The organism is Heyndrickxia camelliae (genome assembly GCF_002844575.1).
GTDB lineage: Bacteria > Bacillota > Bacilli > Bacillales > Bacillaceae_C > Margalitia > Margalitia camelliae.
Genome location: NZ_PIQO01000011.1, coordinates 1 through 57,671, shown reverse-complemented (window position 1 = coordinate 57,671; position 57,671 = coordinate 1). Strand labels below are relative to the sequence as shown.

General features: G+C 36.6%; 52 protein-coding genes and 3 other annotated features (1 of these 55 running past the window's edge). Of the genes, 44 read left to right on the top strand and 8 right to left on the bottom strand.

The genetic code is table 11. The annotated features are described in order from the left end of the window. The 3 genes from CWO92_RS14480 to CWO92_RS14470 all read left to right on the top strand — a co-directional run. Positions 1–351: the 3' portion of a metal-dependent hydrolase gene (locus CWO92_RS14480; RefSeq protein WP_101355014.1), read on the top strand. 330 nt of this gene lie to the left of the window's left edge; the window shows 351 of its 681 coding nt (coding positions 331–681); its start codon lies beyond the left edge, outside the window; it ends in the stop codon at positions 349–351. Positions 352–441: 90 nt separating this feature from the next. After that, on the top strand, positions 442–675 hold the full coding sequence (locus CWO92_RS14475; RefSeq protein ID WP_101354927.1) for a hypothetical protein: 234 nt from the start codon (positions 442–444) through the stop codon (positions 673–675). 101 nt (positions 676–776) lie between these two features. Further along, positions 777–2,093, top strand: coding sequence for a CBS domain-containing protein (locus CWO92_RS14470; protein ID WP_101354926.1), 1,317 nt, complete (start codon positions 777–779; stop codon positions 2,091–2,093). A 29-nt stretch (positions 2,094–2,122) separates the two neighbouring features. Here CWO92_RS14470 and CWO92_RS14465 read toward each other — a convergent pair whose 3' ends face one another. Continuing rightward, complete coding sequence (locus tag CWO92_RS14465) at positions 2,123–2,425, bottom strand: YtpI family protein (RefSeq protein ID WP_101354925.1); 303 nt, start codon at positions 2,423–2,425, stop codon at positions 2,123–2,125. Between the two features lie 123 nt (positions 2,426–2,548). Between CWO92_RS14465 and CWO92_RS14460 the strand changes: the two genes are divergently transcribed. Then, on the top strand, positions 2,549–3,502 hold the full coding sequence (locus tag CWO92_RS14460; RefSeq protein ID WP_101354924.1) for a DHH family phosphoesterase: 954 nt from the start codon (positions 2,549–2,551) through the stop codon (positions 3,500–3,502). Between the two features lie 7 nt (positions 3,503–3,509). On the opposite strand, the gene ytrI is transcribed toward CWO92_RS14460, so the two are convergent. Both ytrI and ytrH read right to left on the bottom strand, forming a co-directional pair. Next, positions 3,510–4,016: a sporulation membrane protein YtrI gene (gene ytrI / locus CWO92_RS14455; protein WP_101354923.1), complete on the bottom strand. Its 507-nt coding sequence runs from the start codon at positions 4,014–4,016 to the stop codon at positions 3,510–3,512. Further along, positions 4,013–4,345 (bottom strand): sporulation membrane protein YtrH, encoded by a 333-nt coding sequence (gene ytrH, locus CWO92_RS14450; protein ID WP_101354922.1) that lies wholly within the window; start codon positions 4,343–4,345, stop codon positions 4,013–4,015. Before ytrH ends, ytrI begins: the two co-directional genes overlap by 4 nt. 279 nt (positions 4,346–4,624) lie before the next feature. On the opposite strand from ytrH, the gene dnaE reads away from it, so the two are divergent. From dnaE to pyk, 7 genes are all read left to right on the top strand, one after another. Continuing rightward, positions 4,625–7,987 carry a DNA polymerase III subunit alpha gene (gene dnaE, locus CWO92_RS14445; protein WP_101354921.1) on the top strand — a complete coding sequence of 1,121 codons (3,363 nt, stop codon included), beginning with the start codon at positions 4,625–4,627 and terminating at the stop codon, positions 7,985–7,987. Between the two features lie 181 nt (positions 7,988–8,168). Beyond that, the gene (gene ystJ / locus CWO92_RS14440) at positions 8,169–9,407 is read left to right on the top strand and encodes an NADP-dependent malic enzyme (protein ID WP_101354920.1); all 1,239 of its coding nucleotides are present in this window, start codon (positions 8,169–8,171) and stop codon (positions 9,405–9,407) included. A gap of 8 nt (positions 9,408–9,415) precedes the next feature. Continuing rightward, complete coding sequence (locus tag CWO92_RS14435) at positions 9,416–10,027, top strand: FadR/GntR family transcriptional regulator (RefSeq protein WP_101354919.1); 612 nt, start codon at positions 9,416–9,418, stop codon at positions 10,025–10,027. Positions 10,028–10,144: 117 nt separating this feature from the next. Next, a complete protein-coding gene (gene accD, locus CWO92_RS14430) occupies positions 10,145–11,014 on the top strand; it encodes an acetyl-CoA carboxylase, carboxyltransferase subunit beta (RefSeq protein WP_101354918.1) in 870 nt (289 codons plus the stop codon). Then, positions 11,008–11,985, top strand: a complete 978-nt coding sequence (accA, locus tag CWO92_RS14425) for an acetyl-CoA carboxylase carboxyl transferase subunit alpha (RefSeq protein ID WP_101354917.1) — start codon at positions 11,008–11,010, stop codon at positions 11,983–11,985. Before accD ends, accA begins: the two co-directional genes overlap by 7 nt. Before the next feature lie 419 nt (positions 11,986–12,404). Then, a complete protein-coding gene (gene pfkA / locus CWO92_RS14420) occupies positions 12,405–13,364 on the top strand; it encodes a 6-phosphofructokinase (protein WP_101354916.1) in 960 nt (319 codons plus the stop codon). A 17-nt stretch (positions 13,365–13,381) separates the two neighbouring features. Continuing rightward, positions 13,382–15,142: a pyruvate kinase gene (gene pyk, locus CWO92_RS14415; RefSeq protein WP_101354915.1), complete on the top strand. Its 1,761-nt coding sequence runs from the start codon at positions 13,382–13,384 to the stop codon at positions 15,140–15,142. A 72-nt stretch (positions 15,143–15,214) separates the two neighbouring features. Here pyk and ytvI read toward each other — a convergent pair whose 3' ends face one another. Next, a complete protein-coding gene (ytvI, locus tag CWO92_RS14410) occupies positions 15,215–16,345 on the bottom strand; it encodes a sporulation integral membrane protein YtvI (protein ID WP_101354914.1) in 1,131 nt (376 codons plus the stop codon). A 603-nt stretch (positions 16,346–16,948) separates the two neighbouring features. Between ytvI and citZ the strand changes: the two genes are divergently transcribed. The 19 genes from citZ (at position 16,949) to CWO92_RS14315 (ending at position 36,501) form a co-directional block, all read left to right on the top strand. Then, entirely contained in the window at positions 16,949–18,064 is a 1,116-nt protein-coding gene (citZ, locus tag CWO92_RS14405; protein ID WP_101354913.1) for a citrate synthase, read from the top strand. 139 nt (positions 18,065–18,203) lie between these two features. Continuing rightward, on the top strand, positions 18,204–19,475 hold the full coding sequence (gene icd, locus CWO92_RS14400; RefSeq protein ID WP_101354912.1) for an NADP-dependent isocitrate dehydrogenase: 1,272 nt from the start codon (positions 18,204–18,206) through the stop codon (positions 19,473–19,475). 124 nt (positions 19,476–19,599) lie between these two features. Then, on the top strand, positions 19,600–20,538 hold the full coding sequence (gene mdh, locus CWO92_RS14395) for a malate dehydrogenase (protein WP_101354911.1): 939 nt from the start codon (positions 19,600–19,602) through the stop codon (positions 20,536–20,538). Positions 20,539–20,681: 143 nt separating this feature from the next. After that, positions 20,682–21,158, top strand: a complete 477-nt coding sequence (locus tag CWO92_RS14390) for a MaoC/PaaZ C-terminal domain-containing protein (RefSeq protein ID WP_101354910.1) — start codon at positions 20,682–20,684, stop codon at positions 21,156–21,158. A gap of 141 nt (positions 21,159–21,299) precedes the next feature. Further along, the gene (gene polA / locus CWO92_RS14385; RefSeq protein ID WP_165786691.1) at positions 21,300–23,933 is read left to right on the top strand and encodes a DNA polymerase I; all 2,634 of its coding nucleotides are present in this window, start codon (positions 21,300–21,302) and stop codon (positions 23,931–23,933) included. Between the two features lie 25 nt (positions 23,934–23,958). Then, positions 23,959–24,795 (top strand): DNA-formamidopyrimidine glycosylase, encoded by an 837-nt coding sequence (gene mutM / locus CWO92_RS14380; protein WP_101354908.1) that lies wholly within the window; start codon positions 23,959–23,961, stop codon positions 24,793–24,795. Positions 24,796–24,903: 108 nt separating this feature from the next. After that, positions 24,904–25,536, top strand: coding sequence for a sporulation membrane protein YtaF (gene ytaF, locus CWO92_RS14375; protein WP_199256921.1), 633 nt, complete (start codon positions 24,904–24,906; stop codon positions 25,534–25,536). A 14-nt stretch (positions 25,537–25,550) separates the two neighbouring features. After that, a complete protein-coding gene (coaE, locus tag CWO92_RS14370) occupies positions 25,551–26,153 on the top strand; it encodes a dephospho-CoA kinase (protein ID WP_101355013.1) in 603 nt (200 codons plus the stop codon). A gap of 116 nt (positions 26,154–26,269) precedes the next feature. Continuing rightward, positions 26,270–27,301, top strand: a complete 1,032-nt coding sequence (locus tag CWO92_RS14365) for a glyceraldehyde-3-phosphate dehydrogenase (RefSeq protein WP_101354906.1) — start codon at positions 26,270–26,272, stop codon at positions 27,299–27,301. Positions 27,302–27,626: 325 nt separating this feature from the next. Beyond that, positions 27,627–28,085 (top strand): transcriptional regulator NrdR, encoded by a 459-nt coding sequence (gene nrdR, locus CWO92_RS14360; protein ID WP_101355012.1) that lies wholly within the window; start codon positions 27,627–27,629, stop codon positions 28,083–28,085. Between the two features lie 78 nt (positions 28,086–28,163). Next, a complete protein-coding gene (locus CWO92_RS14355) occupies positions 28,164–29,561 on the top strand; it encodes a replication initiation and membrane attachment family protein (protein ID WP_101354905.1) in 1,398 nt (465 codons plus the stop codon). A 12-nt stretch (positions 29,562–29,573) separates the two neighbouring features. Next, positions 29,574–30,509 carry a primosomal protein DnaI gene (dnaI, locus tag CWO92_RS14350; RefSeq protein WP_101354904.1) on the top strand — a complete coding sequence of 312 codons (936 nt, stop codon included), beginning with the start codon at positions 29,574–29,576 and terminating at the stop codon, positions 30,507–30,509. 109 nt (positions 30,510–30,618) lie between these two features. Next, entirely contained in the window at positions 30,619–31,476 is an 858-nt protein-coding gene (locus CWO92_RS14345) for a putative sporulation protein YtxC (protein WP_207767802.1), read from the top strand. A gap of 93 nt (positions 31,477–31,569) precedes the next feature. Next, positions 31,570–31,801 (top strand) — a binding site (T-box leader). A 50-nt stretch (positions 31,802–31,851) separates the two neighbouring features. Next, complete coding sequence (gene thrS, locus CWO92_RS14340) at positions 31,852–33,780, top strand: threonine--tRNA ligase (protein ID WP_101354902.1); 1,929 nt, start codon at positions 31,852–31,854, stop codon at positions 33,778–33,780. Between the two features lie 131 nt (positions 33,781–33,911). Continuing rightward, positions 33,912–34,051: a sequence feature (ribosomal protein L20 leader region), on the top strand. A gap of 174 nt (positions 34,052–34,225) precedes the next feature. Continuing rightward, positions 34,226–34,729: a translation initiation factor IF-3 gene (gene infC, locus CWO92_RS14335; RefSeq protein ID WP_133120569.1), complete on the top strand. Its 504-nt coding sequence runs from the start codon at positions 34,226–34,228 to the stop codon at positions 34,727–34,729. A 21-nt stretch (positions 34,730–34,750) separates the two neighbouring features. Further along, positions 34,751–34,948 carry a 50S ribosomal protein L35 gene (gene rpmI, locus CWO92_RS14330; protein WP_101354900.1) on the top strand — a complete coding sequence of 66 codons (198 nt, stop codon included), beginning with the start codon at positions 34,751–34,753 and terminating at the stop codon, positions 34,946–34,948. 31 nt (positions 34,949–34,979) lie between these two features. Then, positions 34,980–35,339 (top strand): 50S ribosomal protein L20, encoded by a 360-nt coding sequence (rplT, locus tag CWO92_RS14325; RefSeq protein WP_055739062.1) that lies wholly within the window; start codon positions 34,980–34,982, stop codon positions 35,337–35,339. A gap of 240 nt (positions 35,340–35,579) precedes the next feature. After that, the gene (locus CWO92_RS14320) at positions 35,580–35,849 is read left to right on the top strand and encodes a DUF1294 domain-containing protein (protein WP_321207806.1); all 270 of its coding nucleotides are present in this window, start codon (positions 35,580–35,582) and stop codon (positions 35,847–35,849) included. Positions 35,850–35,928: 79 nt separating this feature from the next. Further along, positions 35,929–36,501 (top strand): TVP38/TMEM64 family protein, encoded by a 573-nt coding sequence (locus tag CWO92_RS14315; protein WP_101354899.1) that lies wholly within the window; start codon positions 35,929–35,931, stop codon positions 36,499–36,501. Positions 36,502–36,539: 38 nt separating this feature from the next. Here the strand turns inward: CWO92_RS14315 and CWO92_RS14310 are convergent, their stop codons facing one another. Then, positions 36,540–36,719: a hypothetical protein gene (locus CWO92_RS14310; protein ID WP_101354898.1), complete on the bottom strand. Its 180-nt coding sequence runs from the start codon at positions 36,717–36,719 to the stop codon at positions 36,540–36,542. 403 nt (positions 36,720–37,122) lie between these two features. Between CWO92_RS14310 and CWO92_RS14305 the strand changes: the two genes are divergently transcribed. Beyond that, complete coding sequence (locus CWO92_RS14305; protein ID WP_101354897.1) at positions 37,123–38,208, top strand: M42 family metallopeptidase; 1,086 nt, start codon at positions 37,123–37,125, stop codon at positions 38,206–38,208. A 327-nt stretch (positions 38,209–38,535) separates the two neighbouring features. On the opposite strand, the gene sspI is transcribed toward CWO92_RS14305, so the two are convergent. Then, entirely contained in the window at positions 38,536–38,745 is a 210-nt protein-coding gene (gene sspI / locus CWO92_RS14300; protein ID WP_101354896.1) for a small acid-soluble spore protein SspI, read from the bottom strand. A gap of 112 nt (positions 38,746–38,857) precedes the next feature. Between sspI and CWO92_RS14295 the strand changes: the two genes are divergently transcribed. The 3 genes from CWO92_RS14295 (at position 38,858) to pheT (ending at position 43,855) form a co-directional block, all read left to right on the top strand. Next, positions 38,858–39,613, top strand: coding sequence for a TrmH family RNA methyltransferase (locus CWO92_RS14295; protein WP_101354895.1), 756 nt, complete (start codon positions 38,858–38,860; stop codon positions 39,611–39,613). 89 nt (positions 39,614–39,702) lie between these two features. Further along, positions 39,703–39,933, top strand: a binding site (T-box leader). Between the two features lie 305 nt (positions 39,934–40,238). Next, on the top strand, positions 40,239–41,276 hold the full coding sequence (gene pheS / locus CWO92_RS14290) for a phenylalanine--tRNA ligase subunit alpha (RefSeq protein WP_101354894.1): 1,038 nt from the start codon (positions 40,239–40,241) through the stop codon (positions 41,274–41,276). A gap of 164 nt (positions 41,277–41,440) precedes the next feature. Beyond that, on the top strand, positions 41,441–43,855 hold the full coding sequence (pheT, locus tag CWO92_RS14285) for a phenylalanine--tRNA ligase subunit beta (protein ID WP_101354893.1): 2,415 nt from the start codon (positions 41,441–41,443) through the stop codon (positions 43,853–43,855). A 38-nt stretch (positions 43,856–43,893) separates the two neighbouring features. Here the strand turns inward: pheT and CWO92_RS14280 are convergent, their stop codons facing one another. Then, positions 43,894–44,538, bottom strand: a complete 645-nt coding sequence (locus CWO92_RS14280; RefSeq protein WP_101354892.1) for a Bax inhibitor-1/YccA family protein — start codon at positions 44,536–44,538, stop codon at positions 43,894–43,896. Between the two features lie 162 nt (positions 44,539–44,700). Here CWO92_RS14280 and fdhD point away from each other — a divergent pair, with 162 nt between their 5' ends. After that, on the top strand, positions 44,701–45,504 hold the full coding sequence (gene fdhD, locus CWO92_RS14275; RefSeq protein ID WP_101354891.1) for a formate dehydrogenase accessory sulfurtransferase FdhD: 804 nt from the start codon (positions 44,701–44,703) through the stop codon (positions 45,502–45,504). Positions 45,505–45,714: 210 nt separating this feature from the next. Here the strand turns inward: fdhD and rnhC are convergent, their stop codons facing one another. Then, on the bottom strand, positions 45,715–46,650 hold the full coding sequence (gene rnhC, locus CWO92_RS14270; RefSeq protein WP_101354890.1) for a ribonuclease HIII: 936 nt from the start codon (positions 46,648–46,650) through the stop codon (positions 45,715–45,717). A gap of 167 nt (positions 46,651–46,817) precedes the next feature. On the opposite strand from rnhC, the gene CWO92_RS14265 reads away from it, so the two are divergent. The 9 genes from CWO92_RS14265 (at position 46,818) to CWO92_RS14225 (ending at position 57,624) form a co-directional block, all read left to right on the top strand. Then, positions 46,818–47,357, top strand: a complete 540-nt coding sequence (locus tag CWO92_RS14265; protein ID WP_101354889.1) for a CvpA family protein — start codon at positions 46,818–46,820, stop codon at positions 47,355–47,357. 99 nt (positions 47,358–47,456) lie between these two features. After that, positions 47,457–49,178: a DNA polymerase/3'-5' exonuclease PolX gene (gene polX / locus CWO92_RS14260; RefSeq protein ID WP_101354888.1), complete on the top strand. Its 1,722-nt coding sequence runs from the start codon at positions 47,457–47,459 to the stop codon at positions 49,176–49,178. 17 nt (positions 49,179–49,195) lie between these two features. Further along, positions 49,196–51,550 (top strand): endonuclease MutS2, encoded by a 2,355-nt coding sequence (locus tag CWO92_RS14255; protein ID WP_101354887.1) that lies wholly within the window; start codon positions 49,196–49,198, stop codon positions 51,548–51,550. A 139-nt stretch (positions 51,551–51,689) separates the two neighbouring features. Then, entirely contained in the window at positions 51,690–52,097 is a 408-nt protein-coding gene (locus CWO92_RS14250; protein WP_101354886.1) for a DUF350 domain-containing protein, read from the top strand. A 245-nt stretch (positions 52,098–52,342) separates the two neighbouring features. After that, positions 52,343–54,046, top strand: a complete 1,704-nt coding sequence (locus tag CWO92_RS14245; RefSeq protein ID WP_101354885.1) for a long-chain-fatty-acid--CoA ligase — start codon at positions 52,343–52,345, stop codon at positions 54,044–54,046. 200 nt (positions 54,047–54,246) lie between these two features. Further along, a complete protein-coding gene (fadR, locus tag CWO92_RS14240; RefSeq protein ID WP_101354884.1) occupies positions 54,247–54,828 on the top strand; it encodes a fatty acid metabolism transcriptional regulator FadR in 582 nt (193 codons plus the stop codon). Between the two features lie 100 nt (positions 54,829–54,928). Continuing rightward, the gene (locus tag CWO92_RS14235) at positions 54,929–55,702 is read left to right on the top strand and encodes an enoyl-CoA hydratase (RefSeq protein WP_101354883.1); all 774 of its coding nucleotides are present in this window, start codon (positions 54,929–54,931) and stop codon (positions 55,700–55,702) included. A gap of 92 nt (positions 55,703–55,794) precedes the next feature. Beyond that, on the top strand, positions 55,795–56,568 hold the full coding sequence (locus CWO92_RS14230) for an electron transfer flavoprotein subunit beta/FixA family protein (RefSeq protein ID WP_101354882.1): 774 nt from the start codon (positions 55,795–55,797) through the stop codon (positions 56,566–56,568). A 75-nt stretch (positions 56,569–56,643) separates the two neighbouring features. Further along, positions 56,644–57,624 (top strand): electron transfer flavoprotein subunit alpha/FixB family protein, encoded by a 981-nt coding sequence (locus tag CWO92_RS14225; protein WP_101354881.1) that lies wholly within the window; start codon positions 56,644–56,646, stop codon positions 57,622–57,624. The last annotated feature ends 47 nt before the right edge of the window (positions 57,625–57,671 follow it).

Sequence of the window (57,671 nt, the reverse complement as noted above, 5' to 3'; positions counted from 1 at the left end):
TCTTATTACACAGAGGATAAACAAATCATATATTTAGGAGAACCAGCAGGAGTTCTGCTGATGGCAGAAGGCAAAACAATTTATCATGCAGGTGATACGGCATTATTTTCGGATATGAAGCTTATTGGGGAGAGACATCCTATTGATCTAGCGTTCTTGCCAATTGGAGATAACTTTACAATGGGACCGGAAGATGCTGCTTATGCTGCTTCCTTGTTGAAAGCAAAAACAGTAGTGCCTATTCATTACAATACGTTCCCACCTATTCAACAAGATCCTGCGAAATTTATTGAACTCTTAGAGGGACAAAATGGCAAGATCATGAATGCTGGGGATATGATCGAATTATAAAAACGACCTATATTAAGGTCGTTTTTTTGTGCACTTTTAACGATTGGACGCATAGAATAAAACAAGCCTTAAAAAGATGGAGGTATTATTATGAAAAAAAATAGATATTTACTTTGTCTTTTACTTGCAGCAGCTTTAATGTATTATGCGGTTCCAAAATTGCCGTTTGCAGCAACAGGTACTAGTGGATTATTTGCGTGTGTTTGGCTTGGATTTGCTCTCCTAGTGATTGCAGGAAACCTTTCAGGACTGCTATTTTCACCGAAGAAAAAATCCTATAAAGGGAGAGAAATTCAGTCTAAAAAAAGGATCAGATCATATTAAAAGGTTATATAATTATGACTCCTGCCTCTAAATAATTGAATTACCAAGCTTTTCACTTTATAATGAGCATAAATATTGTGGCGGGAGATAGGGTGAAGAGCTTGGCAACAAAACATGAACAAATTTTGCACTACATAGATACTCTGCCAATTGGAGAGAAGATTTCCGTAAGGCAAATAGCAAAAGCATTGAATGTCAGTGAAGGAACAGCATACAGAGCAATTAAAGATGCGGAAAACAAGGGATATGTCAGTACGATTGAACGTGTCGGAACTATTCGGATTGAAAGAAAGAAAAAGGAAAATATTGAAAAACTTACATTTGCGGAAGTGGTAAATATTATTGATGGACAAGTCCTGGGTGGAAAATCAGGGCTTCATAAAACATTAAATAAATTTGTCATTGGTGCAATGAAATTAGAAGCAATGATGAAGTATACAGATGCAGGCAGTTTATTAATTGTGGGAAATCGTACTAACGCTCATGAATTGGCATTGCGAGCTGGCGCAGCAGTTCTTATTACCGGTGGTTTTGATACAGATGAACACGTGAAGAAACTTGCGGATGAACTTGAACTTCCCATTTTATCTACCAGTTTCGATACATTCACAGTTGCAACGATGATCAATCGTGCTATTTACGACCAACTAATAAAAAAAGAAATCATTTTAGTAGAAGATATACTAACACCATTAACCGAAACCATTTATCTAAAAATAAATGAAAAGGTAGAAAACTGGTATGAAAAAAAGCGTCATACCACACATAGTCGATTTCCTGTAGTGGACGCTCAAATGAAGGTTCAGGGGATAGTAACTGCTAAGGACATTATTGAGCAAGATAGTTTCGTTCCTATTGAAAAGGTTATGACCAAAAATCCAATAACCGTTAGTTTGAAAACAAGCTTAACCTCTGCCAGTCATATGATGATTTGGGAAGGAATTGAAATGATTCCTGTTGTTGATGATTATCAGCGTCTTCAAGGAATTATTAGCAGACAGGATATTTTAAAAGCGCTGCAAATGACACAACGACAGCCTCAAGTCGGCGAAACAATTGACGATATTATCACGACACGACTTGATTCCACTTCGGTAAAAAATCAGGATGGAGAAAGTTATTATTTTGAGGTCTCTCCTCAAATGACAAATCCACTTGGAACCATTTCCTATGGCGTATTCACGACGCTGCTATATGAGGCTACCAGCAGAAAATTGCGCCAACAAAAAAAAGAAGATATTATCATTGAAAATATGACTGTCTATTTTATAAAGCCTGTTCAGATTGAAAGTACAATAGAAATTATTCCAAAGGTACTGGAAGTAGGAAGGAAATTTGGTAAGGTGGATGTAGAGGTATACCATGAAGGGATTTTAGTTGGAAAAGCACTATTGACTTGCCAGCTTATTGACCGTTAAAAAAAGCCGCTTCTACAGAAGCGGATCTTTTAGCTATTTAATTCCTCCATCTCCTTCAAGGCAAATGGTCTATAATATTTAAACGCTTTAAAGCCTGTCCACGCACTAAGAAAGCCGATGATGATGAAAATAGCAGCAACTATGTAAGTAGTTGTGGTGTGATAGAGAAACAATTGGTTGATTCCGAAAAAACCAACAAATAACCCAAGTGCAATACTAGATTTTCCTGATAAATACTTTCTTTCCATTTGCAATCTGCTACGTACATATTTCACTTTATAATAAATATAAAATGAGAAAGAAAAAACAATTAGCAATACTAATATAATCATGATTTATCCTCCAAAATCAAATATTAGGCAAGTAGAAATATACAAAATATATTGTAACGGTAAATACTAGAAATATCTACAAAGGATATATGAATTCCATGACAAATTAGCGAAGGTGAGCAAATGAAACAAGAAATTCTTGAAACTATCAAACAATATGAGACCATAATTATTCATCGGCATGTACGGCCAGACCCTGATGCATACGGTTCACAAGGAGGTCTTGCTGAAATTTTAAAAGCATCCTTTCCAGAAAAAAATATTTATGCAGTGGGTAAGCCAGAACCAACATTAGAGTTTTTAAGAACTCTTGATACTATTCAAGATGAAGTATATAAAGGTGCGTTAGTGATTGTTTGTGATACGGCAAACAAAGAAAGAATTTGTGATGATCGATATACATTAGGGGATAAGCTAATCAAAATTGACCATCATCCAAATGAAGATCCATATGGAGATTTATTATGGGTAGATACGAACGCATCCTCTGTAAGCGAAATGATCTTTGAATTTTATTTATTCGGTAAGGACAAAGGATTAAAAATAACAAATGAGGCTGCAAGGCTTATATATGGAGGAATTGTTGGAGATACGGGGCGTTTTCTGTATCCCAGTACGACACAAAGGACATTCGATTATGCTGGAGAATTAATTCGTTATTCATTTGACAGAAATGAACTCTACAATAAGATGTATGAATTAGATCCTAAGGTAGTAAAGCTGCAAGGCTATGTTCTGCAAAACTTTGAGGTATTGGATAATGGGGCTGCAATCGTCATGTTGAAAAAAGAGATGCTTCGAGAATATAATGTTGTTCCATCAGAGGCATCCCAGCTAGTTAGTATGTTAGGAAATATAAAAGGTATCTGTGCATGGTGTTTTTTTATAGAAGAAGAGGATCAAATCAGAGTAAGACTTCGTTCAAAAGGACCTATTATTAATAAAATTGCCCGTAAATATAATGGCGGAGGTCATCCACTTGCGGCAGGCGCCTCCATTTATTCATGGGACGAAGCACAAAACGTCATGAAGGATTTGGTAGAAGTTTGCAAAGATAGTAAAGCCTCCTCTGTTTGAGGCTTTACTAGTCCGCTAACTTTAGCTCTAGTTCAATTTGGAAGCTTGAATAATAATTTATTTCCCTTATCACCAGCTTATAACGGCGATTATTAATTCTTAACGTTTTATTTTCAATCGCTTTATGAATTAATTCCTTATGTTGATAAACCGTATTTATATCCTTGAGTAGAATGGACCTCAAGTCTTCCTTAATCTCTTCTTCTGTTTCAAAAATGCTATGGGAATCCTTGATTCCGTATTTTTCGTACCCTTTGATTTTTACATTCACACTTTGGATAATTAACATATCTGTATTTTTTTTCGAAAGCTTCTTCCACTCATCCTGCCATATTTTTATTTCATCTTTGAGGTCCTTAATAATGGAATCCTGGGTTTTGATTTTTATTGACTGCTTCTCTTGCAATGTCCCATACATGAACAGAAAGATTACCCAGCTAATACAGCCGCCAATTACAATTCCTACAATAAATCTTTGCCAATCCGGTTTTCGATGTAAGGTTGGGACTCTCATTGGACATGCTCCTGAGTTAACCATGAGATAATGATGGAAGCGGAATTTGCCCCACCCATAGCAGATAAAATAAGCAAAAATTGCCTTACAATATCCTTTGTCCCACCATCCAAAAATCCCTTTTCAAAACTATAAACGGTGTCAAAGGTACCGCCGATCGCCGCAATAATTGCCCAAATTCTCAAGGTGCTAGAAATCCTCGAAATTTCGGTAAGCAGAGGCTGTCCGGTAATAAAGGATGCTAAGCCGCCAATTAAAGTCCCTCCAATCATGACACCAAAACCGATAAAAAAGCTATTAAAGAATGCTGGAAAAAATGCTTCATTCACTTAAAAACCATCCCCTGATATTATCCTTTACTACACTATATGGGACAACATGACAGTATATGTGATGAAATAAAAATCTTATATTAGATAAAAAGGGTATTTTCGAATATAACAACAGAAAAGTGGGGATGAGAACATATTTTCTTTTTTGTTTATCTCGATTTATAATGAAGGATATATAGTGTTTATGGTCGGTACTCTTATTGGCAGTATAAACATCAGCAATGTGGACAAGAGATTAATTAAAAATATAAAAGAAGTAAAAAGGTGGGAGAAAGATTGTCATTTATTCACCTTCAAATTTCAACAGCCTATAGTTTATTATCCAGTACAGTGTCTATTAAAAATTTAATAGAGAAGGCGAAGAATTTAAATTATGCTGCACTTGCAATAACAGATCGGAACGTATTATATGGAGTTATTCCTTTTTATAAAGAGTGTTTGAAACATGGAATTAAACCTATTATTGGCATGACTGCCGACGTAGTCAGTGTAACATCGGAAAATACATCATATCCTCTTGTTTTAATAGCAAAAGATGAAAAAGGATATGAAAATCTAATCAAAATATCAAGTGCTATTCAAACAGTATCACCAGCCGGCATTCCAACAAAATGGCTAAGAGGTTATAGGGAAGGACTGATTGCCTTTTCACCGGGACTAGAGGGCGAAATTGAAGATCTCTTACTGCAAAATGAAATGGACAAAGCGATGGAAACAGCAAAGTTTTTTCAACACTTATTTAATCCTGATTCCTTTTTTCTGTCTCTGCAAAACCATCAACTTGCTGACGAACAAAGGATTTATCCAAAATTAAAAGTAATTTCAAAACGTCTCGGAATTAACACTATCGTAACGAATGATGTGAGATATATAGAAAAAGAGGATGCATTTAGTCACGAATGCTTGTTGGCAATTGGCCAGGGTGTAAAGCTAAGTGATGAAACACGGAATACACTCGCTACGGAAGAATACTATTTCAAATCCAAGGAAGACATCGTGCAATTATTTTCTGAAGATGTAGATGCGTTGGAAAATACCCTTCGATTAGCACAATCCTGCAATTTAACGATTAATATGGGACAAAAGTTATTGCCAAAATTTCCGATAGAGGGGAATAAAACAGCAAAAGATTTGCTTAGAGAATTATGCTTGCAGGGTTTGAAGGCGCGAGTTGATAATATTACTCCAATCTACATGAAAAGATTAGAGTATGAATTGAATATAATCAATAAGATGCAATTCAATGATTATTTTTTAATTGTTTGGGATTTTATGAAGTATGCACGTGATAATGGTATTTTAACAGGTCCGGGAAGGGGTTCTGCGGCAGGTTCTCTAGTTGCCTTTACATTAAATATAACTGATGTCGATCCTATTTTACATGAATTGTTATTTGAACGATTTTTAAATCCGGAAAGAATCACCATGCCTGATATTGATATTGATTTTCCAGATCATCGCCGGGATGAAGTGATTCGTTATGTTTCAGAAAAATATGGAAAACTTCATGTTGCGCAAATTATTACGTTTGGAACCATGGCAGCAAAAGCCGCGATAAGAGATGTTGCCCGGGCTTTTGGATTTAACACGAAAGAATTGGAACAGCTATCCAAACTGATACCTTCAAGACCTGGAACAACACTGAAAGGGGCGTATCAGCAATCTGAAAAACTGCAAAATTTTGTCCAGCAATCGGATCATCATAAGAAGCTATTTGCTACTGCTTTGAAACTCGAGGGTTTGCCAAGACATGCATCCACACACGCGGCAGGAGTTATTATAAGTGATAAACCGCTAAGCAATATTATCCCCATTCAGGGTGGGCATGATGACGTTTATTTAACCCAGTATACGATGGACATTTTAGAGGAAATCGGATTGCTAAAAATGGACTTTTTAGGACTAAGAAATTTATCGCTGATTGAAAGAATTGTTACTAGCATTCAAAAAGGAACTGGCAAAAAGATTAACATAAAAAAACTACCGTTAACAGATGAAAAAACATTTACATTGTTAAGTAAGGGAAATACTACAGGGATTTTTCAGCTCGAATCAGAAGGCATGAGAAATGTACTGGAGAAACTAAAGCCATCAGATTTTGAAGATATCGTTGCGGTGAATGCTCTGTACAGACCAGGTCCAATGGAAAATATTCCAACATATATTGGGAGAAAACACGGACAGGAAACAATCGAATACGCTCATCCTGATTTAGAACCTATTTTGAAAAAAACATATGGTGTCATTGTTTACCAGGAACAAATAATGCAAATTGCCTCGATTATGGCAGGTTTTACTTTGGGTGAAGCAGATTTATTAAGAAGAGCAGTTGCAAAAAAGAAAAAGGAAGTATTGGATAAAGAAAGGCATCACTTTGTAAAAGGTGCAATTAAAAAAGGGTATGACAGTAATACCGCAAATGGTATTTATGATTTAATTGTTCGCTTCGCCAATTATGGATTTAATCGAAGTCATGCTGTTGCATACAGCCTTATAGCATATCAGCTTGCCTTTTTGAAAGCACATTATCCGCTATATTTTACAGCTGCACTTTTAACCTCCGCAATTGGAAATGAGGATAAAATATCGCAGTACATTAGAGAAGCGAAATTAATGGGGATAAACATTCTCCGTCCATCCATCAACCACAGTTTCTATCCATTTAGTGTTGAAAAAGGATGTATAAGATATAGTCTTGCTGCTATTAAAGGTGTGGGGATGGCGACATTAAAAGAAATAATCGAAGCTAGGAATACAAAACCCTTTGCTGATTTATTTGATTTATGTATAAGGGTTTCTGGAAAGGCGTTAAACCGAAACGTACTTGAAGCACTTGTTTTTTCTGGTGCTTTGGATGACTTTGGTCATGACCGTGCTACACTACTTGCCAGCCTTGATATCGCAATGGAACATGCTACATTAGTAAGGCCGGAAAATCCAGGGTATGATTTATTTTCTGATGATGATATTTTCCAGCTTAAGCCTAAATATTTGGAAGTGGAAAAAATAAAAGATATGGATAAGCTATTATTGGAAAAACAAGTATTGGGACTTTACTTATCCGCCCACCCGGTAAGCCCTTATTACGAATTGCTTGCGAAACTTTCTGTTACTTCGTTAGTTGATGTAAAAAGCGGACAAAAACATTGTAAAGTAGGAATTTATATAAATGAATTTAAAAGCATTCGGACCAAAAAAGGGGAAGTAATGGGTTTTTTGAAAATAAGCGATGCTACGGGAGAAATAGAAGCGGTTATTTTTCCAAATGTTTATCGTCAGTTTAGCAGTGTTTGTAAACAAGGAACACTTGCAGTCATCGAAGGATCGGTAGAAGAAAGAAACGGGAAGCTTCAATTTATCGTACAGAGAATGACAGAAATGGATGCTGCTGCAGAGGCCTATAAGGTAGAAACGAAAAAATTATATATTAGAGTTACAGAAGAATTAGACTCTTCCATTACTACAGAGGCGCTGACAAAGAGTTTTAGGACATTTCCCGGAGATATCCCAGTGATTTTATATTATGAAAAAAATAAACGTACTATCCAGTTACCAAGAAAAGATTGGGTTGATGGATCCGAAAGTTGTTTAACAACATTAAAAGACATATTGGGAAAAGAAAATGTCATTTTGCAATAATATTTTTACTTGCAATGTAAATATGGTATATTAATTAATAGACATGTGTGGTCAGACCACTTAAATAGACACGCCTAATACCCTATTGGAATGAAGACTCTATTGAAGACAGACGAACATTTGACAACCTTACTAAGGTGACTATAAAAGTGGTTTTTTTATGATACGAAGGAGTGAAATCATGTCTTTACGAGAAGAAGCATTACATATGCACCGCGTAAACAAAGGAAAACTAGAGTCTAAGTCTAAAGTGGTTGTGAAAAATGCAAAAGATTTAAGTCTTGCCTATTCTCCTGGTGTGGCTGAGCCTTGTAAAATGATATACGATAAACCTGAAACAGTATATGAATATACTATGAAGGGGAATATGGTTGCTGTTGTAACAGATGGAACAGCGGTATTGGGCTTAGGAAATATCGGGCCAGAGGCAGCTCTGCCTGTTATGGAAGGAAAAGCTGTATTATTTAAAAGTTTTGCAGGTGTAGATGCTTTTCCAATTTGTTTAAATTCTACAGAGGTAGATAAAATCGTTGAAACAGTGAAACTATTAGAACCAACTTTTGGCGGTGTGAATTTAGAAGATATTTCTGCACCTCATTGCTTCGAAGTAGAAGAGCGGTTAAAAAAAGAAGTTAATATTCCTGTTTTTCATGATGATCAACATGGAACGGCAATTGTAACAGTCGCGGGATTGGTTAACGCCCTGAAAATGGTCGGAAAGAAAATGTCTGAAATTAAGGTTGTTGCAAGTGGTGCAGGTGCTGCTGGAATTGCAATTATAAAATTATTATATCATTATGGTGTGCGTGACATTATTATGTGTGATTCAAAAGGGGCTATATTTGAAGGCCGCACTTTCGGAATGAATAAAGTTAAATCAGAAGTTGCTAAATATACAAATAGAAGTAAAGAAGAAGGAACACTTGCGGATGTTGTTAAAGGTGCAGATGTTTTTATCGGAGTGTCTGTAGCAGATGCCCTAACAAAAGAAATGGTTGAATCGATGAATTCAGATTCTATTATTTTTGCAATGGCAAATCCTGATCCAGAAATTATGCCGGAGCATGCGAAGGCGGCTGGAGCAGCAGTGATTGGTACCGGTAGATCTGATTTTCCAAATCAAGTCAATAACGTATTGGCGTTTCCTGGGATATTTCGCGGTGCGTTAGACGTTCGTGCTACCCATATTAATGAACAAATGAAGCAAGCTGCAGTGGAGGCAATAGCCAGCTTAATTAAGGAGAGCGAGCTAAACGCAGATTATGTCATCCCAAGACCGTTTGATCCACGAGTGGCTCCGGCAGTTGCTGCTGCTGTTGCAAAAGCGGCTATGGACACGGGAGTAGCGAGATTAAGAGTTGATCCTGAAGAAATAAGGACTAGAACGATGCGTCTTTCTGCAATTGGAAAAAGTGAGTGATTTGATTCATGAATGTAAATCAAAGCAAGACAAAAAGATATCTTGAAATTGTCCAGCAAATTCGAGAAATGATTACCGAAGATCAATTATTACCCGGTGATAGGATTCCTTCAGAAAGAGAACTGTCAGAGCGTCTTCATGTAGGACGCTCTTCTGTTCGAGAAGCTTTAAGAGCATTGGAGCTTCTCGGGTTAATTGAAACTAGAAGAGGGGAAGGTACGTATCTTCGTGATTTTACCAATTATCATCTAGTAGAATTGTTAAGTACGTTTATCTTGCAGGATAAACAAGTTAGGAATGATATATTGGTAACGAAAGCACTTATTGAAAAGGATATAATAAGGCTGGTTGCGAAGGATCCATATTTTCCAAAATTACAAGTCATAAAAGAGCAGCTGGAGAGAAATGAAATCAAAACGGAAGACTGTTTCTATTATCAGCTTGTTACCATAACAGAAAATCGACTTCTTATGAAAATTTGGCAAATTATTAATGAGTATTCGTCACAGTTGATCTCCAATAAGAATAAGGTAATGGACAAAAATAAATATCTTTTATTATTAAACTTCATTATGGAGAAGAGTTCAGAACACGCTATTAAAATTTATGATACAATGTAAAAAGTGTCGAAAAAACATCGACGAATTCCAACATTATTTTTTGCGAAAGTGCGATAAATTTGTAAAAGATATATGAAACAAAGCTGCTTCCCAGTTGTTTTTAAAGGAGGATTAATTTTGCTTAAAGATTTTTTTACGAAACCGAAAAAGAAAAAATACGCAACCATTCCTTCAGAAGCGGCAAAGCATGATGTACCTGAAGGGTTAATGACTAAGTGCCCGAATTGTCGTAAAATCTTATATTCGAAGGAATTAGAAAAAAACTTAAAAGTATGTTTACACTGTGGATACCATCTTAAGATGAATGCATTTGAGCGTATGGATAGCTTTATTGATAAGGGAACGTTCCAAGAAATGGACGGGCAACTTATTTCTGAAAACCCACTTGGATTTCCGGGCTATCTAGAAAAGCTGGAACAAATTCGCAAGAAAACAAATATGAACGAAGCAGTCTTAACTGGAACTGGGAAGGTTAACGGGCATGATATTGTATTAGCAATTATGGATTCGTCTTTTATAATGGGAAGTATGGGCTCCGTTGTAGGTGAAAAAATCACCCGTGCAATAGAAGAGGCTGACAAACTGAAGCTTCCGTTTATTATTTTTACTGCATCAGGTGGCGCAAGGATGCAAGAAGGTGTTTTGTCCTTAATGCAAATGGCCAAAACTAGTGCTGCGCTAAATAAGTTTAGTGATAATGGCGGATTGTTCATAACCATTATGACACACCCTACTACCGGTGGAGTTACTGCGAGCTTTGCTTCATTAGGCGATTATAATTTTTCTGAGCCAGGAGCATTAATTGGTTTTGCTGGTAGAAGAATTATTGAACAAACGATTCGTGAAGAATTGCCAGCAGAGTTTCAAACTGCAGAATTTTTATTAAAACACGGTCAGCTTGACGCAGTAATCTCTAGATTAGAATTAAAGGAAACGATTACGACTGTTCTTGAAATTCATGGACAAGTAGGTGAATTACAATGGTAAATGAACTTGAGTTTGAAAAGCCGCTAATAGAATTGCGAAAGAAAATAAAAGAATTAAAGGAGTTTACTCAAAACTCTGATGTTGATTTATCATCTGAAATTGAAAAATTGGAATCACGTTTAACTAAATTAGAAACAGATATTTATGAAAATATGAAACCGTGGGACAGGGTTCAAGTAGCACGACATCCTAATCGTCCTACAACACTGGATTATATCCCGCATTTATTTACAGATTTTCTTGAAATGCATGGTGACAGACTATTTGGTGACGATGAAGCAATTGTAGGCGGTATTGCCAAATATAAAGGTCTACCAGTTACCATTATTGGTCAGCAACGTGGAAAAGACACAAAAGAAAACATTAGACGAAATTTCGGAATGCCGCATCCTGAAGGATACCGTAAAGCTTTAAGACTAATGAAGCAAGCGGATAAGTTTAAGCGTCCTATCATTACCTTCATTGATACAAAAGGTGCTTATCCAGGAAAGGCAGCAGAAGAACGAGGTATCGCCGAATCCATTGCAAAGAATTTATTTGAAATGGCTGGTTTTCGAGTGCCGATTGTGTGTATTGTAATTGGTGAAGGTGCAAGTGGCGGTGCATTAGGAATAGGTGTTGGAAATCATATTCATATATTAGAAAACTCTTGGTTCTCCGTTATTGCACCGGAAAGTGCTGCAGCTTTGTTATGGAAAGATGCAGGACAAGCACAAAAGGCAGCAAATATTATGAAGATAACGGCACCTGATTTAAAGGAACTTGGGATTATTGATGAGCTGATACCTGAAGTAAAGGGTGGAGCACACAAAGATATTATTTCCCAGTCAGCTGCAATTGATAAGGTGTTGGAAAAGTCATTGAAACAATTGCTTGCATTAAGTCCAGAAGAGCTAATTCAAGATCGATTTGACAAGTTTAGAAAAATGGGTGAATTCACAGAAGTCAAGGAATTCGTTAATTCTAAATAGTGAAACGGAATTTCCTATAGTGGAAATAGTTTTTGGGAAGCAATCGGTTCTTGAACCGGTTGCTTCCATTTGTTTGGCAACAGCGCTTATCAGCTAGCGGATTTCCCACTCTTTCCCTGCGATAAGACAACATCGTCGCGTGAACTATCACAAAGGTTTTCCTAGATCCGGGTTCGAAGACTGCGAAATTCGCACGCTGGAGTTGCAGCGCTTAACTTTCCAATTGAATCGCTTTCAATTTTGTTATTATTTTGGCTTTCTATTTTCTATATCAAATCAATTGTGAAGTGGATGAAATAGTGGTATTTTAGTAATATTCATTCATTGTAATAGAAAAGATACTTGGATAGAAAGTATTTGCTTTAAACAAGCTAAAAAAGATTATTACATACTAACCTATTTACAAGAGGTGTTTCTTAATGAAAAGAATTGGAGTATTAACAAGTGGCGGAGACGCCCCAGGGATGAATGCGGCTATTCGTGCTGTAGTAAGAAAAGGGATCTATCATGATCTAGAGGTAATGGGAATTTACAATGGTTACAGCGGTCTTATTAACGGTAAGATTGAAAAATTAGAATTAGGTTCTGTAGGGGATATTATCCATCGTGGTGGAACAATGCTACATTCAGCACGATGCGAAGAATTTAAAACAAAAGAAGGTCAACAAAAAGGAATTGAACAACTAAAAAAACATGGGATTGAAGGGCTTGTCGTAATTGGTGGAGATGGTTCCTATCAAGGTGCCAAAGCACTAACTGTACAAGGTTTTCCATGTGTCGGAGTACCTGGTACTATTGATAATGATATCCCGGGAACTGAATTTACTATCGGTTTTGACACTGCATTGAATACGGTTCTAGATGCAATTGATAAAATCCGTGATACAGCATCATCACATGAGCGTACTTTTATCATCGAGGTAATGGGAAGAGATGCGGGAGATATTGCTCTCTGGTCTGGTCTTGCCGGTGGTGCTGAAACGATTTTAATTCCTGAGGAAAACTATGATATGAAAGATATCGTAGAGCGTTTAAGAAAAGGGAATGAACGCGGTAAAAAGCATAGTATTATTATTGTTGCTGAGGGTGTTACATCTGGCAACAAATTTGCTGAAGAGTTAAAGGACGCTTTTAATATCGAAACGCGAGTATCTGTGCTTGGACATATTCAGCGAGGTGGCTCACCAACTGCTTCTGATAGGGTTCTGGCAAGTCGTCTTGGGGCAAGAGCCGTGGAGCTATTGATGGAAGGAAAAGGCGGCAGAGCAGTAGGTATCGAAAAAAATGATATAGTGGACTATGATATTATTGAGGCTTTAAGCAGAAAGCATAAGTTAGACTTTGACATGTATAAACTTTCAAAAGAATTATCGATATAGATCGCGGAGGTAAGATAATGAAAAAGACGAAAATTGTTTGTACGATTGGTCCAGCGAGCGAAAGTGTGGAAATGCTGGAAAAATTAATCGAAGCAGGAATGAATGTAGCGCGATTAAATTTCTCACATGGTGATCATGAAGAGCATGGACAACGAATCCGAAATATTCGCACTGCAGCTGAAAATAAGAAAAAAACAGTAGCTATTTTATTAGATACAAAAGGACCAGAGATTCGTACGCATAATATGGAAAATGGCTCTATTGAATTGAATGAAGGGTCGGAAACCATTATTTCGATGTCCGAAGTTCTTGGAACATCAGAAAAGTTCTCAATCACATATACAGGACTTATTAATGATGTTCAAGTGGGCTCCAAAATACTTCTAGATGATGGTTTAATCGAATTAGAAGTAACGGAAATTGATTTTGAGCGGAAAGAACTAAAGACAAAAGTATTAAATAGTGGAATTCTTAAAAATAAAAAAGGTGTAAATGTACCAGGTGTATCTGTAAATTTACCAGGTATTACAGAAAAGGATGCAAACGATATTCTGTTTGGGATTGAACAAGGAGTTGATTTTATTGCTGCATCCTTCGTACGTCGTGCATCCGATGTCTTAGAAATAAGAAACTTACTTGAGAAAAATAATGGAGAGTATATTCAAATTATCCCGAAAATCGAAAATCAGGAAGGTGTCGATAATATCGATGAGATTTTAGATGTTTCCGATGGCTTAATGGTCGCTCGTGGAGATTTAGGGGTAGAAATTCCTACCGAGGCGGTTCCTTTAGTTCAAAAGGAATTAATCAAAAAGTGTAACGAACTTGGAAAACCAGTTATTACAGCTACTCAAATGCTTGATTCTATGCAACGAAATCCTAGACCAACAAGAGCGGAAGCAAGTGACGTTGCAAATGCAATCTTTGATGGAACAGATGCTATTATGCTTTCAGGGGAAACAGCAGCAGGATTATATCCGTTTGAAGCAGTGAAAACAATGTATAGAATTGCGATCCATGCTGAAGAAGCATTAGATCATCGTGATATATTATCATACCGCAGTAAAAACAGCGATCACAACATGACAGATGCTATTTGTCAATCAGTTGCTCATACTGCTCTTAATTTAGATTTAAAAGCTATCATTACTCCAACAGAAAGCGGATATACAGCCAAAATGGTGTCAAAATACAGACCTAAGGCTCCAATTGTCGCAGTGACTTCTAACGATCATGTTGTCCGCAGACTTTCTTTAGTATGGGGAGTGTACCCTCAATTAGGCAAAAAGGTGTCTTCTACAGATGAAATGCTTGAATTGGCAGTGCAAGAAAGTATTAATACTAATTTAGTTAAGCATGGCGATCTAGTAGTTATTACTGCTGGAGTTCCTGTTGGGGAAGCTGGGACAACTAATCTAATGAAGGTCCATGTAGTCGGAGATATTTTAGCCAAAGGCCAAGGAATTGGCAGAAAGTCAGGCTACGGGAAAGCCGTTATTGCGAAAAATGCTGAGGAAGCAATAAGTAAAGTGAAGGAAGGCTTCGTTTTGGTAGCCATTGGAACAGATCGGGAAATGGTTCCAGCTATTGAAAAATGCAGCGCTTTAATTGTGGAAGAAGGCGGATTGACAAGTCATGCTGCTGTTGTAGGAATTAATCTTGGCTTGCCTGTTATTGTAGGAGTAGAAAATGCTACTTCAAAAATAGTAGATGGTCAAGAGATAACAGTTGATGCAAACAGAGGCGTTATTTATAACGGTCATGCAAGAGTCTTGTAAGCGGAGCTGACTAGAAGTCAAAACATATTATATCCGTTTATATTTCAATAAACCAAGGGGAATCCCCTTGGTTTATTGTTTAATATTTTTATTTGGTTTACCCATGATAAAATTCCATATATCGCGAAAAACATTCGCTCTATTTAATGTTGTAATGATCACCAACGTAACCGGTCCAAGAATTAACCCTAAGAAACCAACTAATTTAAAACCGACAAATAAAGCTATTAATGTTGCTAAGGGATTTAAACCAATACTGGACGAAAGGATTTTAGGTTCCATAAATTGTCTTTGCACTATTACAACGGTATATAAAACACCTAAACCGACTGCGAGAGAAATATGCCCCGTAATAGCCTCGTATACAATCCAAGGAATAAAGACTACTCCAGTCCCTAAATAAGGCAATAAATCTACAATTCCGCTGACTAATGCAATCGTAATTGCATAATCAACTCTTAATATAAGAAGCCCTAGAAGAACAATGACCAAGGTTATAGAAATTAAAGTAAGCTGTGCTCGAATAAACCCAACGAGTGCTTTTTTTAAATCGTTAAAAACCGTTTTTCCACTTTTTTGTGCCTTCTCTGGGAGAAACTTTCTAAAGTATTTTGTTAAACGGTACCAATCTTTACTGATAAAAAATGTCGCCAAAAGAGAAAAAATTAGCACTGTTGCAGCATTTGGAATCCAAGATATTAACGTTGGCAATTTTTGAAAAAAATTCTGCAAAAAAGTACCCGCACTTGAAGCGATTTTTTGACCAGCAGATTGAATATTCTGCATAATTGTATCCTGCTGTCCAGCATTTAAACTCTTGAATAGACTGGTAGCTTGATCATAGAGAGGGATTATCTGAGAAGCAATAAAATCTTCGATATAGTTGACTAAAGTTTGAACATGATCAGGTAAAACGTCAGCTAAATAATTTGCACCTGCGACTATTTCAGTAATTAATAATGTTATTAACCCAATAAACACACTGATTATTAAGATAATGGATATAATAACCGCAACTGCCCTTGGCAGCCTCACCTTGTTTTCCAAGAAATTTACAAGAGGGTTAATAAGAAGGGCAATACCAATTCCAATAAGGAATGGATAGGTAAGTTTTGATATAAATACAAACAGAGTAACTGCCCCGATAAAGATTCCTATCACAATAAAAAAACGAATGGTTCTATATATATATTCAGGATTCAAGCTATCCCCTCCACGTGAGCAGGTATTAACTATTATTTTACATGGTATAACTGGTAAAAAAAAGAGATTTATGAAAATCTATGGGGAATTGAGAAAGGTAAAATAAATGGAAAAGTTATAAAGGCATTAAAACAAATGGCTGTTTTCATATTAATTTCGACTTTATGACATTTGATAAAAATCCTAATGAGTATTTGCTTCGGGGTACCTTTGCTTTCAAATTCGTTGATTTTTTTACGGGATAAAGGTTGTAACGTTTTCGTATATAAAAGCAATAAAGTGTGTGAAAAAGAGGATAATAAACAAATTCCAGTTTATTTTTCTAATAAAACATTCCTTACCAGATTTCATCCAATACCATTCACAAAAGTCTAATAAGTGTTTATAATATGGGATGTTAACGAATAAATTTGAGCCTATAAATAGACAAGATTTGAAATTATATTATAATAGGTATGTGATCGCTTGCACATTTACATATAATTAAGCGATTGCTTGATGGCCGGAACGAACCCCGGAACAATCATTTACTTTACTTTATTTTATTTATTTTTTATAGCTCAAATATAGTTAAAGGAAAAAAAGGAAAAAGGAGAGAGAGTCATGACAACTACTCGTGGACTTGAGGGCGTTGTAGCAGCAACTACATCCATCAGCTCTATCATTGATGATACCCTTACATATGTTGGTTATAACATTGATGATTTAGCTGAAAACGCTAGCTTTGAGGAAGTAATTTATTTATTATGGCATTTAAAACTTCCCAACAAAGCAGAATTAGAAGAATTAAAACAACAACTAGCTGATAACATGGAATTACCTCAAGAGGTAATTGCAAGCTTTAAGACATTTCCAATTCAATCTGTTCATCCAATGGCAGCATTACGTACTGCTGTATCATCATTAGGGTTATATGATGAAGAAGCAGATGTAATGGAAGAAGAAGCTAATTACCGTAAAGCAGTTCGTCTGCAAGCAAAAATGCCTGCCTTAGTAGCTGCTTTTGCTCGTATTCGCAAGGGATTAGAGCCTGTAGCTCCTCGTAAAGATTTAGGATTTGCAGCCAATTTCCTTTATATGTTAACTGGTAATGAACCAGATGAAATCGCAGTTGAAGCTTTTAATAAAGCACTAGTTTTACATGCGGACCATGAATTGAATGCATCTACATTTACAGCAAGAGTATGTGTTGCAACACTATCTGATGTTTATTCAGGTGTAACTGCAGCAATTGGTGCATTGAAAGGACCTTTACATGGTGGAGCCAACGAGCAAGTAATGAAAATGTTATCTGAAATTGGTTCCGTTGATAATGTTGATTCCTATATCAAGGAAAAACTTGCTAACAAAGAAAAAATTATGGGCTTTGGCCATCGGGTATATCGACAAGGTGACCCACGTGCCAAACATTTGAAAGCAATGTCTGAAAAGTTGACAAAGCTTACAGGTGAACCGCAATATTATGAAATGTCTACAAAAATTGAGGACATTGTTACATCTGAAAAACACTTACCGCCAAATGTTGATTTCTACTCTGCATCTGTATATCACAGCCTAGGAATCGATCATGATTTATTTACTCCAATCTTTGCTGTAAGTCGTGTATCTGGATGGTTAGCACATATTTTAGAACAATATTCTAATAACCGTTTAATCCGTCCTCGTGCAGAATATACAGGTCCTGGTATGCAAACTTATGTACCGGTTGAAAACCGCTAAACCTTTACTTGGATGATAATTCGTCATTCTAGTAATAAATTATTTACAAACCGATAAAAAATTGGTGTAATAAACATTGGAGATAATGGGTTAGAAGCAATGACTTCTAACCTTTTGATACTGAATTGGAGGGAAAGACATGTCGCAAGGTGAAAAAATCCAAGTGGAAAATGGTGTATTAAAAACACCTAATAATCCGATTATCCCATTTATCGAAGGAGACGGAACAGGTCCGGATATTTGGGCAGCATCTCAAAGAGTATTGGATGCAGCTGTTGAAAAAGCATATAAAGGCGAACGTAAAATTGTATGGAAAGAAGTTTTAGCTGGTGAAAAGGCATTTAACCAAACTGGTGAATGGCTACCATCCGAAACACTAGATACAATTAACGAATATTTAATCGCAATCAAAGGACCACTTACAACACCAGTTGGCGGCGGTATCCGTTCCTTAAACGTTGCTTTACGTCAGGAATTAGATCTTTTTGTATGTTTACGTCCAGTACGCTATTTTGAAGGTGTTCCTTCTCCAGTTAAGCGTCCCGAAGATACTGACATGGTAATCTTCCGTGAAAATACAGAAGATATCTATGCTGGTATTGAGTACCAAGAAGGCACTTCTGAAGTAAAGAAAGTAATTGAATTTCTTCAAAATGAAATGGGAGTTAAAAAAATCCGTTTCCCTGAAACTTCTGGTATCGGAATCAAACCTGTTTCTAAAGAAGGAACTACTCGTCTAGTACATGCTGCCATTAATTATGCAATTAAAGAAGGCCGCAAATCTGTAACTCTTGTACATAAGGGTAACATCATGAAATTTACAGAGGGTGCATTCAAGAACTGGGGCTATGAACTAGCAGAAAAAGAATTCGGTGATAAGGTATTTACTTGGGCACAATATGACCGAATTAAAGAAGAGCAAGGTACAGAAGCTGCAAACAAAGCTCAAGATGAAGCATTAGCAGCAGGCAAAATCTTAATTAAAGATTCTATTGCAGATATCTTCTTACAACAAATTTTGACTCGTCCTCGTGAGTTCGATGTAGTTGCTACTATGAACTTAAATGGTGACTATATTTCTGATGCGCTTGCAGCACAAGTTGGCGGTATCGGTATTGCACCAGGAGCTAACATCAACTACGAAACAGGACATGCCATCTTTGAGGCTACACATGGTACAGCTCCTAAATATGCAGGACTAGACAAAGTAAATCCATCTTCTGTAATTCTTTCTGGTGTTCTAATGCTTGAACATTTAGGCTGGAGCGAAGCAGCAAACCTAATTACAAAGTCAATGGAAAAAACAATTGCTTCAAAGGTTGTAACATATGACTTTGCACGTCTAATGGATGGTGCTACTGAAGTTAAATGTTCTGAATTTGGAACAGAATTAATTAAAAATATGGACTGATTTTCATAAGCCAAACAGATAGGTTCGGCATGAATTACAGGCAACAAGAAATTGCCGGCTGTAGGATATACATTCTTAATAGCCGGCAATTTTTTTCATTACATGGATAAAGGAGATTTTTTATATGACAATGAAAAGAAAGAAAATTTCCGTAATTGGTGCTGGTTTTACTGGAGCTACTACTGCATTTTTATTAGCACAAAAAGAACTTGGTGATATTGTACTAGTTGACATTCCTCAAGCTGAAAACCCAACAAAAGGTAAGGCGCTAGATATGTTAGAAGCTAGCCCTGTCCAAGGCTTTGATGCGAATATTATTGGTACTTCAGATTATGTCGACACAAAAAATTCAGATGTGGTCGTTATTACAGCAGGTATTGCACGTAAACCGGGCATGAGCCGTGATGACTTAGTACAAACAAATCAAAAAGTAATGAAAAGTGTAACAAAAGAAGTGGTAAAATATTCACCAGACTGCTACATCATTGTCTTAACCAATCCTGTAGATGCAATGACATATACTGTGTTTAAGGAATCCGGTTTCCCTAAAAACCGTGTAATTGGTCAATCCGGTGTACTTGATACTGCACGCTTCCGTACCTTTGTTGCTCAAGAATTGAACCTATCTGTGAAAGATGTTACCGGTTTTGTTTTAGGTGGCCATGGTGATGACATGGTTCCTTTAATTCGCTATTCTTATGCAGGTGGAATTCCTCTAGAAACACTAATTCCAAAGAATCGCCTGGAGCAAATCGTTGAACGTACTCGTAAGGGCGGAGGAGAAATTGTTAACTTGCTAGGAAACGGTAGTGCTTATTATGCGCCTGCGGCATCATTAGTAGAAATGGTAGAGGCTATTGTGAAAGATCAGCGCCGTGTATTACCATCCATTGCTTATCTTGAAGGTGAGTATGGATATGATGGCATTTATCTAGGTGTTCCAACCATTATTGGTGCAGGTGGTATTGAAAAAGTAATTGAAGTACAATTAACGGAAGATGAAAAAGCAGCGTTAGATAAATCAGCACAATCCGTTCGTAATGTAATGAATGTTTTAGTATAAATGAATAACATAAATATGAAAGGGTCAACCGTTTTATGGTTTGACCCTTTTTTTAGTAAATGATACTATAAATACAAATAATGTTGACTATTCAATCTTTTTTAGACCACTTTTGTAAACGTTTACACAAAGGGAGGGATTTCATGTTATTAGGAAGGAAAAGAAAACTAGGCAGAAAATTAGAAGAAATATCAGTCGGGGAAAAATTAACATTCACAGAAAAAGTGGAGGATAAAGACATTCTATTATATTTAGGATTAACGAATGATGCTAATCCATTATACATCCAGCATGACTATGCGACACAGACTCCTTTTGAAAAACCTGTTGTACCCGCGATAATGCTTACAGGAATGATAACCTCTGCGGTTTCAAAATATTTACCTGGGCCAGGCTCACATATACTGTCGCAAAATATCGAATTTAAAAAGCCCGTATATCATTATGCTTCAATTGATTTTTTGTTTGAAATTGTTAATGTTGACTATAAGCGGCATTTGGTTACTATTCAGGTAATTGCAACAAATGAAGAAAAAGATACAGTGATTACCGGTCAATTAAATGTTTGTCCTCCCCATCGCTTGGAAATGATAAATGGAAGCACCTTGGAGAATTTTTAATATATAATCTTAATAGTCAGCGGATTGCTGACTTATTTTTTTGAAGAATTGTATCCTAGCTCTGATATTTTCCCTTTAGACTGGAGCATGTTAGAATGTACATAGAGAATACGTGTTATTTTTATTTGAGGAGGTATTATTTTGACAAAGAAATTAATTCTAATAGATGGCAACAGCATTGCCTATCGTGCCTTTTTTGCGTTGCCGCTTTTAAATAATGAAAAAGGTATACATACAAATGCTGTATACGGTTTTACAACAATGCTAATGAAGTTACTGGAGGAGGAAAATCCTACTCATATGCTAGTAGCTTTTGATGCGGGTAAAACTACTTTTAGGCATAATACCTTTAAAGAATACAAGGGAACTCGTCAAAAAACTCCTCCAGAATTATCAGAACAATTTCCATTTATTCGCGAGCTTTTAGATGCTTACGGGATTAAAAGATATGAATTGGAAAACTATGAAGCGGATGATATTATCGGAACATTATCAAAACAAGCAGAGCAAGAAGGTTTTGAAGTAAAAGTTATATCCGGTGATAAAGACTTAACACAGTTAAGCTCTGAGAAAACAACCGTGTGTATTACAAAAAAGGGAATTTCCGAAATCGAAGCATATACGCCAGAACATATTAAAGAAAAATATGGTTTATCTCCATGGCAGATTATTGATATGAAGGGTCTCATGGGTGATACATCCGATAATATTCCAGGTGTACCTGGTGTAGGAGAAAAAACAGCCATTAAATTGCTAAAGGAATTTAATACATTAGAAAATTTACTGGAATCGATTGATCAAGTTAGCGGCAATAAACTGAAGGAAAAGCTGGAAACGAATAAAGACCAGGCAATTATGAGTAAAGAACTAGCTACCATTTTCAGGGAAGCTCCTCTAACAGTTTCGCTGGAAGATACGGTGTATCAGCAAGAACATAATGAAAAGGTAGTCAGCTTATTTAAAGAGCTGGGATTTAATTCCTTATTAGATAAAATGGATGTAGAAGTCAGCAATGATGGAGCAGAACCTATGAAAGACATAGTGTTTTCTCCAATCACTAGTATCACAGAGGATATTTTTGCAGATGAAAATGCATTATATATGGAGATGTTGGATGAAAATTACCATACTGGAGAAATAATCGGTTTCGGTTTAAGTAACGATAAAGGTCTATTCTATATACCTGCAAATATTGCATTAACATCTGATGTATTCAAGAAGTGGGCGGAAGATGAAACAAAAATAAAAAATGTATATGACGGGAAAAAATTAACGGTAGCCTTAAAAAAACATGGAGTTCATTTACAAGGTATACAATTTGATTTATTAATCGTATCCTATCTTTTAAATCCATCCGAAAATGTTGATGATTTTACTTCTGTTGCAAAATTACATGGATATACAAATGTACAAACGGATGAAGAGGTGTACGGGAAAGGTGCAAAACGAAAAATTCCTGATGAAAAAGTAGTCTCAGAACATGTTGTACGTAAGGTATTGGGAATTTCTGAATTAGTACAGCCATGTATGAAAGAACTGGACAAAAATGAACAAACTTCTCTTTATGAAAATTTAGAGCTGCCACTTTCTTTTATTTTAGCTGAGATGGAATCAACTGGAATAAAGGTCGACAGAAACACACTAGAAGAAATGGGAAAAGAAATTACCGCACGTTTGCATGAAATAGAGAAAAATATCTATGGGTTAGCTGGAGAAGAATTTAATATAAATTCTCCAAAACAATTAGGTGTGATTTTGTTTGAAAAATTAGGATTACCTGTATTGAAAAAGACCAAAACAGGTTATTCTACTTCTGCTGATGTATTGGAGAAACTAGAATCAAAGCATGAGATTGTAAGGGAAATTCTTCAGTACCGCCAGCTTGGGAAATTACAGTCGACATATATTGAAGGCTTGTTAAAAGTAATAAATGAGGAGGACGGGAAGGTCCATACCCGTTTTAATCAAGTGCTTGCACAAACAGGAAGATTAAGTTCGATTGATCCAAACCTTCAGAATATCCCAATCCGACTGGAGGAAGGACGGAAAATTAGACAGGCATTTGTACCATCCCAAGAAGGTTGGTTTATCTTTTCAGCCGATTATTCACAAGTGGAGCTGCGTGTGCTAGCGCATATAGCAGGTGATGAAAAACTGATTCAGGCCTTTAACGAAGATATGGATATTCATACCAAAACAGCAATGGATGTATTCCATGTTTCCAAGGAGGAAGTAACCTCTAATATGAGGAGACAGGCAAAAGCAGTTAATTTCGGAATCGTATATGGAATAAGTGATTATGGCCTATCGCAAAACCTAGGAATCACAAGAAAAGAAGCGGCAAGTTTTATTGAACGCTATTTTAAGAGTTATCCCGGTGTAAAAAACTATATGGAAGAAATCGTACAGGATGCAAAGCAAAAAGGATATGTTACAACATTATTAAATAGAAGAAGATATATTCCTGAGATTACGAGCCGTAATTTTAATATTCGAAGCTTTGCGGAACGGACAGCTATGAATACACCAATCCAAGGAAGCGCCGCAGATATTATCAAAAAAGCAATGATTGAGATGGCTGCCAGATTGAAAAAGGAAAATGTCAAAGCGCGTTTACTAATACAGGTTCATGACGAATTGATTTTTGAGGCTCCTAAAGAAGAATTGGAGATATTAGAAAGAATTGTTCCGGAAGTCATGGAAAATGCACTAGATCTGGAAGTTCCATTAAAGGTCGATTACTCATACGGTGCAACCTGGTTTGATGCAAAATAGATAGTTGGTATATGGGGTGAAAAGAGTGCCTGAACTACCGGAAGTAGAAACAATTAGAAGGACACTGAATGAATTAGTGATAGATAGAAGGATTGAAAATGTGATTGTTCATTGGCCGAAAATAATAAAAAAGCCTGCTGAAAAAGAGCAGTTTATCGATGCATTAAAAGGACAAACGTTTCAAACCATTGGCCGCAAAGGAAAGTTTTTAATCTTTTATACAAATGATTTTGCACTTGTCTCCCATTTGCGGATGGAGGGACGCTATGGGTTGTTTCAAAGGTCCGACGAAATCGATAAACATACCCATATTATTTTTCAGTTTAAAGATGGAACAGAATTACGTTATAGAGATGTCCGTAAATTCGGTACCATGCATTTATTTAAAAAGGGGGAGGAATTTTCCTCCTTGCCGTTATCACAGCTTGGTCCTGAACCATTTTCGGATGATTTTACAAACGAATATTTACGGCAAAGATTTAGTAGAACAGAACGAAATATAAAAGCCGTTCTTTTAGATCAAACGGTTTTAACCGGATTAGGAAATATTTATGTGGATGAAGCGTTATTTCGTGCAGGAATACATCCAGAAAGAAAAGCACCGTCTCTTACAACTAAAGAGATAAAAAAGCTTCGAGAAGAAATCATTCTTACCTTGGAGGAAGCAGTTGAAAAAGGCGGAAGCACTGTAAGAACGTATGTTAATACACAAGGACAGATTGGTATGTTTCAGCTTCAGCATTTTGTTTATGGCAGAAAAGGAGAACCGTGCAAAAAATGTGGTACCCTTATCGAAAAAAAGGTAACAGCAGGGAGAGGCACCCATTATTGTCCTAAATGTCAACGACATAAAAAATCCTGAATTCCATTATAAATTTTGATATTTGTCCTATATTTTTATGCAAGAACCATAGGCATGCCCTTTCCATATACTATCTTTAGTGATGTAACAACAGGAAGGGGCATGACAATGGGCTTACATGTATCACTTTTTTTATTGGCATTTGCGGTTAGTCTTGATAATTTCAGTACAGGATTCACATATGGGTTAAGAAAATTGCGCATCCCCAATAAATCTATTCTCATTATTGCCCTTTGTTCCGGGGTATCATTGTTTGTTGCAATGCTTTTTGGGAGTATTATTCAAAAATTTATGTCCCCAGAATTTGGTAATCGAATAGGTGGTATCATCTTAATTGCCATTGGTGGATGGGTATTATTTCAATTTTTTCGATCAGAAAAAGAAGAAAGTAACTCACAAGAGAAAGTAGTGTTAAAATTTGAAATTAAATCATTAGGATTTGTGGTACAAATTCTAAAGAAACCAACTAGTGCCGATTTTGATCAATCAGGGACTATTACAGGAATTGAAGCGTTTATGTTAGGGCTAGCGTTATCTCTTGATGCATTTGGTGCAGGAATTGGTGCAGCCATGTTGGGATATTCTCCTATAAGCTTAAGCTTAATCGTTGCTTTAATGAGTTTGATATTAGTTTCGGCTGGAATTCGTTTAGGGAAAGTTTTTTCGCATTTAAATTGGATGCAAAAGGTTTCCTTTTTGCCCGGGATTTTACTTATATTAATAGGAATTTTTAAATTTTGAAAGGGACATTAGTCATGGCAAAGATCATTGGATTAACGGGTGGCATAGCAAGCGGAAAAAGTACAGTATCCAATATGTTAAAAGAAAAAGGGTTTACTGTTATAGACGCGGACATTGCAGCAAGAGAAGTAGTGAATGTCGGAGAAGAGGCATATAAGAAAATTGTTCAAGAGTTTGGTGAAGAAATTCTTCATGAGGATTTGTCCATTAATCGAAGGAAATTAGGGGAGATTGTTTTTCACCATGAAGATAAGAGGCTGCTTTTAAATAGTATTGTACACCCAGCTGTTAGAAAGTATATGAATGATAAAAAAGAGGAAGCTATTTCCGCAGGGAAGAAATCAGTTATCCTGGATATCCCGCTTCTGTTTGAAAGTAATTTAACCTATTTGGTAGAAAAAACCATACTTGTTTTTGTTGAAGAAGGCATCCAGTTAAAAAGATTAATGGAACGTAATCAATTTTCTGAAAGTGAAGCCAAAGCAAGAATGTCTGCGCAAATGCCGTTAAAAGATAAAATTTCATTAGCAGATGCAGTTATCGATAATAATGGATCCATTAATGAAACCGCAATACAATTAAATAAGCTAATAAATTGCTGGGAAATGATTCCTTAAACCATCATATTTTCTAAATATGATGGTTTTTTAATGAAAAAGTTGTCGCGCAATCTGTTAAATATGTTATACTAATTGTAAATGGAGTATAACACTTATACGGAGGGACAGCATTTATGAACGCAAAAGTAGCAATTAACGGCTTTGGTCGTATAGGACGAATGGTATTTAGAAAAGCAATTTCAGATAAGAATATCGATATTTTAGCCATTAATGCTAGTTATCCAGCGGAAACATTAGCACATTTAATAAAGTATGACACAAATCACGGTAAATTTGATGGAGAAGTTGTCGTAGAAGACAGTGCAATTATCGTAAATGGCCGTCGTGTTCAATTACTAGACAACCGCAATCCTGCAGAACTTCCTTGGAAGGAGCTAGATATAGATATCGTCATTGAAGCAACTGGTAAGTTTAATTCTCGTGAAAAAGCCGCATTGCATCTTGATGCAGGAGCCAAGAAAGTGATATTAACAGCTCCTGGAAAAAATGAAGATGTAACAATTGTGATGGGAGTAAATGAAAGCGCATTAAATATTCATAAGCATGATATCATCTCTAATGCTTCATGCACCACCAATTGTTTAGCTCCTGTTGTAAAGGTACTTGATGAAAGGTTTGGTATTTTAAATGGCTTAATGACAACTGTACACGCATATACAAATGATCAAAAAAATATTGATAATCCACATAAGGATTTGCGGCGAGCAAGAGCTTGTGCGCAATCCATTATTCCGACTACAACTGGTGCAGCTAAAGCACTCGCTTTAGTGCTTCCTCATTTGAAAGGCAAATTGCATGGAATGGCGCTAAGAGTTCCTACACCAAATGTTTCCTTAGTTGATTTAGTGGTGGATTTAAAGAAAGAAGTAACAGCAGATGAAGTAAATGCAGCTTTTATATCAGCAGCCACCAATGAATTAAATGGAATCTTAGAATTTACGGAAGAGCCGCTTGTTTCTGTTGATTTTAATACGAACAGTCATTCAGCAATAGTGGATGGGCTTTCGACAATGGTAATGGATGGTAATAAAGTAAAAGTTCTGGCATGGTATGATAATGAGTGGGGGTACTCTTGCCGCGTAGTAGATTTATTAAAGCATGTAGCGGATGAACTGCAAAAGCCTTTAGCAGCGAAAGTTGGATGATATAATGATGCCTGCTGGTAAAAACAATCAGCAGGTCTTATTTAAATTGAGAACAAGGCAACTTTATTTTTTTGTCTATGTTTGCAAATTGCTTGTAAAATAAGTATACTATCAATCGTGGACTTCTTGAGAATGCACAGGTACAGGCCAAGTAATAACCAATAATTACTATTTTATCTATAAATGCATAAATAGGATATTCCGAGGTGTATGACACACCTCGTTTTTTTATCGTATTCTATGAATACAGAAGAATTTTCTTGTGATTTTAACATCTTTTTTATATCATGAAAGTAATCATGTACATGTAAACGGAGCTGATATAATGAAATGTCCGTCTTGTCAAAATAATGGGACTCGCGTGATTGATTCTCGCCCCGTTGATGAAGGACGTGCTATAAGAAGAAGGCGGGAATGCGAGGAATGCCTATATCGTTTTACCACCTTTGAGAAAGTGGAAGAAACTCCTTTGATTGTAGTCAAGAAGGAAGGGATTCGCGAGGAGTTCAGCCGTGAAAAAATTTTACGCGGACTTATTAAGGCCTGTGAGAAAAGGCCAGTTTCTCTAGCAGAATTAGAGAAAATTTCTTTAGAAATTGAAAAATCTCTTCGAAATCTTGGGTACTCTGAAGTGAATTCAGAAAAAATCGGAGAATTGGTAATGGACAAGCTTGCAGCAGTGGATGAAGTGGCATATGTTCGATTTGCTTCAGTGTACCGACAGTTTAAAGATATCAATGTGTTTTTAGAGGAACTAAAGGAACTAATCAAAAAGGAACAATAAAAAGACTAGAGTTTCTTCGTTCTAGTCTTTTTCATTATTTTTTACTTACTTTTACTATTTAGCAAGGATGTGGCTACTATGAAACAAATATGGAATGAGATACAACCTGTAGATCACTATCAGGTTTCCTCAAACGGTATGCTTCATGAATATGATGGCAAAGTGATCTCATTACTTTATCAGCCACTAATAGGGGTAAATTGTTATAGTCTATATATGACTTTATGGAATGAAATTGAAATGAACCGGCTATGGTCTGAAGAATGGACACATTATCATTTAATGAACTTTTTGTCTTTAAATTTGCGCGACATATATGATGCACGCCTAAAATTAGAAGGAATCGGACTGTTAAAGACTTATGTAAAAAAAATCAATGAAGATAGAATCTTTGTGTATGAGCTTCAACCTCCATTGACACCAGAACAATTTTTTACAGATGGCATACTGAATGTTTTTTTATATAAACAGTTAGGCAGGCAACATTTCTTAAGACTAAAGAAAATGTTTACCGATACTGCCTTAAAAAAAGAAGAATTTGAGAATATAACTCGCTCCTTTCAAGATGTGTTCATGTCAGGAACGGAAAATCATTTATTCTATGATCTTGAGGCGCAAGAAGATAGCAAGATTAATGAGAGTCTGCAATTTCACACTAGGAAAAATCCTCATGAAATTAAAATAGAAGAAGCTGACTTTGATTTTGATTTATTTTTATCAGGATTAAAAGGTTTAATCATTCCTCAGAAAGTGATGACATCACAGGTAAGAGATGCTATTTACAAGCTTGCGTTTTTATATCACATTAATGCAATTGATATGCAAAATATTTTCTTAAGTGCATTAAATGCCGAACAAGATATTGAAATTGATGATTTAAGGAAGGCAGCGAGGGATTGGTATCAGCTAGAACATGCTAATAATTTGCCAAAACTAGTGGATCGCACGCAGCCATTAAAAGACCGCACTAGCAATGAAATGGGAGATTCACGTGAAGATAAGCTTGTACATTATCTTGAAACAACTTCTCCGAGACAATTGCTTATTGATATATCAGATGGGGCAGAACCATCAAAAGGTGATCTGCAAGCTATAGAAGATATTATGTTTCAGCAACATCTTTCGCCGGGGGTCGTTAATGTTTTAATTCAATATGTCCTTCTAAAAACCGACATGAAGCTTACAAAAAATTATATGGAAAAGATTGCTTCTCATTGGACTAGAAAAAAAGTAAAAACAGTAAAAGAAGCAATGGAATTAGCCAAAAATGAGCATCGGCAATATCAACAATGGGCAGATACGAAAAATGTACAAAAAGGTACTCGCAAAAAGCCAATTCGTACAGAAAAGCTGCCGGAATGGTTTGTGGAAAAGGATGAAAATGAAACGAAAAGTAAAAGTACCAATGAAACAGCAGAGTCCCTTGAGGAGAAGCGTCGCAGACTTGAATCCATACAACAGAAGTATAAAAAGTAGGAGGTGGATAGAATGGAAAATATTAATGATACTTTAAGAAGATTATCGAATAACAGTAACTTTCAAAGAACATATAGCGAAATGAAGCAGGAAATTTTGAACCATCCGGATATTCGTGAATTTATACGTCAACATCCAAGCGAAATCACAACCTCGATGATAGAAAAAAGTTTAATGAAATTATATGAATACATTTCTCAAACGAGGGATTGTCAAAAATGCCCGAGTTTGGATAAGTGTGTAAACATGATGGAAGGGTATGAACCGGAGCTTGTTTTGCAAAGGAATGGGATTGATGTTAAGTATCGCCCTTGTCAAAAGAAAAGGATACATGATGAACGGAAAAAGCATGAGAAGTTAATTCAAAGCCTTTATGTTCCAAAGGATATTTTGCATGCATCCTTTGCTGACTTTTCGTTAGAATCAGATGGACGGTTAAATGCTTATGATTTCGCAGAACGGTTTGTTAGAGAATATGATCCTGGGAAAAAAATGAAGGGTTTATACTTATATGGCAGCTTCGGGGTAGGAAAGTCATATCTTTTAGGGGCAATTGCCAATCATTTAGCTGAAAACAAACAAGTATCCTCTCTCATTGTGTATGTTCCAGAATTTTTTCGGGAAATGAAACAGTCTTTAGGAGATAATACGTTAAATGAAAAGCTTGAAATGGTGAAGAAAGCTCCAGTTCTCATGCTTGATGATATAGGTGCTGAGGCGATGACTAGCTGGACACGTGATGAAATCCTTGGCTCGATTCTACAATTTCGAATGCAGGAAAACCTCCCCACTTTCTTTTCATCGAATTTTGATTATGAAGGTCTTGAATACCATCTTACTTATTCTCAACGTGGAGAAGAGGAGAAGATGAAGGCAGCAAGGATTATGGAGAGGGTAAAATATCTTTCTACTCCCATTTTAGTGGATGGACCAAATATGAGGATTTAAAAGGGCTAAGGCATGACTTGGCTCTTCTTTTTTTATCCTCGACTTCTAAAATAACCAAGCCTCCCATATATATAAAACATGGAAATTTCCATAGCAAGGGGGGCTAATGTTGGATTTTATTTTCAAGCATTTAGACGATGCAGTATGGCTGCATGAATATTTTATTAAAAATGATAAAGAAATATGGTTCCACGAAACAATCTTTCAAAATCAAAAACAATATTTTTTAACTATAGATCTCTCCACGATATCATTAGAAAATATTCAAAACGGATTGATTCAATTCATTATTCAGAAGAAAAGAAATGATTGGGTGAAAGAGATTCTAAGGGAGTATTTCTTCTACAAAGAGGAAGAAGAACAAAACAATATTTTAGAAATCGTCATTGAAATGTTTAACGGCGATAGACCTGAATTAACTTCTATAATTGGAGGAATAGATGAGGAAGAAATGATTCGTCGTGCAGTCTTCACATTATTGGAACAATATGACACAGTTTCAATTGATTCCCTTGCAAAATTCCGCTTAAAGGAATACTACGAGCAGATCATTGTTTATGTAGAATTAGCAATAGATGAATATAAAATGGAGCAGGAATACCAGGTTTTTATTCAAATGCTTCGAGATTACTTACAAAATCGAGATGCTAAGTTGGAGGTTGTAAGGATCTATTTTGATCAGCATAGCATTTTTTATGATGAACAATTTCAGGAGATTACCAAAAACGAAATATCTAATTTGTTGGATCGCAGATTGTTAACCAATCACCCAATTTATATTGATTCGGTAACAATCGCCCCTTTATTATCCATTGCTCCAAAGAAGATCTATCTTTATGCTGATTCATTTGATAACGGTTTAATTCGGACCCTGCAAAATATATTTGAAGAACGAATCTTGCTTGAAAATAAGGATCAGTTTTGGCAAGAAAAAAAGGCATATTTAGGGAAGGCAGCAAATAAGTAGGAATCTTCCGAATAGGTAAAGGAAAAAATAACGCATACTCTTGATTTTCTGCAAAGAAACTTCTATAATTACGTACATATGAATGAAAACATAGCAAAAGTAATGATGAGGACAAGGGTATTCCTTTACGGTTTTCAGAGAGGAAAGGCACGGTGAAATCTTTCCATCACGATTTGAATACTTACCACCTCTAAACTTCAACTGTGAACGTTTTTAACTAGTAATAGTTGACGGGTATATTCCGTTAAAAATATCCTAAGTCATTTCTAGTTCATGGAAGTGAAAAATAGGGTGGAACCACGTGTGAATAATACTCGTCCCTTTTCATAGGGACGGGTTTTTTTATTTTCTAATACAAATAAGGAGTGGACATATATGTCAGAGATTAAAATTACATTTCCAGATGGAGCGATTAAGGAATTCGCCGTTGGAACAACAACAGAGGACATTGCAGCTTCTATCAGTCCTGGTTTAAAGAAAAAAGCTTTGGCAGGTAAGCTTAACGAAAAGCTTATTGATCTTCGCACACCTATCCATGAAGATGGAAAAATCGCGATTATTACACCAGATCAACCAGAAGCATTGGAAATCCTCCGTCACAGTACAGCCCATTTAATGGCGCAAGCAGTTAAACGTTTGTTTGATAATGTCAAATTGGGTGTTGGTCCTGTTATCGAAGGAGGCTTCTATTATGATATGGATGTCGATGTGTCAATTACACCGGAAGATCTTCCGAAAATAGAGAAAGAAATGAAGAAAATTGTAAACGAAAACTTAGAAATTGTCCGAAAAGAAGTGACGCGGGAGGAAGCAAAGGAAATTTTTGCTGGTGATGAGTATAAGCAAGAACTAATCGAAGCTATTCCTGCGGATGAAAAAGTCACCGTATATGAACAAGGAGAATTCATTGATCTTTGCCGCGGGGTCCATGTACCTTCCACAGGTAAAATAAAAGAGTTCAAACTATTAAGCATCGCAGGTGCTTATTGGCGTGGAAATAGCGATAATAAAATGCTTCAACGCATATACGGAACTGCTTTTTTCAAAAAAGAGCAATTGGATGAACACCTTCGTTTACTAGAAGAAGCAAAAGAAAGAGATCATCGTAAAATAGGGAAAGAATTAAGCTTGTTCATGACTTCTCAAAAAGTTGGACAAGGTTTGCCGTTGTGGCTGCCAAAGGGTGCAACTATTAGACGAGTTGTAGAACGCTATATTGTGGATAAGGAAGTAAGCCTTGGCTATGATCATGTCTACACACCAATTATGGGTAGCGTGGATCTTTATAAAACAAGTGGCCATTGGGATCACTATCATGAAGATATGTTCCCGGTAATGGAAATGGATAATGAAGAACTTGTACTTCGCCCGATGAATTGCCCTCATCATATGATGGTATTCAAAAATGGTATTCATAGTTATCGTGAATTACCAATTCGAATTGCGGAGTTAGGAACGATGCATCGTTATGAAATGTCAGGTGCTTTATCAGGACTTCAGCGCGTACGCGGTATGACTTTAAATGATGCTCATATATTCGTACGTCCAGATCAAATTCGCGATGAATTTAAACGAGTAGTGGAATTAATTATTGAGGTATACAAAGACTTTAATATTACCGATTATTCCTTCCGTCTTTCTTATCGTGATCCTGAAGACAAGGAAAAATATTTTGATGATGATGAGATGTGGAATAAAGCACAATCGATGTTAAAGGACGCAATGGACGATCTTGGCTTACAGTATTTTGAAGCAGAAGGAGAAGCAGCTTTCTATGGTCCAAAACTAGATGTGCAAGTTCGTACAGCATTAGGAAAAGATGAAACATTATCTACTGTGCAGCTTGATTTCTTGCTTCCGGAAAGATTTGATTTAAATTATATCGGTGAAGATGGCAAACCGCATCGCCCTGTTGTTATCCATCGTGGTGTTGTATCTACCATGGAGCGCTTCGTAGCTTATCTAATTGAAGAATATAAGGGAGCATTCCCAACTTGGTTGGCTCCTGTACAAGCAACGGTTATCCCTGTGTCTCCTGATGCACATCTAGATTACGCTAAACAAGTAAAAGAACAGTTAAAGGCAGCAGGTTTTAGGGTTGAATTAGATTTACGCGATGAGAAAATGGGATATAAAATCCGTGAAGCACAAATGCAAAAAATCCCGTACATGCTTGTTGTAGGGGATAATGAGGTAAAAGACAATGCGGTTAATGTTCGAAAATATGGTGAACAAAAATCAGAAACTATTTCGTTTGATCAATTTATAGAGAACTTAAAAACCGAAGTCCAAGAGAAAAAATAAAAATTCCATTGCACCATAAATAAATCTTTGATAATATAAATGATGTTGTTTTAAAAAATACTAACAGCAAGCCATTTGACATCGAATAAAGTAATATGTTATATTATCTAAGGTAAATTGAATATTAGTTTAGGGAAAAGAAGGAGCAACCCGCTTCTCGCCTGATTGACGCTTTTATTGCAGTTGGCAGGTTTCGAAATTCATCACATTCAAAAACTATTCATGCGTGAATGTAAGTGCGGGTAACTCTTGCCCGCACTTTTTATTTTGTCAAGAAACCTAACAATATAAAAGTTCAATGATGGCGGAATTCTTTAACCCAAACCTATTCTAAGCTTGCCTTAGCTTCCAGGAAGCAAAAGACGAGCTATAGTTACTTTTTTGTAATCATAGATTTTCTGATTGCTCGATTATACCTTGGAGGTGGCTAACTATTAGCAAAGATATGATGGTAAATGATGGCATTCGCGCACGTGAAGTGCGTCTTATTGGTCAAAACGGTGAGCAGCTAGGTGTTAAATCCCGTAATGAAGCAATCGAAATTGCTTCAAGGGTAAACCTTGATCTTGTTCTGGTTGCACCAAATGCAAAACCGCCAGTAGCTCGTATTATGGACTATGGTAAATATCGTTTTGAACAGCAAAAGAAAGAAAAAGAAGCACGTAAAAATCAAAAAGTCATCAGTATTAAAGAGGTTCGTTTGAGCCCTACCATTGAAGAACATGATTTTAATACAAAGCTTCGCAATGCCCTTAAGTTTCTTGAAAAGGGAGACAAGGTAAAAGCAAGCATTCGTTTCAAAGGCCGTGCGATTACACATAAAGAAATTGGTCAACGGGTTCTTGACCGTTTCGCTGAAGCTTGTGCAGAGGTTAGCACAATCGAATCTAAGCCGAAAATGGACGGACGCAGTATGTTTTTAGTTCTTGCACCAAAAACAGAAAAGTAAAGTTATGAGGAGGAAAATCCTATGCCAAAAATGAAAACTCACCGCGGCTCAGCAAAGCGTTTCAAGAGAACAGGTTCTGGCAAACTTAAACGTTCTCATGCTTACAGAAGCCACTTGTTCGCAAATAAAGTAACAAAACAAAAACGTAAGCTTCGTAAATCAACTGTAGTTTCTAAAGGTGATTTCAGACGCATTCGTCAAATGCTTTCTAATATCTAATCGTTCGTAATTGAAATAGGAGGGAAATATTATGCCACGTGTAAAAGGCGGAACAGTTACCCGCAGACGTCGTAAAAAAGTTCTTAAACTAGCAAAAGGTTATTTTGGTTCAAAACATACATTATTTAAAGTTGCTAATCAACAAGTAATGAAATCTTATATGTATGCTTATCGTGACCGTCGTCAGAAAAAACGCGACTTCCGTAAGCTATGGATTACTCGTATCAATGCAGCTGCACGTATTAACGGTCTTTCTTACAGCCGTTTAATGCACGGACTTAAGCTTGCTGGCATCGAAGTAAACCGTAAAATGCTTTCTGATCTTGCTATCCATGATGAAAAAGCATTTGCAGAACTTGCAAACCAAGCAAAAGCTCAATTTTCTAAATAAGAAAAGAAGAAAAGCGAAAGCGCCTTGCCCATCGGCATACGGATTACGTAGTCGTAGGCTCGAGATAAAGGAAACCTGCTGAGGTAGTTCACGAGCAAGTGAAATTATCACTTAAATTTCAGCTGATGTTGACTTATCGTAGGAGGAGACGGAGAAATCCGCTAGCCGATAGGTGTTGTGCTAGACATAGAAAGCCATTCTCTAGATCAAGAGAATGGCTTTTTATATAGGGGGATACAAATGATAAACAAGATTGTCATAAGTTATTTTATTATCATCAATATAGCAGGGCTGATAATCATGGGAGCAGATAAAAATTATGCCAAAAAGCATAAATGGAGAATTCCAGAAAAAACACTTTGGAGAGTTGCGGCCATTGGAGGAGCATGTGGAACGACCATAGGAATGAAGATATTCCATCATAAAACACAGCATCCAAATTTTAAATGGGGATTTCCAATTTTAGCGCTGCTCGATTTAATCCTTTTCTACTTCATTTTGCATATTTAAGTAATAACCATCTGATTTGTTCAATATGTTATAAATATGGTTCACCATCTTAGATAAATCATCAAAGGCGGGTGAGAATGTGAATGATCAATTAGTGATCTTATTTTCATTTGTTGAAAGTAGTGCCATTTTAGCCCCATTTTTGTTTATCTTATTTCACCTACTAAGGCAATTCCTATTTATACCAGTAGCAGTTGTTTGTATGGCAGGTGGGATACTTTTCGGAAGCTTATTAGGAATTATTTATTCTTTAATAGGGTTGCTGCTGCTATCCGTTATTAGCTTTGTTTGGATAAAAAAAATGCCGCGCACCTTTGAGAAGTTTGTTAGAATTAAACAAAAGTGGTTCGGGCAGCATGCAAAGTTAACAGTAGGGCAAATTGCTATTTTACGGCTCATTCCCTTCGTCCATTATCAACTATTAACGATTTGTTTAATAGAAAGAAATCCAAATTTTCGTGACTTTATGAAAGGCTCTCTAGTAACCAATATTCCTCTAGTTTTTTTCTATACTGTGTTCGGACAATTTATTTCCCGCTTTACTCCAGGCATGATAATCATGATACTGCTTGCACTTTCAATCTTGTTTTATATTTTAAGAGAAAAAGTGGTTGTGATGAAGTGGCGTGAATTTTTTAATGGTACATCATGAAACGAAAATGCCCAAATATAAGGGCATTTTTACGTTCTTTACATATTAGGATTTTTGGTTTTATTATTCATATCATGTAATAATTGTATGATTTGTTTATTCTGTTCTACTTGTCTTACAGAATTCATTTTAATATCATGAATCCAAACAAGAAGAAGGATGCAAATAACTAATGGAACTACACTAAGTAACAAAGGTAGAAATGCAATTACGCTCATATCGTTTTAGCCCCTTATTTAAAAGATTTCTTAATCTACGTTGTTTGCGATGATATTGTTTCATTTTTATTATGGTTTCGGTAGAATCGTGATGAGGAAGAGAACTCCGGGATTAATAGAATAGTTTCAAATATAAACCTCAATTGGATTTACATACAGAACGGAAAATCACCTTGAAAATGAAGATTATATAATGATTGGATCACTTGATAAAGGTGCTCCAGTCATTTTTTAATTTGCATTCATCTTGTTTTATTCTTTAAGAAGGTCGTAGCGGGTATATTTAATTAGTAATGAAGTAATATATGAGAGAGAAAACATATTAATAGCAGAATTTTTGTACATTTTTGCTTTTTCCATTATAATAGGGAAGGTACATATTATTAATTCGGAGGTCATGATATTGGCTAAATTAGATGAAACATTAACGATGCTGAAGGACCTAACAGATGCAAAAGGCATTCCAGGAAATGAACGTGAAGTTTATGATGTGATGAAAAAATACATAGAACCGTTTGCTGATGAAATTACTTCTGATGGTTTAGGCAGTTTAATTGCGAAAAAAGTTGGCGATGAGAATGGCCCCAAGATCATGGTGGCTGGCCATTTAGATGAAGTCGGCTTCATGGTAACAAAAATCGATGATAAGGGCTTTATCCGTTTTCAAACGGTTGGAGGCTGGTGGTCACAAGTTATGCTTGCTCAACGTGTGACAATTGTGACCCGAAAAGGAGATATTACAGGTATTATCGGTTCAAAACCGCCACATGTATTATCAGCTGAAGTTCGTAAAAAACCATACGAAATCAAAGACATGTTTATTGATATTGGTGCTTCCAGCAAAGAAGAAGCTCTTGAGTGGGGCGTATTGCCAGGGGATATGGTCGTTCCATATTTCGAGTTTACTGTAATGAATAATGAAAAAATGCTTTTAGCAAAAGCATGGGATAATCGTATTGGTTGTGCGATTGCAATTGATGTCCTTAAGAACTTAAAAAATGAAAATCATCCAAACATTGTATACGGAGTAGGAAATGTTCAGGAAGAAGTTGGTCTTCGCGGAGCTAAGACAGCTGCAAATGTTATTAAGCCTGATATCGGCTTTGGTGTTGACGTAGGGATTGCAGGTGACACACCAGGACTTTCTGAAAAAGAAGCAATGAGTAAAATGGGTGAAGGTCCTCAAATTATCCTTTATGATGCTTCAATGGTATCTCATAAAGGACTTCGTGACTTAGTTGTAGGTGTTGCGGAGGAATTAAATATCCCGTATCAATTTGAATCGATTCCTGGTGGCGGAACAGACGCGGGTTCCATCCATTTAACAGCAAATGGTGTCCCATCACTGGCTATTACCATTGCAACTCGTTATATTCATTCACACGCTGCAATGCTTCATCGTGATGATTATGAAAATGCAGTGAAGTTAATTACAGAAGTAATTAAGCGCTTAGACAGAGATACAGTAAATAAACTTACATTTGAGTAAGACTGCTATAAGCAAGCAAACACGCATGGATATTTGAGAAATCCATGCGTGTTTTGCTTTTGGCGGACACTAATTCCGCTTATTTACATAAGGTGCTATTTCTATAGCGTTTCTGGACATCGATTGGTTTTTAGAATCCTTTTAAAGACCCATTCAGACTGATTTTTTGAATGAAAAGGGTCTTTATGCCCCTAATAAAGCCTATCTCCCACTTATTTCCTCGAACAAATGGTCTTTAGAATTCTGAAGGGGCCGCATTGCGTCGATTTTTCTTTCAGATGGTATTTAGAACTTCTAATAAAAACTTCTGTTAATTGATATTGCTGCTTAATGTTTTAAACCTTGTTCTAGTGTATCAAGCATCATTTCTTGTTCCTTTTGATCCGCATTGTTCCAAATTACCTCAAATAACACGCCTAAACCTGGAAGCAGCTTTTCTTCGCCTCTTTGTATTGCATCTACAATCGTATCTTTCAATTGATCTTGTGTATTGCCTGAAACGTTGTGAATAATAGCATTTCGAAGGTTCAAATTCATGAAGACACACTCCTTTTTATTCTTTTCCCTTTTATCATTACACTAAGTAAATTTTCTATGTATGAAAAATACGTTATAATGATAGTCAAGCTATAATAAGGAGAACTGTCTTGTGAAATATATCCAATCCATACAAAATCCCCAAATAAAACAATGGAAAAAGTTATTAGCCAAAAAAGAACGTGAAAAAACAAACACTTATATTCTGGAAGGTTTTCATTTAGTAGAGGAAGCCCTACAGTATAAAGAGGATATAATGGAAATCATTGTTAGTGAAGAAGTAGATATACCTTCAAATTGGGACGTAAGTGAATTATCTATAACGAGAGTTACGTCAGAAATAAGCAAACTAATTTCCGATACCGAAACGACGCAAGGTATTTTTGCGATATGTCAGATAAGAAAAGCTACCATTGATGACTTAACGGGTAAATCATATGTAATACTTGACGGTGTTCAAGATCCGGGAAATTTAGGTACGATGATTCGAACAGCGGATGCTGCTGGAATCGATGTGATACTTTTAGGGAAAGGGACTGCAGATATTTATAATCCTAAGGTTCTTCGCTCTGCTCAAGGAAGCCATTTTCATGTGGAGTTTTTGTCGGGGAATTTACAGGAATGGATTCCAAAACTAAAGGCTGCAAATGTTCCAATCTACGGTACAGCGCTGGAAAATGGAATTCCTTATAAAGAAGTGCAACCGGAACCCTCCTTTGCCCTTATTTTGGGGAACGAAGGGAATGGTGTATCAAAAGAAGTATTATCTTTAACAGATAAAAATCTGTACATACCTATCTTTGGAAAGAGTGAATCATTAAATGTAGCAGTTGCTGCTGGCATTTTGATGTATTATTTTAAAAATTAGAGGTCACTTAGATAAAAAATGACATAATATATTAAAATCCATTTGAAAATCATTTCACAAAATACTATAATAGAAACAATTGAATGAGATGAAAGACAATGATAGGGAAGAGTAGCTTATGAAATTCATGCAGGGAGAAAATGCCGAAGACTGAAAGCATTTTTATGAAGAATTAAGTGAAGTTCACCCCTGGAGTCAGCATCGGGACCGTTTTTGAAACGTAAAGATGCTTCGGTGAAAAGCCGTTATCAAAGTGAAGTGAACATAATGTTTTTTTATGTTAATTAGGGTGGTACCGCGATGATAACCTCGTCCCTTTGTGGAGACGGGGTTTTTTATTTGGAGGTAATAACGTATACGTTTTTTATCTCAAAAATTATTATAACAAGTTTGGATGCTGTCTAGCTTGAGCGCCTATCGGCTAGCGGATTTCTACGTCTATTCCCTACGATAAGTCGACATCAGCTGAAATTTAAGTGATAATTTCACTTGCTCGTGAACTACATCGCTGTGTTTCCTTTATGTAAGTCGAAGACGCCGAAGGTGAAATGACACTTCAAATTTCACTTATTCGTACGCCGATGAGCAAGGCGCTTATGCTTGTCTAATCAAAGGAGGAAAAATCATGGAGCAAAAACTAAAAGAGCTTCAAGCCGAGGCTTTACAAAAAATTGAGCAAACCGAGGACTTAAAATCATTAAATGATATTCGTGTTGCGTATTTAGGAAAAAAAGGTCCCATTACCGAAGTTTTAAGAGGAATGGGTCAATTATCCGCTGAGGAACGACCTAAAATGGGGGCTCTGGCAAATGAAGTTCGAGCTGCGATTAGTGAAAAAATCGAAGCAAAACAAGAAGCATTAGAGGCAGCAGCTGTTGAAAAACAATTAGCTTCTGAAACAATTGACATTACCCTTCCTGGACGTCCGGTAAAGGTAGGTAATCATCACCCATTAACAAAGGTAATTGAAGAAATTGAAGACCTATTTATCGGAATGGGTTATCAAGTGGCAGAAGGACCTGAAGTAGAAAAGGATTATTATAACTTCGAAGCATTGAACCTGCCAAAAGGTCACCCAGCTCGTGATATGCAGGATTCCTTCTACATTACGGAAGAATTGCTGCTTCGCACTCATACATCACCTGTACAAGCAAGAACAATGGAAAAGCATGAAGGCAAAGGACCAGTGAAAATTATTTGCCCTGGTAAAGTATATCGCCGTGATAATGATGATGCGACACACTCTCATCAATTCATGCAAATTGAAGGTTTAGTGGTGGATGAAAACATCACTATGGGTGATTTAAAAGGTACCCTACAAGTGTTTGCTAAGAAAATGTTTGGAGAAGATCGTGAAATCCGCCTCCGTCCAAGCTTCTTCCCATTCACAGAACCATCTGTTGAAATGGACATCACTTGTAAGATCTGTGGTGGTGAAGGATGTAGTGTATGTAAAGGAACTGGCTGGATTGAAATTCTAGGAGCAGGTATGGTTCATCCGAATGTTTTGGAAATGGCAGGATTTGATTCTAAAAAGTATACAGGATTTGCTTTTGGAATGGGACCTGAACGTATTGCGATGTTAAAATACGGAATTGATGATATTCGTCATTTCTATACAAATGATATTCGATTCTTAAAGCAATTTGCAGTAAATGAGTAATGGCTCTTTTCTTTGTGATTTGTTGCTAACAGGAAAACCTGATGAGGCTAATTGTAAGGGTGGATTCGTTTCTTTCGTAAGATAGAGTCCCCTATTAGGATATTAAACAAAATACGAAAAGCAACAATTTAGTGAAAGGCCACATTATAGTAGGAGGGATATAAATGTTAGTTTCTTATAAATGGCTGCAAGAATATGTAGATTTAACAGGAGTTGACGCACACGATCTTGCAGAAAAAATTACACGTAGCGGTATTGAGGTGGAAGGTGTAGAACAAAAAAGCAAGGGTGTCAGCGGTGTTGTGGTAGGGCATGTCCTAGAATGTGAAAAACACCCAAATGCTGATAAATTGAACGTCTGCCAGGTTGATTTAGGCGAAGGCGAACCAGTACAAATCGTTTGTGGTGCACCAAATGTTGGAAAAGGCCAAAAGGTTGCTGTAGCAACGGTAGGAGCAGTTTTACCAGGCAATTTCAAAATCAAACGTTCCAAGCTTCGCGGAGAAGAATCAAACGGAATGATTTGTTCGCTTAAAGAGCTTGGAATAGACAATAAACTAGTTGCTAAAGAATATTCAGAAGGAATTTTTGTTTTCCCAGATGATGTGGAAGTTGGCTCTGATGCACTTGCCTTATTAAATTTAGATGATGAAGTGCTAGAGTTAGGTTTAACTCCAAACCGTTCTGATTGTTTAAGCATGCTAGGTGTTGCTTATGAAACAGGAGCAATTTTAGGGAAAGAAGTAAAGCTTCCAAGTGTTGATCATGAGCATTCTTCTGAAAAAGCTTCCGATTATATCTCTGTTAAAGTGGAAGCAAAAGAAGAAAATCCGCTTTATACAGCAAAAGTGATTAAAAATGTAAAAATTGGACCGTCCCCATTATGGATGCAAACGCGATTAATGTCCGCAGGTATTCGCCCTCATAATAACGTGGTAGATATTACAAACTTTATCCTATTAGAGTACGGTCAGCCATTACATGCATTTGACTATGATCAGCTTGGCACAAAAGAAATCGTAGTCCGTTTAGCACATGAAGGAGAAAAAATTGTCACCCTAGATGATGCAGAAAGAACATTAAAGTCGAATCATCTTGTTATTACAAACGGAAAAGAACCTGTAGCTATGGCTGGTGTTATGGGTGGTGCAAATTCAGAGGTCACTTCTGATACAACTACAGTTTTGCTTGAATCCGCATATTTTGATGCGCAAACAATCAGAAATGCATCAAAAGATCACGGCTTACGAAGTGAAGCAAGTTCACGATATGAAAAAGGAATTGATCCAAATCGAGTTCATCCTGCAGCAGAAAGAGCAGCCCAATTAATGGCTAAATATGCCGGTGGTGAGGTTCTGGATGGTACAGTTGAGGTTAATTCTTTAAAAGTGGAACCTGCTGTTATTTCCATTACACTGGATAAAATAAATTCTTTCTTAGGAACCTCCATAACAAAAGAAGAAGTGCAGGATATTTTTGATCGTTTGCAATTTGGCGTTGAAGTTGACAATGACACCTTTACTATTACGGTTCCAACACGTCGTGGAGATATTACGATCCAAGAAGATTTAATTGAAGAGGTTGCAAGACTTTACGGATATGATAATTTACCAACAACCTTACCAACAGGTGCTGCAACTCCTGGAGGGTTAAGTGATATTCAAAGAAAACGCCGCACGACAAAAAGATTTTTAGAGGGTGCAGGACTGAACCAAGCGGTTACGTATTCGTTGACAAGTTTAGAGAAATCTTCGCAGTTTGCTCTTGAGAAGCGCGAACCAATCCGCCTTGCAATGCCGATGAGTGAAGAAAGAAGCTACTTGCGTTTGAGCATCGTTCCACAGTTATTGGAAGTTGTATCTTATAATAATGCTCGTAAGAATGAATCTATTTCTTTATATGAAATTGGATCTGTCTTTCTAAAAACAACAGATAATGAGCAGCCTGAAGAGCATGAACATTTGGCTGGCGCGATCACTGGTTTGTGGTTAAACCATCCTTGGCAAGGTGAGAAAAAGCCAGTTGATTTTTATGTGGCAAAAGGAGTTCTTGAAGGCCTGTTTGAAAAGCTTGGTGTAAGTGACTCCATTACTTATAAAGCTGCTGCTGTGGATGGAATGCACCCAGGTAGAACGGCAGAGGTTGTCCTTGATGAAAATGTAATAGGATATGTGGGTCAAGTACATCCGCAAGTTCAAAAAGACTTGGATTTAAAAGAAACGTATGTATTTGAAATCAATATGGAGCCAGTTTTTGAACACATAGTTCCAGCTCTTCAATACAACGCTATTCCACGCTTCCCTGCGATTATACGCGATATCGCATTAGTAGTAGATCGTAATGTGAACTCTGGTGAGTTAAAAGAAATTATCCAGAACGTGGGCGGGAAATTATTGAGGAATGTCTCCATATTTGACTTATATGAAGGGGAACATATGGAACCAGGTAAAAAATCTATTGCCTTCTCTTTAACTTATATGGATCCTGAAAGAACATTAACGGACGAAGAAGTGGTAAAAGCACATGATAAAGTACTTGCAGCTGTAAAAGACGAAGCGGGTGCGGAATTAAGAGGATAAAACCAAAAACGCAGATCCTAACTGGATCTGCGTTTTATTTAATCCCTGCTAAGAAAACCGATGAACCTTAGTAACTCTAAGAACAAGTTAATGAAGTCTAGGAATAGGTTAAGTGCTAGCAGTGGAACTGCTTCTTCTGTAAATTCCATACGCTTCATGCGATTAAAGTCAAACATGATGTAAAGAGAGAAGACTACCGTTCCGATAATCGATGCGACAAAAAGCGCAGTAGAGGAGAACGGTGAAAAGATATTGATCAATCCGATAACAACTAAAGCAAGTAAAGCCGTCAATAAAAACCCGCTTAAGAAGGATAAATCTTTTTTCGTTTTTGTACCAACAAAGCTCATAACGGCGAAAATAACAAGGGTTGCGGTGAAAGCAGATAATACAACTTTAGCCCCTGAGGTTGCTAAGTAATGTGCAACTATTGGATAAGTTGTAATACCTGAGATAAATGTAAAGGCAAATAAAAATCCATATCCAACGCTTTTTTTCTTTCTTAAAAGAAATGCAGATAGAATCATGATGAACTCCACGACTATTAATGGCATGAATAATGCTGGAGGTACCATCGTTCCGATAAGCATACCAATGACAGCCATACATAGGGAAAGAGCAAATGCTTTTAACACGGATCCCATTAGATTCCGTTTATTTACCGAGGTATAAACATCGTACATATTTGTTCATCTCCTTTATAACCATTTTATTCATTTTACCATAGAACTTATACAAGCTAAATCTACAAATTTGTTCACAAGCAATCATTTAATCTCTATTTCTATACAATTTACAGAAAATTTGATATTCTAATGGTAAATTGTTACGGAGTAGGCGAAATTATGGAAAACAGTGTAAGAAACAGTGTGCCGATAATCAAGTTTGACGGAAATTCCTTTGTTGATATGCAAGATGAAGTGGCAATGGAATATCCTCTAACAATTTTTATCGATAATGAGGAATTTGCGACAATGGTTTGCTCACCAACCAATTTAGAGGAGCTCGTGGTTGGCTTTTTAGCGTCAGAGGGCCTAATTCGTACGTTCGAAGAAATCGCTTCAATGGCAGTGGATGAAGGAAAAGGACTTGTGTATATTAGCCTGAAGATCAAGCAGTCTATTAATAAGGAATTTTATTCAAAACGATTCATCGGTTCCTGCTGTGGGAAAAGTAGGCAATTTTATTTTCATAATGATGCAAGAACAGCGAGAACCGTTCTTAGTAAAAATCAGATTACTAGTGAACAATGTTTTCATCTCATGAAGCTTATGCATGAGCAATCCGTTGATTTTCAACAAACTGGCGGGGTTCATAATGCAGCGCTTTGCACAGCCGACCAACTGTTATATATTCAAACGGATATTGGACGTCACAATGCACTTGATAAGCTCTATGGTATTTGTTTAAAAGAAAAATTGCCTCGCAATGATAAAATCATTTCTTTTAGCGGCAGGGTTTCATCGGAAGTGTTATTAAAAGCAGCCAAAATGGGAATCGGGATTATTCTGTCTAAATCAGCTCCAACGACACTGGCCATTGAGCTGGCAAATGACCTTGGAATCACGGTTGTAGGATTTATTAGAAAACATCAATTTAATATCTATTCTCATCCTGAAAGAATAATAGAAGGCAAAAGCGGGGAGTAAATACTTAGGTTTTTAAGCGGACAGAGAATCCGCTATTTCCATAAAATGATTTAAGCATTGGACACAGAGTACGTTATGTAAGGGAAATCATACGATAATCACTGACTCTTTCCCGAATAACCGGAACCTGTGTCCTTTTTCATAAGGATTTTGTCCGTTTAATCACAATTAGGGGACTGGTGTCCGCAAAACTCGATTCTGCATTTCACATTACATACTCTCTGAAATTTTTTTCGCCTTTTCCGTATTTGCAAAATGCAATTTTGTAAAATGATCCAAAGAAGCTTCCCCCTTTAGTTGGATTAATTTTGCTGCAGCCTGATCAACCTGATGTCCGGCACCCTTCGGAAGAGTAAAACCAGCTTCCTCACTTAATTTATCCATTGCCTTTACAAACGCATATCTGGCTAAAATAGAAGCAGCTGCAACCGCGATATGAATGCTCTCACCCTTTGTACTGAAATACACATTGTTTGTGCAAATCTCCTTCTGACCTTGTAAGTGGCGGAAATAAGTATTTGCTTCTACAAACTGGTCAATGAGAATTCCTTCAGGCTCTTCAGGAGAAATTTTTTTTAATAGATGAATCAATGCTTGGTTATGCAAAATGGCCTTCATTTTTCCTTGAGACATTCCAGATGCTTGCAACCGATTATATTTTTCATTTTGAAGTTTGAGCAAGCTATACGGAATGATAGAAAGTAAATCTTTAGCAATTTTCATGATTTGCGGATCTGTTAAATTTTTTGAATCCTTTACCCCGAGTTCCTTCAGTAATGGGATATGCTCTTTTCTTACATAAGCACTCACAACCGTGATTGGGCCAAAATAATCTCCCGTTCCAACCTCGTCTGAGCCGATGAAGGACATGCTGGCTATATTTTCTGGCAGGGCAGATCCGGATGTTTTTGCCTTAAATGCTGTAGGAGATTTCGATGGCTCAGCATTTCCCCATTTAGCTGCTTCCATCTCATTATTTTTTCCTTGAAACATGACTTTTCCAGAACGGTACGCGGTAATCGTGCAGTTATTCGTTTTAGCCACAAAAAGCCCACCTTGTGGAACTTTTTCTAAAAGTGCTTGCTTATAATGGTCTTTCATTTTTTCTAATAAAGAAGGTGCTGCTTTCATAATAATATTGGTCATTTTATTCCTCCAATTGAATAATTCCCCTTATCGACATAGGTGGACAATTCTTCCCAAATTTACTCCGTTCGTGTTATGATAATATTTAGTATTTTAGTATCGGCAAACTTCTTTTGCCATGTTCGATTAAACTTGAAATTGAATATACATAAAGGAATGAAACTGACATGGTTGATATTGTAATTCTATTAATCTTAGTGATTGGTTTTTTTAATGGGTTACGAAGAGGCTTCATCCTTCAATTAATTCACATAACAGGCTTTATCATTGCCTTTATTGTTGCTTATATGTATTATGCTGATTTTGCTGACAAATTAAAGCTTTGGATTCCGTACCCATCCATAGATGAGAATGCTTCTTTTAAAATGATTTTTGATGGAATGAATCTCGAACAAGCATATTACAGAGTGATTGCCTTTGCGATTATCTTTTTTGCTGTGAAAATTATATTACATATTATCGGTTCCATGCTTGATTTTGTTGCCAAATTTCCAGTTATTAAGCAATTAAATGTTTGGGCAGGTGGAATTCTCGGCTTCATTGAAGTCTACCTACTAGTCTTTATTGTATTATACATCGGGGCATTAGTTCCAATCGAAATAATCCAGCATTGGATTGACAAATCATTCTTAGCTGAGGGAATCATCAAAAACACTCCTATCTTGTCAAATCAAGTCAAACAGTGGTGGCTGGATTATGTAGGATAAAACTTCTCTTCAAGAGGAGTTTTTTCTTTTTATCCACTTATTTGCTAGTATATAGTATAGATATGGAACCGGTACTTAAGATGGGGATGGTGTAAATTCATGAATGTAGATAAAAAGGATGTTATTCGGTTACTTGAACAAATTGCAACATATTTAGAATTAAAAGGAGAAAATTCCTTTAAAATATCCGCTTTTCGAAAAGCTGCTGCTGCTTTAACAGCTGACCCAAGATTATTAACTGAGATAGAGGATTTTACAGCTCTTAATGGAATTGGAAAAGGTACGGCCTCGGTTATCGAAGAATTTATCGCTACTGGAGAATCCACTGTGCTAAAGGAGCTGCAAGCTGAGGTACCGAAAGGCCTTATTCCATTATTGCAATTACAAGGCCTTGGCGGGAAAAAAATTGCCCGATTGTATCAAGAATTGGGCATTACGGATGTTGATTCCTTAAGGGATGCATGTGAATCTGGAGAAGTTCAAGCATTAAAAGGATTTGGAAAAAAGACAGAGGAAAAAATTTTAGAAGCCATTAATTCCATTGGCTCTAAGCCCGATCGTTTCCCACTTGCCTTTATGTTGAAATATATCGAAATAATTGAGTCAGCACTTAAGGAAATGAAAGGGATTGTACAATATTCTAGAGCAGGAAGTCTTAGAAGATTGCAAGAAACATTAAAAGATTTGGATTATGTAATTGCAACAAATGATCCAAAGTTAGTAAAGGAACAGTTACTAAGATTAAATGAGGCTTCAGAAGCAATTGCTAGTGGGGATACCAAAGTTTCGATAACTATTTCTGACACATATGATGTCAATATTGATTTTCGTCTTGTGACACCTGAGCAATTTGCTACAGCCCTGCATCACTTTACTGGTTCAAAAAATCATAATGTGAAAATGCGTCAGCTCGCTAAGGAACGTGGAGAAAAAATAAGCGAATATGGGGTGGAAATACAGGAAACTGGTGAGGTGCTCACATTCGAATCAGAGGAAGATTTTTTCCGTCATTTTGGACTCCCGTTTATTCCACCTGAAATACGCGAAGATGGCAAGGAAGTTAAAGAATATCAATCTAATATGGAGCTTGTTACGCTTAACGATATTAAAGGCGATCTTCATATGCATACCACCTGGTCCGATGGCACCGCATCGATTGAGGAAATGATTGAAGCTTGCCGGGCAAAAGGCTATAAATACATGGCTATAACAGATCATTCACAATATTTAAAAGTGGCAAACGGTCTTACCGTTGAAAGACTGAAGGAGCAAAAGGAGATTATTAGAGGTTTAAATGAAAAATATGATGATATTGTGATTCTATCTGGTATTGAAATGGATATATTGCCGGACGGAACACTTGATTTTGATGATGAAATATTAGCAGAAATGGATATTGTCATTGCCTCAATTCATTCAAGCTTTTCCCAGTCTAAATCACAAATTATGGAAAGACTAAGAACCGCTTTAATGAATCCTCATGTTGATATTATCGCCCATCCAACTGGACGGAAAATTGGAAGACGATTAGGATATGATGTGGATATTGATTTATTAATCGAACTGGCAAAGGAAACGAATACCATATTAGAGTTAAATGCAAACCCTAACAGGCTGGACTTAATGCCTGCATATGTAAAAAAAGCACAAGAACAAGGTGTTAAAATAGTAATAAACACAGATGCTCACTATATAGAAAACTTGAATTACATGGATATAGGCGTAAGAACGGCTCGTAAAGGTTGGATAGAAAAAAAGACTGTTTTAAACACTTTAGAGCCAGATGAGTTAATCGCATTTCTAAATCGCGATCACAGCTAAAGATGGAGGCTGAATGAATGCAGGAAAAAATATTTAAAACATTAGAATTTAATAAAATTAAGGAATTGCTAGGTGAACATGCTTCGTCTACATTAGGTGCAGAGAAGATTCAAGCTTTAAAACCATCCTCTTCTTATGAAGAAGTTTTACTGCTGCAAGCAGAGACGGATGAGGGAGCAAATGCGTTGCGTTTAAGGGGGCATGCACCGCTCAGCGGCATATATGATATACGTGCACATGTCAAAAGGGCTGTCATAGGCGGGGTATTAAATCCAATTGAACTAATGCAGACAGCTAGCACTATTTATGCTTCACGGAGTATGAAGCGATTCATAGAGGGACTAGTAGAAAACGAAGTAGACATTCCAATTTTGGAGGAAAAAGCTGCACAGATTGAGGTATTGACTCCACTAGAGCATAGAATCAAACAAGCTATTGATGAAAACGGTGATATTTTAGATTCAGCAAGCGAAACATTAAGACATATTCGCCAGCAATTGCGCTCAAATGAAAGTCGTATCCGTGAAAAGCTGGAAAGTTTAATTCGATCCAGGAATGCAACAAAAATGCTTTCTGACGCTATTATTACGATTCGTAATGATCGTTATGTTATTCCAGTGAAGCAAGAATATCGCGCAAATTATGGCGGGATTGTTCATGATCAGTCATCATCAGGACAAACATTATTTATAGAACCGCAATCTGTTGTCGAATTAAATAATCAATTAAGAGAAATTCATATGAAAGAACAACAGGAAATTGAGCGAATATTAATGGAACTGTCAGCTGAAGTAGCAGAAGCAGCCAATGAGTTGAATATTATAGTGGATATCTTAGGTGATTTAGACTTTATTTTTGCGAAGGCTCGTTACAGTAAATCTATTAAAGCGACAAGACCAAAAGTTAACAACAATGGTGTTATCCATTTGTACAAGGCTAGACATCCGCTGCTCCCTATCGATGAAGCAGTACCAAATGACATTACACTAGGAAAAGATTATTCAACTATGGTCATTACAGGGCCAAACACAGGTGGAAAAACCATCACCTTAAAAACGATTGGCATTTGTACTTTAATGGCACAGGCAGGTTTACAAATACCAGCACTCGATGGCTCTGAAATTGCTGTTTTTCAAGAAGTATTTGCTGACATAGGGGACGAACAATCAATTGAGCAAAGTTTAAGTACTTTTTCCTCCCATATGGTAAATATTGTGGATATATTGAAATATGTCGATCATGAATCCCTTGTTTTATTTGATGAACTTGGAGCAGGAACAGACCCTCAGGAAGGGGCAGCATTGGCCATCTCCATACTAGATGAAGTTTATCAAAGGGGAGCGAAGGTTGTAGCCACTACGCATTATCCAGAATTAAAAGCATATGGCTATAATCGTGAAGGGGTCATTAATGCGAGTGTGGAGTTTGATGTGGAAACTTTGAGCCCCACTTATAAATTATTAATTGGTGTCCCAGGACGAAGTAATGCATTTGAAATTTCTAAACGACTCGGTTTATCAGAAGGGATTATCAAGACAGCACGTGCACATATTGGCACTGATAGTAATGAAGTAGAAAATATGATTGCTGCCCTGGAAAAAAGCAAGAGGGAAGCAGATCGGGAACTAGCGGAGGCGCACGATTTCTTAACACAATCGGAAAAGCTGCATAAGGATTTACAAAAGCAAATGATAGAGTTTTATGGAAATCGGGATGCCCTATATGAAAAGGCTGAGGAAAAGGCTGCAAAGATAGTTGAAAAAGCAAGAGAAGAAGCAGAGGAAGTTATTCGTGATTTACGAAAAATGCGTTTAAATCATCATGCTGAAATTAAAGAACATGAATTAATAGAAGCTCGAAAAAAATTAGAACAAGCTGTTCCTTCCATTGAGAAGTCAACGATTGCAAAGCAAGCGAAAAATAAGCGGCAATTTGTATCAGGGGACGAGGTAAAAGTTCTTAGCTTTAATCAAAAAGGTCAGCTCCTTGAAAAAATCGGAGATGATGAATGGCAAGTACAAATGGGAATTATGAAAATGAAAGTGAAAGAATCGGATATGGAATTTATTCAATCCGAGAAGAAAGTAATTTCAAAGCCGCTTGCAACTGTAAAAGGAAAAGATTATCATGTTGGACTTGAGTTGGACCTTCGTGGAGAAAGATATGAAGATGCCTTACTAAAAGTGGAGAAATATATAGATGATGCACTTTTGGCCGGCTATCCAAGGGTTTCGATTATTCACGGAAAAGGTACAGGTGCTCTTAGGTCAGGTGTCCAAGAATATTTGAAACATCATCGGTCTGTAAAACGTATAAGACTAGGTGAGGCTGGAGAAGGCGGCAGCGGAATTACGGTTGTAGAATTTAAATAAGAAAAGCATAGGCATCTTGCTTATCCGTTGTCCCATGGAGTACCTATAGCTAGATATAAGAAAAGCAAGTGTTAAAGGCTTGCTTTTCGCTCTTGTTCATTCCTCCTCTAATTTTGATGTGAAGGAGTATTTAGATTACATGAATCATTTTTGGGAAAATCATTTTGTACAAACTGCTGGTTATTACAGTGTTGTGATTTTATGTATGGTTGTATTTTTGACTGTCTTTGAAATGGTTACGAAATATAAAAATTGGGAAGAAATTAAAAACGGAAACATATCAGTTGCAATGGCTACCGGCGGAAAAATTTTGGGTATTGCCAATATTTTTAGGTATTCGATTCTTGACCATGATTCATTATTCATGATGATTAGATGGGGAGTATACGGATTTATACTATTATTAATTGGATACTTTATTTTTGAATTTTTAACACCAAAATTTAAAATTGACGTAGAAATTGAAAATGATAATCGTGCTGTTGGATTTATTTCCATGATGATTTCGATTGGGCTATCGTTTGTTATTGGAGCTAGTATTTCGTAAGAGGAGTTTTTTTAATGGAGAGATTGGCAAAGGTTTTATTTGTTTTATGTGGATGTTTTATTCTTTTTGGTATAATCTATTTATTTATAAAGTAAGGATTGTATTAAGCAATCCTTTTTTTGTTGTGATAAATGAATAACAATTCATTTTTTGGATTTTCAAATTGTATCTACTACGACAATAGACTATAATAATAAGAGTAGTTTAAATTTTTTGACGTCTAGTTTGCCTTTAGGAGGGGTTAAATGGAAAATAAACCATGGTTGTCTCATTATCCTGAAGAAATTCCTAAAACATTACAACTAGAGGAAAAACCCGTGCATGCTTATTTAACAGAGGCAGCAGGAAATTATTCAGATAAAATTGCTATACATTTTATGGGGAAGGAAATGACATACAGAGAAGTATATGAGTCATCCGTAAAATTAGCTAGTTATTTGCGGAAGCTTGGAATCAAAAAGGGTGATAAAGTGGCAATAATGCTGCCAAATGGACCACAGTCCGTTATAAGCTATTATGGTGTGCTTTATGCGGGAGGCGTAGTTGTCCAGACAAACCCTCTTTATACGGAAAGAGAACTTGAGTATCAAATGAAGGATTCAGGTGCAAAAGCCATTATTACACTAGATATTCTTTTTCCACGGGTATCAAAAGTAGCGGGAAAAACTAATTTAAATGACATAATTGTAACCGCTGTCAAAGACTATTTGCCGTTTCCTAAAAACGTTGTATATCCGTTTATACAAAAGAAACAAACAGGGATTGTTGTAAAGGTAGAACATAGCGGAAACCATCATCTATTTAAAAAAATATTAGCTGAAACGGTCTTTGAGATACCCCCGGCAGACCCCGATTTTGATTTTGAAAATGATTTAGCATTACTGCAATATACTGGAGGAACTACCGGATTTCCAAAAGGCGTGATGTTGACTCATAAAAATCTAGTCGCTAATGCAACGATGTGTGATGCCTGGATATATAAAGCAAATAAAGGCGAAGAAGTTGTCTTAGGTTTGCTGCCATTCTTCCATGTTTACGGCATGACTGCTGTACTTATTTTATCTGTTATGCAGGGATACAAAATGGTGTTATTGCCAAAATTTGATGCAGAAACTACTTTAAAGACAATACAAAAACAACGTCCGACATTATTCCCTGGTGCACCAACCATTTATATCGGCTTGTTAAATCATCCGGATATAAAAAAATATGATTTATCCTCGATTGATTCGTGCATAAGCGGATCTGCTCCCTTACCGGTTGATGTGCAACAAAAATTTGAAGCGGTAACTGGCGGAAAGCTTGTAGAGGGCTATGGATTGACTGAATCTTCTCCGGTTACTCATGCTAATTTTGTTTGGGATAAAAAAAGGGTAAAAGGAAGTATAGGTGTCCCGTGGCCAGACACAGATGCTGCGATAATTTCCTTAGAAACCGGTGAAAAATTACCTCCTGGTGAAATCGGGGAAATAGCGGTTAAAGGACCACAGGTAATGAAAGGATATTGGAACCGGCCGGAAGAGACAGACCAAGTATTGAAGGATGGATGGTTATTTACAGGTGATTTAGGCTATATGGATGAAGAAGGATATTTCTATGTAGTGGATCGGAAAAAGGATATGATTATTGCAGGAGGATATAATATTTATCCCCGAGAAGTAGAAGAAGTTTTGTATGAGCATCCTGATATACAAGAAGCAGTAGTTGCTGGTGTACCAGACCCATATCGCGGAGAAACAGTTAAGGCATATGTAGTATTAAAAGAAAATGCAAATGTAACAGAGGCCGAATTAAATGCATTTACAAGAAAATACTTAGCAGCCTATAAGATTCCGAGAATTTATGAATTTCGAAAAGAGTTACCGAAAACAGCTGTCGGGAAAATCTTGCGAAGGACATTAATTGAGGAAGAGAAAAAAAGACAGCAGGAACAAGATAATATAGGGTAAATTAAATTTGTGAGCCCATTAAAAAGGCTCTTCATTTTTGAACGGAATATTCTTGACATTAATATGATTTCAAATTAAGATAAGAATATGAATGAATAGTCATTCATTTTTATCGTTACTACTTTATTATACTTATATGGAATGGAAATAAAATAATTAAATTTCCAACCCTTCACTGAGAATGGAGGAAAACAACCGTCTTGAAAAGTAATAAACCAAAATACAAACAAATAATAGATGCGGCGGTTATTGTAATAGCTGAAAACGGGTATCATCAAGCACAAGTATCCAAGATAGCAAAGCAAGCCGGAGTCGCGGATGGAACCATTTATCTTTATTTTAAGAATAAGGAAGATATCTTAATATCATTGTTTCAGGAAAAAATGGGTTCCTTTACTGAAAAAATAAGAAAAGGAATAGCAGGAAAAGAATCAGCTGCAGAGAAACTATTAGTAATGGTGGAAAGTCATTTTTCTATATTATCCGAAGACCATAATATGGCTGTCGTAACTCAATTGGAATTACGTCAATCGAATAAAGATCTGCGATTGAAAATCAATGATGTCCTAAAAGGATATTTTCAATTAGTCGATGAGATTCTCCTCTATGGAATGGAAACGGGTGAATTCGATCCAAACCTAGATAGAAGGGTTGCTAGACAAATGATTTTTGGTACTGTAGATGAACTTGTTACAACATGGGTAATGAATGAGGAAAAGTATGACTTAGTGGCATTGGCACCATCTGTTCATCGATTATTAATAAAGGCGCTATCTGTATAATAAATAATACAAATATAGCCTTTAGAAAAGACATTATTCAGAAGGGGGATTTAGGATTCCCCATCTGAAATGATTAGTTTGGAAAAGGAGGAGAACGTTAATGGAATTTTTCACTTTTTCGCAGGAAAATCATGTAGCAATTGTAACAATCCATAGACCACCAGCAAATGCTCTTGCATCAGGACTTTTGGAAGAGCTTTCAAAAGTATTGGATCAGATTGAAGCAAATAAAGAAATACGCGTTGTTATACTCCACGGAGAGGGACGCTTTTTCTCAGCAGGTGCAGATATCAAAGAATTTACAACTATTAAAACAGAAGAGGATTTCGGTAAACTTGGTCAAAAAGGACAAGATTTGTTTGAGAGAATGGAAAGATTTCCAAAACCAATCATTGCTGCTATCCATGGTGCTGCACTTGGCGGCGGTTTGGAGCTTGCGATGGCTTGCCATATTAGACTGGTAACCGAAACAGCAAAACTCGGACTACCGGAATTACAATTAGGATTAGTTCCAGGTTTTGCGGGCACACAACGACTTCCGCGTTACGTTGGGTCCGCAAAAGCAATGGAGATGTTATTCACTAGTGAGCCTATTACGGGAACAGAAGCAGTAAAATGGGGACTTGCTAATCATGCATATGCGGAAGAAGAATTAATCCCAAAAGCAAAAGAGCTTGCACTAAAAATTGCAAAGAAAAGCCCAGTATCTATTGCTGCTGCTATTGAGCTATTAAACTATGGGAAAACAGATCATTTCTACAAAGGTGTCAAAAGGGAGTCAGAGCTTTTTGGGCATGTCTTTAAATCAAAGGACGGGCAAGAAGGAATATCAGCTTTTATTGAAAAGCGTGAACCAAACTTTACAGGTGAATAGTGATAAACGGCATTCATAATGCCATTTTATATATTAAATTATTGTAATCTTTAAAACTAACGAAATGTTTATTAAATGTAGGAGGGGTTAGGATGAATATTTTTGTACTCTTAAAAAGAACATTCGATACGGAGGAAAAAATTACGCTCTCGGGTGGACAAATTAATGAAGATGGCGCTGAATTTATTATTAATCCATATGATGAATATGCTGTGGAAGAAGCAATTCAAGTTCGAGATGCTCACGGTGGTGAAGTAACAGTTGTTACAGTAGGAAATGAAGAAGCTGAAAAACAACTTCGTACTGCATTAGCAATGGGTGCAGATAAGGCCGTTCTTATTAATATAGAGGATGATATAGATTATGCTGACCAATTTACAACATCCAAGATTTTAGCAGAATTTCTGAAAGATAAAGAAGCAGATTTAATAATTGGCGGAAATGTAGCAATTGATAATAGTTCTGGTCAAGTTGGGCCAAGGGTTGCAGATTTATTAAATATTCCATATGTAACGACTATTACAAAATTGACCGTTGATGGGGACAAGGTAACGGTCGTACGTGATGTGGAAGGAGATTCCGAAGTTATTGAAACGTCTTTACCATTATTGGTTACTGCACAACAAGGCTTAAATGAACCGCGTTATCCATCTTTGCCTGGAATTATGAAAGCGAAGAAAAAGCCATTAGAGGAGCTTGAACTAGATGATCTTGATTTAGATGAGGATGACGTAGAAGCAAAAACGAAAACGATTGAAGTCTATTTACCGCCTAAAAAAGAAGCAGGAAAAATATTAGAGGGCGAATTAGATGCTCAAGTGAAAGAACTTGTAAACTTGCTTCATCATGATGCAAAAGTAGTTTGATTGAATCGGGGAAATTCCATACGTTTATTATCGAAAAATTAGACGATATTTTTAACATACAGGGAGGTTTTTCTAATGGCAAGAAAAGTTCTAGTATTAGGTGAGGTTCGTGATGGATCACTTCGCAATGTTTCATTTGAAGCAATTGCAGCTGGTAAGACGGTTGCAGAAGGCGGAGAAGTAGTCGGCGTATTAATTGGGGAAGAAGTAGCGGGACTAGCTAATGAGTTAATTCATTACGGTGCTGATAGAGTAGTAGTAGTGGAAGATGAAAAGTTAAAACAATATTCCTCTGACGGATTCTCGCAAGCCTTTATGGCAGTTGTAAGCAATGAAAATCCAGAAGGTATCGTATTTGGACATACAGCACTTGGAAAAGATTTATCTCCAAAAATCGCAAGTAAGCTAAATACTGGTCTTATTTCAGATGCTACTAATGTTGAAGTAGCAGGCGGAAATCTAGTATTTACACGTCCAATATACTCTGGTAAGGCTTTCGAAAAGAAAATTGTAACAGATGGAATTATTTTTGCAACAGTCCGACCTAACAATATAAGCCCATTACAAAAGGATGAGGGAAAAACAGGGGAGGTAAGCACTGTATCTGCAGAAATTAAGGATCTTCGCACGATTATTAAAGAAGTAGTTCGCAAAGCAAGTGAAGGTGTTGATCTTTCGGAAGCAAAGGTGGTCGTTGCAGGTGGACGTGGAGTGAAAAGTGCCGATGGTTTTCAGCCACTTAAAGAACTAGCCGATGTCCTAGGAGGAGCAGTAGGTGCTTCCCGCGGTGCATGTGATGCGGATTATTGTGATTACTCCTTGCAAATCGGCCAAACAGGTAAAGTAGTCACACCAGATCTCTATATTGCATGCGGAATTTCAGGAGCGATTCAGCATTTAGCAGGAATGAGCAGTTCAAAAGTAATTGTTGCGATTAATAAGGATCCAGAAGCAAACATCTTTAAAGTTGCTGATTATGGAATTGTTGGTGATTTATTTGAAGTCGTGCCAATGCTGACAGAGGAATTTAAGAAATTGAAGGTTGCTCAATCATAATAAAGCTTGATACACAAGAAAGAGGCTGGGACAAAACCCACCTCTAA

What these genes read in the sequence shown, in the direction of transcription:
- fdhD (WP_101354891.1), top strand. Translation starts at nt 44,701, where the DNA reads ATGGAAAACAGTGTAAGAAACAGTGTGCCGATAATCAAGTTTGACGGA.
- CWO92_RS14265 (WP_101354889.1), top strand. Translation starts at nt 46,818, where the DNA reads ATGGTTGATATTGTAATTCTATTAATCTTAGTGATTGGTTTTTTTAAT.
- CWO92_RS14230 (WP_101354882.1), top strand. Translation starts at nt 55,795, where the DNA reads ATGAATATTTTTGTACTCTTAAAAAGAACATTCGATACGGAGGAAAAA.
- thrS (WP_101354902.1), top strand. Translation starts at nt 31,852, where the DNA reads ATGTCAGAGATTAAAATTACATTTCCAGATGGAGCGATTAAGGAATTC.
- CWO92_RS14365 (WP_101354906.1), top strand. Translation starts at nt 26,270, where the DNA reads ATGAACGCAAAAGTAGCAATTAACGGCTTTGGTCGTATAGGACGAATG.
- CWO92_RS14435 (WP_101354919.1), top strand. Translation starts at nt 9,416, where the DNA reads ATGAATGTAAATCAAAGCAAGACAAAAAGATATCTTGAAATTGTCCAG.
- icd (WP_101354912.1), top strand. Translation starts at nt 18,204, where the DNA reads ATGTCGCAAGGTGAAAAAATCCAAGTGGAAAATGGTGTATTAAAAACA.
- CWO92_RS14310 (WP_101354898.1), bottom strand. Translation starts at nt 36,719, where the DNA reads ATGAGCGTAATTGCATTTCTACCTTTGTTACTTAGTGTAGTTCCATTA.
- rplT (WP_055739062.1), top strand. Translation starts at nt 34,980, where the DNA reads ATGCCACGTGTAAAAGGCGGAACAGTTACCCGCAGACGTCGTAAAAAA.
- CWO92_RS14245 (WP_101354885.1), top strand. Translation starts at nt 52,343, where the DNA reads ATGGAAAATAAACCATGGTTGTCTCATTATCCTGAAGAAATTCCTAAA.
- CWO92_RS14235 (WP_101354883.1), top strand. Translation starts at nt 54,929, where the DNA reads ATGGAATTTTTCACTTTTTCGCAGGAAAATCATGTAGCAATTGTAACA.
- CWO92_RS14250 (WP_101354886.1), top strand. Translation starts at nt 51,690, where the DNA reads ATGAATCATTTTTGGGAAAATCATTTTGTACAAACTGCTGGTTATTAC.
- ytrI (WP_101354923.1), bottom strand. Translation starts at nt 4,016, where the DNA reads ATGAGAGTCCCAACCTTACATCGAAAACCGGATTGGCAAAGATTTATT.
- coaE (WP_101355013.1), top strand. Translation starts at nt 25,551, where the DNA reads ATGGCAAAGATCATTGGATTAACGGGTGGCATAGCAAGCGGAAAAAGT.
- CWO92_RS14280 (WP_101354892.1), bottom strand. Translation starts at nt 44,538, where the DNA reads ATGTACGATGTTTATACCTCGGTAAATAAACGGAATCTAATGGGATCC.
- ytaF (WP_199256921.1), top strand. Translation starts at nt 24,904, where the DNA reads ATGGGCTTACATGTATCACTTTTTTTATTGGCATTTGCGGTTAGTCTT.
- CWO92_RS14475 (WP_101354927.1), top strand. Translation starts at nt 442, where the DNA reads ATGAAAAAAAATAGATATTTACTTTGTCTTTTACTTGCAGCAGCTTTA.
- dnaI (WP_101354904.1), top strand. Translation starts at nt 29,574, where the DNA reads ATGGAAAATATTAATGATACTTTAAGAAGATTATCGAATAACAGTAAC.
- infC (WP_133120569.1), top strand. Translation starts at nt 34,226, where the DNA reads ATGATGGTAAATGATGGCATTCGCGCACGTGAAGTGCGTCTTATTGGT.
- CWO92_RS14465 (WP_101354925.1), bottom strand. Translation starts at nt 2,425, where the DNA reads ATGATTATATTAGTATTGCTAATTGTTTTTTCTTTCTCATTTTATATT.
- pheS (WP_101354894.1), top strand. Translation starts at nt 40,239, where the DNA reads ATGGAGCAAAAACTAAAAGAGCTTCAAGCCGAGGCTTTACAAAAAATT.
- CWO92_RS14355 (WP_101354905.1), top strand. Translation starts at nt 28,164, where the DNA reads ATGAAACAAATATGGAATGAGATACAACCTGTAGATCACTATCAGGTT.
- sspI (WP_101354896.1), bottom strand. Translation starts at nt 38,745, where the DNA reads ATGAATTTGAACCTTCGAAATGCTATTATTCACAACGTTTCAGGCAAT.
- ystJ (WP_101354920.1), top strand. Translation starts at nt 8,169, where the DNA reads ATGTCTTTACGAGAAGAAGCATTACATATGCACCGCGTAAACAAAGGA.
- CWO92_RS14390 (WP_101354910.1), top strand. Translation starts at nt 20,682, where the DNA reads ATGTTATTAGGAAGGAAAAGAAAACTAGGCAGAAAATTAGAAGAAATA.
- mdh (WP_101354911.1), top strand. Translation starts at nt 19,600, where the DNA reads ATGACAATGAAAAGAAAGAAAATTTCCGTAATTGGTGCTGGTTTTACT.
- polX (WP_101354888.1), top strand. Translation starts at nt 47,457, where the DNA reads ATGAATGTAGATAAAAAGGATGTTATTCGGTTACTTGAACAAATTGCA.
- nrdR (WP_101355012.1), top strand. Translation starts at nt 27,627, where the DNA reads ATGAAATGTCCGTCTTGTCAAAATAATGGGACTCGCGTGATTGATTCT.
- CWO92_RS14225 (WP_101354881.1), top strand. Translation starts at nt 56,644, where the DNA reads ATGGCAAGAAAAGTTCTAGTATTAGGTGAGGTTCGTGATGGATCACTT.
- pheT (WP_101354893.1), top strand. Translation starts at nt 41,441, where the DNA reads ATGTTAGTTTCTTATAAATGGCTGCAAGAATATGTAGATTTAACAGGA.
- CWO92_RS14460 (WP_101354924.1), top strand. Translation starts at nt 2,549, where the DNA reads ATGAAACAAGAAATTCTTGAAACTATCAAACAATATGAGACCATAATT.
- citZ (WP_101354913.1), top strand. Translation starts at nt 16,949, where the DNA reads ATGACAACTACTCGTGGACTTGAGGGCGTTGTAGCAGCAACTACATCC.
- pyk (WP_101354915.1), top strand. Translation starts at nt 13,382, where the DNA reads ATGAAAAAGACGAAAATTGTTTGTACGATTGGTCCAGCGAGCGAAAGT.
- CWO92_RS14320 (WP_321207806.1), top strand. Translation starts at nt 35,580, where the DNA reads ATGATAAACAAGATTGTCATAAGTTATTTTATTATCATCAATATAGCA.
- rpmI (WP_101354900.1), top strand. Translation starts at nt 34,751, where the DNA reads ATGCCAAAAATGAAAACTCACCGCGGCTCAGCAAAGCGTTTCAAGAGA.
- CWO92_RS14255 (WP_101354887.1), top strand. Translation starts at nt 49,196, where the DNA reads ATGCAGGAAAAAATATTTAAAACATTAGAATTTAATAAAATTAAGGAA.
- rnhC (WP_101354890.1), bottom strand. Translation starts at nt 46,650, where the DNA reads ATGACCAATATTATTATGAAAGCAGCACCTTCTTTATTAGAAAAAATG.
- pfkA (WP_101354916.1), top strand. Translation starts at nt 12,405, where the DNA reads ATGAAAAGAATTGGAGTATTAACAAGTGGCGGAGACGCCCCAGGGATG.
- accA (WP_101354917.1), top strand. Translation starts at nt 11,008, where the DNA reads ATGGTAAATGAACTTGAGTTTGAAAAGCCGCTAATAGAATTGCGAAAG.